This is a genomic window from Flavobacterium davisii, from assembly GCF_042182265.1.
GTDB classification, from domain to species: Bacteria; Bacteroidota; Bacteroidia; order Flavobacteriales; family Flavobacteriaceae; genus Flavobacterium; species Flavobacterium davisii.
Genome location: NZ_CP097869.1, coordinates 465,001 through 522,671 on the forward strand (window position 1 = coordinate 465,001; position 57,671 = coordinate 522,671).

The 57,671-nt window shown below is 33.2% G+C and carries 49 protein-coding genes, 3 tRNA genes and 2 rRNA genes (2 of these 54 only partly in view); 18 read left to right on the top strand and 36 right to left on the bottom strand.

Annotated features, from left to right (window positions below; genetic code table 11):
* The 4 genes from NAB20_RS01855 to NAB20_RS01870 form a co-directional block, all read right to left on the bottom strand.
* Positions 1 to 1,918 (bottom strand): 23S ribosomal RNA (locus NAB20_RS01855); it reaches 993 nt to the left of the window's first position.
* Positions 1,919 to 2,125: 207 nt separating this feature from the next.
* Positions 2,126 to 2,199, bottom strand: a tRNA-Ala gene (locus tag NAB20_RS01860).
* Between the two features lie 113 nt (positions 2,200 to 2,312).
* Positions 2,313 to 2,386: transfer RNA gene (locus tag NAB20_RS01865), tRNA-Ile, on the bottom strand.
* A 96-nt stretch (positions 2,387 to 2,482) separates the two neighbouring features.
* Positions 2,483 to 3,998: ribosomal RNA gene (locus NAB20_RS01870) — 16S ribosomal RNA — on the bottom strand.
* Together the 16S and 23S rRNA genes with 2 tRNA genes alongside form the textbook arrangement of a ribosomal RNA operon.
* 1,231 nt (positions 3,999 to 5,229) lie before the next feature.
* Here NAB20_RS01870 and NAB20_RS01875 point away from each other — a divergent pair.
* The gene (locus NAB20_RS01875) at positions 5,230 to 5,628 is read left to right on the top strand and encodes a hypothetical protein (RefSeq protein WP_123901257.1); all 399 of its coding nucleotides are present in this window, start codon (positions 5,230 to 5,232) and stop codon (positions 5,626 to 5,628) included.
* Positions 5,629 to 5,671: 43 nt separating this feature from the next.
* On the opposite strand, the gene NAB20_RS01880 is transcribed toward NAB20_RS01875, so the two are convergent.
* The 9 genes from NAB20_RS01880 to NAB20_RS01920 form a co-directional block, all read right to left on the bottom strand.
* Positions 5,672 to 6,352, bottom strand: a complete 681-nt coding sequence (locus NAB20_RS01880) for a porin family protein (RefSeq protein ID WP_105195310.1) — start codon at positions 6,350 to 6,352, stop codon at positions 5,672 to 5,674.
* A gap of 95 nt (positions 6,353 to 6,447) precedes the next feature.
* Positions 6,448 to 8,250 carry a cbb3-type cytochrome c oxidase subunit I gene (locus NAB20_RS01885; RefSeq protein ID WP_105195311.1) on the bottom strand — a complete coding sequence of 601 codons (1,803 nt, stop codon included), beginning with the start codon at positions 8,248 to 8,250 and terminating at the stop codon, positions 6,448 to 6,450.
* A gap of 32 nt (positions 8,251 to 8,282) precedes the next feature.
* Complete coding sequence (locus NAB20_RS01890; protein WP_105195312.1) at positions 8,283 to 9,461, bottom strand: cytochrome c oxidase subunit II; 1,179 nt, start codon at positions 9,459 to 9,461, stop codon at positions 8,283 to 8,285.
* A gap of 19 nt (positions 9,462 to 9,480) precedes the next feature.
* Positions 9,481 to 10,962, bottom strand: a complete 1,482-nt coding sequence (locus NAB20_RS01895) for a quinol:cytochrome C oxidoreductase (RefSeq protein ID WP_105195313.1) — start codon at positions 10,960 to 10,962, stop codon at positions 9,481 to 9,483.
* A 19-nt stretch (positions 10,963 to 10,981) separates the two neighbouring features.
* Complete coding sequence (locus tag NAB20_RS01900; RefSeq protein WP_088391662.1) at positions 10,982 to 11,530, bottom strand: cytochrome c; 549 nt, start codon at positions 11,528 to 11,530, stop codon at positions 10,982 to 10,984.
* 7 nt (positions 11,531 to 11,537) lie between these two features.
* On the bottom strand, positions 11,538 to 12,062 hold the full coding sequence (locus tag NAB20_RS01905) for a DUF3341 domain-containing protein (protein ID WP_060381573.1): 525 nt from the start codon (positions 12,060 to 12,062) through the stop codon (positions 11,538 to 11,540).
* A 6-nt stretch (positions 12,063 to 12,068) separates the two neighbouring features.
* On the bottom strand, positions 12,069 to 13,475 hold the full coding sequence (gene nrfD, locus NAB20_RS01910) for an NrfD/PsrC family molybdoenzyme membrane anchor subunit (protein WP_088391664.1): 1,407 nt from the start codon (positions 13,473 to 13,475) through the stop codon (positions 12,069 to 12,071).
* Positions 13,476 to 13,501: 26 nt separating this feature from the next.
* Positions 13,502 to 16,528, bottom strand: coding sequence for a TAT-variant-translocated molybdopterin oxidoreductase (locus NAB20_RS01915; RefSeq protein WP_375605419.1), 3,027 nt, complete (start codon positions 16,526 to 16,528; stop codon positions 13,502 to 13,504).
* A gap of 33 nt (positions 16,529 to 16,561) precedes the next feature.
* Positions 16,562 to 17,896, bottom strand: coding sequence for a c-type cytochrome (locus NAB20_RS01920; protein ID WP_105195315.1), 1,335 nt, complete (start codon positions 17,894 to 17,896; stop codon positions 16,562 to 16,564).
* A gap of 216 nt (positions 17,897 to 18,112) precedes the next feature.
* Between NAB20_RS01920 and NAB20_RS01925 the strand changes: the two genes are divergently transcribed.
* Positions 18,113 to 18,502, top strand: coding sequence for a sporulation protein (locus NAB20_RS01925; RefSeq protein ID WP_105195316.1), 390 nt, complete (start codon positions 18,113 to 18,115; stop codon positions 18,500 to 18,502).
* 72 nt (positions 18,503 to 18,574) lie between these two features.
* On the opposite strand, the gene NAB20_RS01930 is transcribed toward NAB20_RS01925, so the two are convergent.
* From NAB20_RS01930 to NAB20_RS02010, 17 genes are all read right to left on the bottom strand, one after another.
* Positions 18,575 to 19,948, bottom strand: a complete 1,374-nt coding sequence (locus tag NAB20_RS01930; protein WP_105195317.1) for an NADH-quinone oxidoreductase subunit N — start codon at positions 19,946 to 19,948, stop codon at positions 18,575 to 18,577.
* A 61-nt stretch (positions 19,949 to 20,009) separates the two neighbouring features.
* On the bottom strand, positions 20,010 to 21,452 hold the full coding sequence (locus NAB20_RS01935; protein WP_105195318.1) for a NuoM family protein: 1,443 nt from the start codon (positions 21,450 to 21,452) through the stop codon (positions 20,010 to 20,012).
* Positions 21,453 to 21,464: 12 nt separating this feature from the next.
* Positions 21,465 to 23,348, bottom strand: a complete 1,884-nt coding sequence (gene nuoL, locus NAB20_RS01940) for an NADH-quinone oxidoreductase subunit L (protein ID WP_375605420.1) — start codon at positions 23,346 to 23,348, stop codon at positions 21,465 to 21,467.
* Between the two features lie 6 nt (positions 23,349 to 23,354).
* Positions 23,355 to 23,675, bottom strand: a complete 321-nt coding sequence (gene nuoK / locus NAB20_RS01945) for an NADH-quinone oxidoreductase subunit NuoK (protein WP_041253135.1) — start codon at positions 23,673 to 23,675, stop codon at positions 23,355 to 23,357.
* Between the two features lies 1 nt (position 23,676).
* Positions 23,677 to 24,186, bottom strand: coding sequence for an NADH-quinone oxidoreductase subunit J (locus tag NAB20_RS01950; protein WP_088391680.1), 510 nt, complete (start codon positions 24,184 to 24,186; stop codon positions 23,677 to 23,679).
* Position 24,187: 1 nt separating this feature from the next.
* Complete coding sequence (gene nuoI / locus NAB20_RS01955) at positions 24,188 to 24,724, bottom strand: NADH-quinone oxidoreductase subunit NuoI (RefSeq protein ID WP_105195321.1); 537 nt, start codon at positions 24,722 to 24,724, stop codon at positions 24,188 to 24,190.
* A 4-nt stretch (positions 24,725 to 24,728) separates the two neighbouring features.
* Positions 24,729 to 25,253 (bottom strand): ORF6N domain-containing protein, encoded by a 525-nt coding sequence (locus tag NAB20_RS01960; protein ID WP_375605421.1) that lies wholly within the window; start codon positions 25,251 to 25,253, stop codon positions 24,729 to 24,731.
* Positions 25,254 to 25,322: 69 nt separating this feature from the next.
* Positions 25,323 to 26,360 (bottom strand): NADH-quinone oxidoreductase subunit NuoH, encoded by a 1,038-nt coding sequence (gene nuoH / locus NAB20_RS01965; protein WP_105195323.1) that lies wholly within the window; start codon positions 26,358 to 26,360, stop codon positions 25,323 to 25,325.
* 3 nt (positions 26,361 to 26,363) lie between these two features.
* Entirely contained in the window at positions 26,364 to 27,392 is a 1,029-nt protein-coding gene (locus NAB20_RS01970; RefSeq protein ID WP_375605422.1) for a 2Fe-2S iron-sulfur cluster-binding protein, read from the bottom strand.
* Positions 27,393 to 27,489: 97 nt separating this feature from the next.
* Positions 27,490 to 28,857 carry an NADH-quinone oxidoreductase subunit NuoF gene (nuoF, locus tag NAB20_RS01975; RefSeq protein ID WP_375605423.1) on the bottom strand — a complete coding sequence of 456 codons (1,368 nt, stop codon included), beginning with the start codon at positions 28,855 to 28,857 and terminating at the stop codon, positions 27,490 to 27,492.
* A 4-nt stretch (positions 28,858 to 28,861) separates the two neighbouring features.
* Positions 28,862 to 29,401 (bottom strand): NAD(P)H-dependent oxidoreductase subunit E, encoded by a 540-nt coding sequence (nuoE, locus tag NAB20_RS01980; RefSeq protein ID WP_105195326.1) that lies wholly within the window; start codon positions 29,399 to 29,401, stop codon positions 28,862 to 28,864.
* A gap of 4 nt (positions 29,402 to 29,405) precedes the next feature.
* Positions 29,406 to 30,641 carry an NADH-quinone oxidoreductase subunit D gene (locus NAB20_RS01985; protein WP_375605424.1) on the bottom strand — a complete coding sequence of 412 codons (1,236 nt, stop codon included), beginning with the start codon at positions 30,639 to 30,641 and terminating at the stop codon, positions 29,406 to 29,408.
* Between the two features lie 15 nt (positions 30,642 to 30,656).
* Positions 30,657 to 31,178 (bottom strand): NADH-quinone oxidoreductase subunit C, encoded by a 522-nt coding sequence (locus NAB20_RS01990; RefSeq protein ID WP_375605425.1) that lies wholly within the window; start codon positions 31,176 to 31,178, stop codon positions 30,657 to 30,659.
* A gap of 1 nt (position 31,179) precedes the next feature.
* The gene (locus NAB20_RS01995; protein WP_088393505.1) at positions 31,180 to 31,731 is read right to left on the bottom strand and encodes an NADH-quinone oxidoreductase subunit B; all 552 of its coding nucleotides are present in this window, start codon (positions 31,729 to 31,731) and stop codon (positions 31,180 to 31,182) included.
* Positions 31,732 to 31,811: 80 nt separating this feature from the next.
* The gene (locus NAB20_RS02000; RefSeq protein WP_088393503.1) at positions 31,812 to 32,177 is read right to left on the bottom strand and encodes an NADH-quinone oxidoreductase subunit A; all 366 of its coding nucleotides are present in this window, start codon (positions 32,175 to 32,177) and stop codon (positions 31,812 to 31,814) included.
* Positions 32,178 to 32,332: 155 nt separating this feature from the next.
* The gene (locus NAB20_RS02005) at positions 32,333 to 33,880 is read right to left on the bottom strand and encodes a ribonuclease E/G (protein WP_127823264.1); all 1,548 of its coding nucleotides are present in this window, start codon (positions 33,878 to 33,880) and stop codon (positions 32,333 to 32,335) included.
* A gap of 338 nt (positions 33,881 to 34,218) precedes the next feature.
* Positions 34,219 to 34,527: an HU family DNA-binding protein gene (locus NAB20_RS02010; RefSeq protein WP_014164151.1), complete on the bottom strand. Its 309-nt coding sequence runs from the start codon at positions 34,525 to 34,527 to the stop codon at positions 34,219 to 34,221.
* Between the two features lie 131 nt (positions 34,528 to 34,658).
* Here NAB20_RS02010 and mutY point away from each other — a divergent pair, with 131 nt between their 5' ends.
* The 7 genes from mutY (at position 34,659) to NAB20_RS02045 (ending at position 41,089) form a co-directional block, all read left to right on the top strand.
* Complete coding sequence (gene mutY, locus NAB20_RS02015) at positions 34,659 to 35,690, top strand: A/G-specific adenine glycosylase (protein WP_105195329.1); 1,032 nt, start codon at positions 34,659 to 34,661, stop codon at positions 35,688 to 35,690.
* Positions 35,691 to 35,732: 42 nt separating this feature from the next.
* Positions 35,733 to 36,155 (top strand): single-stranded DNA-binding protein, encoded by a 423-nt coding sequence (locus NAB20_RS02020; RefSeq protein WP_088393497.1) that lies wholly within the window; start codon positions 35,733 to 35,735, stop codon positions 36,153 to 36,155.
* A gap of 2 nt (positions 36,156 to 36,157) precedes the next feature.
* Positions 36,158 to 36,721, top strand: a complete 564-nt coding sequence (gene gldD, locus NAB20_RS02025) for a gliding motility lipoprotein GldD (RefSeq protein WP_105195330.1) — start codon at positions 36,158 to 36,160, stop codon at positions 36,719 to 36,721.
* 139 nt (positions 36,722 to 36,860) lie between these two features.
* Entirely contained in the window at positions 36,861 to 38,267 is a 1,407-nt protein-coding gene (locus tag NAB20_RS02030) for a TolC family protein (RefSeq protein WP_375605426.1), read from the top strand.
* 16 nt (positions 38,268 to 38,283) lie between these two features.
* The gene (locus NAB20_RS02035) at positions 38,284 to 39,243 is read left to right on the top strand and encodes an HlyD family secretion protein (protein ID WP_105195332.1); all 960 of its coding nucleotides are present in this window, start codon (positions 38,284 to 38,286) and stop codon (positions 39,241 to 39,243) included.
* A gap of 18 nt (positions 39,244 to 39,261) precedes the next feature.
* A complete protein-coding gene (locus NAB20_RS02040) occupies positions 39,262 to 40,431 on the top strand; it encodes an ABC transporter permease (protein ID WP_375605427.1) in 1,170 nt (389 codons plus the stop codon).
* Between the two features lie 97 nt (positions 40,432 to 40,528).
* Positions 40,529 to 41,089 (top strand): Crp/Fnr family transcriptional regulator, encoded by a 561-nt coding sequence (locus tag NAB20_RS02045; protein WP_105195334.1) that lies wholly within the window; start codon positions 40,529 to 40,531, stop codon positions 41,087 to 41,089.
* An 86-nt stretch (positions 41,090 to 41,175) separates the two neighbouring features.
* Here the strand turns inward: NAB20_RS02045 and NAB20_RS02050 are convergent, their stop codons facing one another.
* The 3 genes from NAB20_RS02050 to rplU all read right to left on the bottom strand — a co-directional run bounded on the left by NAB20_RS02050 (position 41,176) and on the right by rplU (position 42,420).
* The gene (locus NAB20_RS02050; RefSeq protein WP_105195335.1) at positions 41,176 to 41,628 is read right to left on the bottom strand and encodes a 6-carboxytetrahydropterin synthase; all 453 of its coding nucleotides are present in this window, start codon (positions 41,626 to 41,628) and stop codon (positions 41,176 to 41,178) included.
* Between the two features lie 77 nt (positions 41,629 to 41,705).
* The gene (gene rpmA, locus NAB20_RS02055) at positions 41,706 to 41,966 is read right to left on the bottom strand and encodes a 50S ribosomal protein L27 (RefSeq protein ID WP_088393666.1); all 261 of its coding nucleotides are present in this window, start codon (positions 41,964 to 41,966) and stop codon (positions 41,706 to 41,708) included.
* Between the two features lie 25 nt (positions 41,967 to 41,991).
* Positions 41,992 to 42,420, bottom strand: coding sequence for a 50S ribosomal protein L21 (gene rplU / locus NAB20_RS02060; RefSeq protein WP_088393664.1), 429 nt, complete (start codon positions 42,418 to 42,420; stop codon positions 41,992 to 41,994).
* Between the two features lie 191 nt (positions 42,421 to 42,611).
* Between rplU and NAB20_RS02065 the strand changes: the two genes are divergently transcribed.
* The 6 genes from NAB20_RS02065 (at position 42,612) to NAB20_RS02090 (ending at position 48,645) form a co-directional block, all read left to right on the top strand.
* Positions 42,612 to 43,913 carry a M16 family metallopeptidase gene (locus NAB20_RS02065; RefSeq protein WP_375605428.1) on the top strand — a complete coding sequence of 434 codons (1,302 nt, stop codon included), beginning with the start codon at positions 42,612 to 42,614 and terminating at the stop codon, positions 43,911 to 43,913.
* Positions 43,910 to 45,262 carry a M16 family metallopeptidase gene (locus NAB20_RS02070; RefSeq protein WP_375605429.1) on the top strand — a complete coding sequence of 451 codons (1,353 nt, stop codon included), beginning with the start codon at positions 43,910 to 43,912 and terminating at the stop codon, positions 45,260 to 45,262. The genes NAB20_RS02065 and NAB20_RS02070 overlap by 4 nt, the downstream gene beginning before the upstream one ends.
* 249 nt (positions 45,263 to 45,511) lie before the next feature.
* Entirely contained in the window at positions 45,512 to 46,282 is a 771-nt protein-coding gene (locus tag NAB20_RS02075) for a TatD family hydrolase (protein ID WP_105195337.1), read from the top strand.
* Between the two features lie 114 nt (positions 46,283 to 46,396).
* Positions 46,397 to 47,533 carry a 1-acyl-sn-glycerol-3-phosphate acyltransferase gene (locus NAB20_RS02080; protein WP_088393656.1) on the top strand — a complete coding sequence of 379 codons (1,137 nt, stop codon included), beginning with the start codon at positions 46,397 to 46,399 and terminating at the stop codon, positions 47,531 to 47,533.
* The gene (locus NAB20_RS02085; protein WP_088393654.1) at positions 47,517 to 48,551 is read left to right on the top strand and encodes an asparaginase; all 1,035 of its coding nucleotides are present in this window, start codon (positions 47,517 to 47,519) and stop codon (positions 48,549 to 48,551) included. Before NAB20_RS02080 ends, NAB20_RS02085 begins: the two co-directional genes overlap by 17 nt.
* A gap of 7 nt (positions 48,552 to 48,558) precedes the next feature.
* A tRNA-Ser gene (locus NAB20_RS02090) sits at positions 48,559 to 48,645 on the top strand.
* A 1,136-nt stretch (positions 48,646 to 49,781) separates the two neighbouring features.
* Here the strand turns inward: NAB20_RS02090 and NAB20_RS02095 are convergent.
* From NAB20_RS02095 to NAB20_RS02105, 3 genes are all read right to left on the bottom strand, one after another.
* The gene (locus NAB20_RS02095) at positions 49,782 to 51,458 is read right to left on the bottom strand and encodes a thiol-activated cytolysin family protein (protein ID WP_375605430.1); all 1,677 of its coding nucleotides are present in this window, start codon (positions 51,456 to 51,458) and stop codon (positions 49,782 to 49,784) included.
* A gap of 1,034 nt (positions 51,459 to 52,492) precedes the next feature.
* Positions 52,493 to 53,209: a geranylgeranylglyceryl/heptaprenylglyceryl phosphate synthase gene (locus tag NAB20_RS02100; RefSeq protein ID WP_088392562.1), complete on the bottom strand. Its 717-nt coding sequence runs from the start codon at positions 53,207 to 53,209 to the stop codon at positions 52,493 to 52,495.
* 113 nt (positions 53,210 to 53,322) lie between these two features.
* A complete protein-coding gene (locus NAB20_RS02105; RefSeq protein WP_088392558.1) occupies positions 53,323 to 53,967 on the bottom strand; it encodes a 4'-phosphopantetheinyl transferase superfamily protein in 645 nt (214 codons plus the stop codon).
* Between the two features lie 249 nt (positions 53,968 to 54,216).
* Between NAB20_RS02105 and ahcY the strand changes: the two genes are divergently transcribed.
* The 3 genes from ahcY to NAB20_RS02120 form a co-directional block, all read left to right on the top strand.
* Positions 54,217 to 55,533: an adenosylhomocysteinase gene (gene ahcY / locus NAB20_RS02110; protein ID WP_105195339.1), complete on the top strand. Its 1,317-nt coding sequence runs from the start codon at positions 54,217 to 54,219 to the stop codon at positions 55,531 to 55,533.
* 430 nt (positions 55,534 to 55,963) lie between these two features.
* Positions 55,964 to 56,596, top strand: coding sequence for a nicotinamide riboside transporter PnuC (gene pnuC, locus NAB20_RS02115; RefSeq protein ID WP_105195340.1), 633 nt, complete (start codon positions 55,964 to 55,966; stop codon positions 56,594 to 56,596).
* On the top strand, positions 56,551 to 57,671 hold the 5' portion of the coding sequence (locus NAB20_RS02120; RefSeq protein ID WP_375605431.1) for a DUF4301 family protein. 985 nt of this gene lie beyond the right edge of the window; only the first 1,121 of its 2,106 coding nucleotides appear in the window; its start codon is at positions 56,551 to 56,553; its stop codon lies off the right edge, out of view. Before pnuC ends, NAB20_RS02120 begins: the two co-directional genes overlap by 46 nt.

Here is a 57,671-nt window from a genome sequence, read left to right on the forward strand (position 1 = left end):
CAATGCTTCTCCGAAGATAACATCTCCTCTTAACCTTCCAGCACCGGGCAGGTGTCAGGCCCTATACGTCATCTTACGATTTTGCAGAGCCCTGTGTTTTTGATAAACAGTCGCCTGGACCTTTTCACTGCGGCCAGCTTGCGCTGGCGACCTTTCTCCCGAAGTTACAGGTCTATTTTGCCTAATTCCTTAGCCATGAATCTCTCGAGCGCCTTAGGATACTCTCCTCAACTACCTGTGTCGGTTTACGGTACGGGTACTTATAATCTATGTTTAGAAGGTTTTCTTGGCAGCCTTTAGGTACACTATCCCTTCATCCGAAGAATCCGAGTACTATCGCATTTCACCAGTCCCAGCGGATTTGCCTACCGGGCCTTTAGCTAAGTGCTTTAACGAACTATTCCGTCAGTTCGCGGTACTTTCACCACTGCGTCACTCCATCACAATTATAACTAGTACGGGAATATTAACCCGTTGGCCATCGACTACTCCTTTCGGATTTGCCTTAGGACCCGACTAACCCGCAGCTGATTAGCATAGCTGCGGAAACCTTAGTTTTTCGGCGGGGGTGTTTCTCGCACCCCTTATCGTTACTTATGCCTACATTTTCTTTTCTAACCTCTCCAGCACCTCTCACAAGATACCTTCGGCGATGTTAGAATGCTCCCCTACCACTTGTACTTAGTACAAATCCATAGCTTCGGTAGTATGCTTATGCCCGATTATTATCCATGCTCGATCGCTCGACTAGTGAGCTGTTACGCACTCTTTAAATGAATGGCTGCTTCCAAGCCAACATCCTAGCTGTCGATGCAATCAAACCGCGTTTGTTCAACTTAGCATACATTTGGGGACCTTAGCTGATGGTCTGGGTTCTTTCCCTCTCGGACTTGGACCTTAGCACCCAAGCCCTCACTGCTCAATATATTATATAGCATTCGGAGTTTGTCAGGAATTGGTAGGCGGTGAAGCCCCCGCATCCAATCAGTAGCTCTACCTCTATATAACTTAACTTGAGCGCTGCACCTAAATGCATTTCGGGGAGTACGAGCTATTTCCGAGTTTGATTGGCCTTTCACCCCTACCCACAGATCATCCCAAGACTTTTCAACGTCAACGGGTTCGGACCTCCACTTTGGGTTAACAAAGCTTCATCCTGTCCATGGGTAGATCACACGGTTTCGCGTCTACCACTACTGACTTAAGCGTATAAATACGCTTTCAATCCCTTGGATTGAATCGCGCCCTATTCAGACTCGCTTTCGCTACGGATCCGTGACTTAATCACTTAACCTTGCCAGCAACGGTAACTCGTAGGCTCATTATGCAAAAGGCACGCCGTCACAGCTTATGCTGCTCCGACCGCTTGTAGGCGTATGGTTTCAGGTTCTATTTCACTCCGTTATTCACGGTTCTTTTCACCTTTCCCTCACGGTACTGGTTCACTATCGGTCTCTCAGGAGTATTTAGCCTTAGCGGATGGTCCCGCCAGATTCAGACAGGGTTTCACGTGCCCCGCCCTACTCAGGATAACACTATTCTTTATATTCTTTACTTATACGGGACTATCACCCTCTTGGGTTAACCTTTCCAGGTTATTCTAATTCAGTTTACAAGAAATATTGTGGTCCTACAACCCCGTTATTGCCGTAACAACAACGGTTTGGGCTAATGCGCTTTCGCTCGCCACTACTTACGCAATCACTTTTGTTTTCTTCTCCTCCGCCTACTTAGATGTTTCAGTTCAGCGGGTTCGCCTCCTATCGGATACTATGTCTTCAACATAGTGGGTTGCCCCATTGGGATATCTGCGGATCAATTCGTATGTGCCGATCCCCGCAGCTTTTCGCAGCTTATCACGTCCTTCTTCGCCTCTGAGAGCCTAGGCATTCCCCATACGCCCTTATTTTGCTTATTGTTTTCTTTATTATTTTAGCCATTAGTCAATAGCCATAAGCCACTAGTGCCTATTGCTTTTTTACTAATCACTAAAGATGTTCTTTCTACTTGTTTGTATGTTTATCTCAATATGTCAATGAACTTTGAGCCCCCTCCAGCTCCCCCGAAGGGGGAGAGCCGATTGCTCTATGTTCCTCCCCTTTGGGGAGGTTAGGAGGGGCTGTTGTGGAGAATATCGGAGTCGAACCGATGACCTCCTGCGTGCAAGGCAGGCGCTCTAGCCAGCTGAGCTAATCCCCCATTGTCTATTTTGAATGTTGAATTATTTTTTTGAATTATTTTTCAAATTCATCATTTAAAATTTATAATTCAAAATTCGCTTCTAGAATTTCCTTTTTTATAACTTTAAATAGTAGTCCCGGGCAGACTCGAACTGCCGACCCCTACATTATCAGTGTAGTACTCTAACCAGCTGAGCTACGAGACTCTGTATTTTAAGCCTTTTCTTTTTTTTGAATTAACAGCGAGAGTAAGATTTTAATTTAATTTTAATTTTAAATCACATCCTTTTTTTTGTCTCTAGAAAGGAGGTGTTCCAGCCGCACCTTCCGGTACGGCTACCTTGTTACGACTTAGCCCTAGTTACCAGTTTTACCCTAGGCAGCTCCTTGCGGTCACCGACTTCAGGTACCCCCAGCTTCCATGGCTTGACGGGCGGTGTGTACAAGGCCCGGGAACGTATTCACCGCAGCATGGCTGATCTGCGATTACTAGCGAATCCAGCTTCACGGAGTCGAGTTGCAGACTCCGATCCGAACTGAGAACGGTTTTTTAGATTCGCGCCTACTTGCGTAGTGGCTGCTCTCTGTACCGTCCATTGTAGCACGTGTGTAGCCCAAGGCGTAAGGGCCGTGATGATTTGACGTCATCCCCACCTTCCTCACGGTTTGCACCGGCAGTCTTGTTAGAGTTCCCGACCTTACTCGATGGCAACTAACAACAGGGGTTGCGCTCGTTATAGGACTTAACCTGACACCTCACGGCACGAGCTGACGACAACCATGCAGCACCTTGAAAAACGTCCGAAGAAAGATCTGTTTCCAAATCTGTCGTTTCCCATTTAAGCCTTGGTAAGGTTCCTCGCGTATCATCGAATTAAACCACATGCTCCTCCGCTTGTGCGGGCCCCCGTCAATTCCTTTGAGTTTCACTCTTGCGAGCGTACTCCCCAGGTGGGATACTTATCACTTTCGCTTAGCCACTCAGGTTGCCCCAAACAGCTAGTATCCATCGTTTACGGCGTGGACTACCAGGGTATCTAATCCTGTTCGCTCCCCACGCTTTCGTCCATCAGCGTCAATATACTCGTAGTAACCTGCCTTCGCAATTGGTATTCCATGTAATCTCTAAGCATTTCACCGCTACACTACATATTCTAGTTACTTCCAAGTAATTCAAGTCTTACAGTATCAATGGCCGTTTGATCGTTGAGCGACCAGATTTCACCACTGACTTATAAAACCGCCTACGGACCCTTTAAACCCAATGATTCCGGATAACGCTTGGATCCTCCGTATTACCGCGGCTGCTGGCACGGAGTTAGCCGATCCTTATTCTTACAGTACCGTCAAGCTCCCTCGCAAGGGAGTGTTTCTTCCTGTACAAAAGCAGTTTACACACCATAGATGCGTCATCCTGCACGCGGCATGGCTGGGTCAGTCTTGCGACCATTGCCCAATATTCCTCACTGCTGCCTCCCGTAGGAGTCTGGTCCGTGTCTCAGTACCAGTGTGGGGGATCTCCCTCTCAGGACCCCTACCCATCGTGGCCATGGTAAGCCGTTACCTTACCATCTAGCTAATGGGACGCATGCTCATCTTGTACCGTTGGAACTTTAATCATAATGTGAGGCCACATCATAATACTATGGGGTATTAATCCAAATTTCTCTGGGCTATCCCCCTGTACAAGGTAGATTACATACGCGTTACGCACCCGTGCGCCGGTCTCAAAGGAGCAAGCTCCTTCTACCCCTCGACTTGCATGTGTTAAGCCTGCCGCTAGCGTTCATCCTGAGCCAGGATCAAACTCTTCATCGTATATCTTTTGTAACCCTAAGGTTAAATATTGTGGACAAAGAATGCTAGTTTTCTTACTCTCTTAAATTTTATTGTTTTAATATCTCTATTAAAACGTGCTGTCAATCCAATATGTCTATGAACTTTTTATTCTTATTTTTCGCTTTTGACTTTTCGTCTTAGCGGGTGCAAAGGTAAAAATTCTTTTTTAATTTGCAAGACTTTTTTGAAAACTTTTTTTGAAGTAAGCTTCGAAAAATATCTTAACAATAATCTAAAGAACTTCGCTGTTGCGGGTGCAAAGATACGCTCGTTTTTTTCTTTTTTCCTAGTGTTTTGTCTTATTTTTTTAGTTTTTTATTTTAATTGCTGTTTATCAAATAGTTAAAACCTTTTTTCAGCTTACGGAGGTAGATAGTTGAATGTAGATAATAAAAATACTTTTATATTGGGGCGATTCTAAAATTATATTTATTGTCTAAACTTGCATTCTTTTTAACAAAACAATACTATAATAAATGTTGTACTATTTAAGTTATTTTTTTAATTTAAAAAGAACTTTTCAAAATTGACAAAATTTCTAAATTGTTTCTAATATATCCGTATTGCCAACATTTATAAGTTAAATTAAAATCATGTCTTCGAATTTTATTAGATATTAGAATTGCTTATTATCTCTTTTTAGATTGGATCTAATAATGGAATTGTCTATCTTTAATTATGGAATTATATACGATTTTAATCTTTTATTAATTTTCTAACCGAATAAGTTTTCGATTTTATGATAATAAACTTTATTGTATAGTGACTAAAAGATTTTTTTAATAAAAAAGACTTCAATAAATGTGTTTGTTTTAAATTTTATATTAAGTTTATTTTGTATTGGGAATAATGCTTGTATAACGAGGGTAATTAATACAGAATTATCAAATCTGGTAGTTTATATTTTGAATCCGAATATTTAACCTATTATTTAACCTATTATTTAACCTATTATTTAACCTATTATTTAACCTATTATTTAACCTATTATTTAATAAATAAAATGAAACTATTCTTCTCTATTTTTTCTTATATCTTTCATCCTTTATTTATTTCTTTTTATACTATCGTATTTTATAAATTTTCTAATACTGAGTTTTTTCTTTGTCGGTATTGTATAGATTATATATATAAAGCTTTTATTATCACTATTCTTATTCCTATCGCTATTTTTTATTTTTTAATACGATTCAAAAAAATAGAGGATGCTATGATTGGTAATATAAATGAGCGAAAAATACCGTTAGTACTTCAATTAATATTATATGGTATTATAATGTATTTTTTAGTTAATACAGATGAAGCACCCGAATTATTGGATTATTTTTTAGCTAATAGTATGAGTACGTTTATTGCTTTTTGTTTTATTTTTTTAAATAAAAAAATAAGTTTACACATGCTTAGTATAGTAAGCACAAGTTTATGGATAAGTTTTTATTGTAGTAAATTAAATTTTATATCTTTTTTTATTTTGATTCATGTACTTTTTATTTTGACTGTTTCTGTTGGTATATCGAGGTTGATTATGAAAGCTCATACTCCAATAGAATTAATTCAAGGATCTATAATTGGTGCTATTCCACAATTATTTTTAATTTTATATAGATAGGATTTTCTTATACTTCTAGGGCATAATATCTTATAAAATAAAATTATAAGATGTAAAATATTAGACCTAAATTTAGGGAACGAATTTTTTCTGAACTTTCATTAAAAAATGCTTTTCTAAAAAAATCATTTAATCCATAGGAGAGGTAAATGTTTCCACTATTATATCCTGCTGTAAGATATACTGAATAGAGAAAACGATTAAAATCTGGATTATTTACCACTTTATATTCATATTTAGAACTAACAAATTGAGATTGGTTATACAATACATAACTTGCTTTTATTCCCCCATATACTCTCCAAAAGCGATGACTTTGAGGAGTAGAGTTTCGCCAACGAAATTCTAATGGAACGTCAATTGTGACAAATGAAAAACGATTTTTATCATATATTTCCCCTTTTGGAATAATTGAGTATTGAATAAGATCTTCATTTTTTTTTATGAGTAAATTTTGTTTAAAATTAGAATATGAAAAGCCTAAACCTGGTGCAACTGCAAAGGTTCTTAGTTTGTTAATGGGCATATCTCTTAAAAAACCTAAGAAGATACTTCCTGAAGTTGAATTTTGAGAGACACTCTGAGGTTTATTGTTAATTACGTTATAGGTAATTCCAAAATAAAATTGATCTTCTCTGTATAAAGAATCTAATACTTTTATTTCTGGTTGATTTTGCGTAAAACCAAAAAATGGGATAAAAATAAATAAATAAAAGGCTTTCATAAATATTAAAAAGAATCTTAAATCAGTAATAAAGAAAGTATAAAATTAAAAAAAATGCCTCTCAAAGGAGAGGCATTTGAAAAAAGTTTTTATAATTAAGCGTGATGTAATTCTTGTTCGCCTTCTTTCATTGGAACTGTTTGAGGAACAAAATCACCTTCATGTCCTGGCTTAGAATAATCGTAAGCCCAACGATGTACAGTAGGTAATTCTCCTGGCCAGTTACCATGAACATGCTCTACAGGAGCAGTCCATTCTAATGTATTAGATTTCCAAGGATTTTGTTCTGCTTTTTTTCCATAGAAAATACTATAGAAGAAATTCCACATAAATATTAATTGGAAAGCAGCACCTATTAATGCAAAAGCCGTAATTAAAACGTTAACATCTGCTAAGTCATCAAATAAAGGAAAATTAGAATTTGTGTAGTAACGACGTGGTAAACCAGCCATACCAATAAAGTGCATTGGATAGAACACTCCATAAGCACAAACTGCTGTAATCCAGAAATGGATATAACCTAAGGTTTTATTCATCATTCTTCCAAACATTCTAGGGAACCAATGATAAACGCCTGCAAAGAAACCATATAGAGCTGAAATACCCATTACTAAGTGGAAGTGAGCGATTACGAAATATGTATCGTGTACATTAATATCTAACGTAGAGTCACCTAATATAATACCTGTTAAACCTCCTGAGATAAAAGTAGAAACTAAACCTATAGAGAATAACATTGCTGGATTCATTTGTAAATTACCTTTCCATAAAGTTGTAATATAGTTAAAGGCTTTAACAGCAGAAGGGATTGCAATCAATAATGTTGTGAAGGTAAATACAGATCCTAAGAAAGGGTTCATACCTGACAAGAACATGTGATGTCCCCAAACGATTGTTGATAAAAATGCAATAGCTAACATTGAAGCGATCATTGCACGGTAACCAAAAATAGGTTTACGAGCATTTGTAGCAATAATTTCGGATGTGATTCCTAAAGCAGGTAATAATACGATATATACTTCTGGGTGACCTAGGAACCAAAATAAGTGTTCAAATAGTACTGGAGAACCTCCTTGATAATGTAATACTTCTCCTGAAATAAAAATATCAGATAAGAAGAATGATGTTCCTAAACTTCTGTCCATTATTAACATTAAAGCTGCTGATAATAATACAGGGAAAGAAACAATACCAATAATTGCTGTGATAAAGAAAGCCCAAACAGTTAATGGTAAACGTGTCATAGACATCCCTTTAGTTCTTAAATTAATAACTGTAACTACGTAATTTAAAGATCCCATTAAGGAAGAGGCAATAAAGATAGCCATAGAAACTAACCATAAAGTCATACCTGTACCAGAACCTGGAATTGCTTGTGGTAATGCAGATAATGGAGGATATATGGTCCATCCTGCTGATGCTGGTCCTGATTCAACAAATAAAGATGAAATCATAATTACTGCTGAGAGGAAAAACAACCAATAAGAAACCATATTCATAAATCCAGATGCCATATCTCTAGCACCAATTTGTAATGGAATAAGTAAGTTACTGAAAGTACCGCTTAAACCAGCAGTTAATACGAAGAATACCATGATAGTACCATGAATCGTTACTAACGCTAGGTAAATATCATTACGCATTACTCCTCCTGGAGCCATTTTTTCGCCTAAAAACATTTTGAAAACACCAAAAGATTCTTCAGGCCATGCAATTTGCATACGGAATAATAAAGACATTACTACCCCAATGATTCCCATAATAATACCCGTAATTAGGTATTGTTTAGCAATCATCTTATGGTCAATACTAAAAATATATTTAGTAATGAAAGTATCTTTATGGTGGTGTGCGTGATCGTGATCGTGTGCGTGATCGTGCTCATGTGCTGCTGCCATATTTTTCTATTTTAATTTCTTAATAAGTTATATTATTTTTTAACAGCTGTTGAGTCAGCTACTTCAGCTACCACTACAGTATCTGCTTTTTTAGGAGCTTCCATTTCTTTTTTTGCTCCTGCTGCTTCAGCTGCTTTTGCAGCTTGTTCTTCTTTTACTGCTTTAACAATAGTTCCTTTGTCTTTTAACCATGCTTGGAATTGATCTGGTGTATCTACAATAATTTTCATTTGCATATTGTAGTGAGATGCTCCACAAATTTTATTGCATAAAACTAAATAATCAAATGTATAAGGATCTAATGCTGTTTTACCTTCTGCTACTAACTCAGCACTTTTTTTAGCTCTTATTTTATTGATTGCAGCTACTTTTTCTACGATTGCAGGGTCTTGACGCATTTCATCTGTTGTCACAGTAGGAGTAAAAGCAAACTCCGTAACCATACCTGGCACACAGTTCATCTGCGCTCTAAAGTGAGGCATATAGGCTGAGTGAATAATGTCTTGTGAACGCAATTTAAATAACACTTTTTTCCCTTTAGGTATGTGTAATTCTTGAACTGCAATATCATCTTGCGCATTTGGATCATTTAGATCAACACCTAGCGTATTAACTCCTTCAATTAATCTTACATTAGCCTTACCTAATACGTTATCTTTACCTGCATAACGTGCCTCCCAACTAAATTGTTTTGCGTATAATTCAACAACTATTACATCTTCATCCTTATCAACAAACATAATATTTGTCCAAGTATAAAGTCCGTAAAGAATTAAACCCGCTAGAGTTATCACAGGTATAATAGTCCAAATAAATTCTAATTTGTCATTATCCGCATAATATAAAGCTTTTTTACCTTCTTCACCTCGATATTTGAACGCAAAGTAATGTAATAGCACTTGTGTAATTGCTTGTACTAAAAATATAATTCCTAATGAAATTCCCATTAAGCGATCATAATCAGGTCCATGTTCAGATGCTGGTGTACCTAAAGCTAAATGTCCCCATTTTAATAATCCATAGATCATAAAAATGTAAAGGAATCCAAGAAAACCAATCATTAAATATCCATGAACTTTATTATCATTATCGGTAGCAATTTGTGAATCATCACTGTTTCTACCTACTTGAGTCAAGTCGAAAATTTTAGTCATTTGCCATATAGCAACCGATAATAAGACTAAAACTGTTAGAACCAACAAAGTTGTCATCTGTTTTCTTGTTTAATTATTAATAATGAAAATGTTTACTTTCTTCGATATAAGGGTTTCCTTTTGCTAATAAAGGTGCTTTAGATAAAGTGCTAAATACAACGTAAATAAATAACCCTGCAAAGAAAATTACTGATCCAATTTCTGCTGCACCAATAAACCATTGATCTCCTACTGTGGCAGGAAAAATCATATTATGAAAATCTAAATAGTGACCACATAAGATAACCACACCAGCCATCGTAATAATCCAAGGCACTCGTTTGAAATCAGAATTGATTAAAATTAACAATGGGAAGATGAAATTCATTGCAACCATACCAAAAAATGGTAGATTATAATTTTCAATTCTAAATTTAAAATAAGTAACTTCTTCTGGAATATTTGAGTACCACATTAACATGAATTGGGAGAACCATAAATAAGTCCAAAATACAGAAACACCAAACATAAACTTAGCTAAATCATGGAAATGACTATTATTGATGAACTCTAAATATCCATTTGTCTTCAGGTATAAAGTAATTAAAGCAATTACTGTAATACCACTCACAAAGAAAGAAGCAAATACATACCATCCAAATAATGTAGAGAACCAGTGTGGATCTACTGACATGATCCAATCCCATGACATCATTGATTCTGATACTAGAAAGAATGCTAAAAATGCTGCAGATGCTTTAAAATTCTTTTTGTAATATAATAAATCTTTTGTTTCGTCTAAAGCTAATGAATTTTTACGAGTATAATAACGGTAAAAAATCCAACCTCCCAAGAAGATAGCAGCTCTAACTAGAAAGAAAGGTACGTTTAGGTAGCCTGATTTTCCTTTAATTAAATGATCATGGGCAACTACTTCAGGATCCATCCAAATAAACAAATGATTGATATGTATTCCTGCTAGTACTAAAATTACAAATACTACTATACCACCAGGTACTATATAGGATGTGATTGCTTCCATTACTCTAAATAATACTGGAGACCAACCTACTTGAGCAGCCCATTGAATGGCATAAAATGCTAATACTCCTAATGAAATTAGGAATACAAATAATGCTCCTACATATAATGCGGCCCATGGCTTATTTTGCAATTGATGAAAAACATGCTCAATATGTTCTTTATGATCATCATGTGAAGCTATTTCATGTTTTCCTTCAATAGGTTCAGCTACTTTTTCTTCATGAGAAGCTATTTCTGTGTGTACAGCCTCTACTTTTTCAGATAAGGTATCTTGTTTGTTTGTAGAAGTTGCGTCAGAATCATTTGTTGTCATTTTATCAGCATGAGTTTCTTCTTTATGCTCGGAAGTCATTTCATGCTTAATTTCAGCGTTAGCTGGTGCAGCATGGTGTTCTCCATGTGCATCAGCTGCTAATATTTTTTCTACGTCCTCAGTAGTCTTAGGTGCATTGAAAAAACCATACCCTATTCCTAAAAGACCAAGTGCCATTAGGACAAATGATAAGGTTCTTAATTTGCTTGAAAATGTATACATAACTCAATCGCGTATTTTATTATTTTAATTCAGACTTAAGTTTCATTACGTACTCAGCCACTTGCCATCTTTCTTTTTTATTCAATTGATTAGCATGTGAACCCATTGCATTTAAACCATAGGTTTCTACGTGAAAAACGCTACCTACTGTAATAGCACGGTCTTTATAACTAGGTACCCCTAAGAACTTTTCTCTTTGAACTAATTTACCTTTACCATCTCCTTTTTCACCATGACAGGAGATACAGTAAATATCAAATAATTCTTTACCTTTTTCGATATTGACAGCAGAAGAATCCAAAGGTGACTTCATTGCTTTAGATGCTTCATACCCAGCTGGAGTATTTGGCAACTCATAAGGAACAAAGCCTCTCTTGATTGTACCTTGAGCTGGCAACTGTCCTTCTTTACCATTTTTAAAAGCATTTGATTCTGAATAAGTCTCGTAAGCTACAGACTCATACATGTTTGGAAAAAACTGATAGTTTGGCTTATCATCACTTTTACATGAAAACAGTAATGAAGATAACCCCATTATTGCTGTTAAGGAATATACTACTCTTCTCATAATTTTATTAATGCTTTTCTACCACTTTTACTTCCACAGCACCTGTGCTTTGTAAGAAAGAAGTTAATTCGTCTTCATTATTATTAACAGCAACCTCCATTAGAAAGTGGTCATCTGTTGTACGTACATCTGGATTTTCAGCTTCTTTAAATGGCCATAATTTACTTCTCATATAAAAAGTAATTACCATTAAATGGGCTGCAAAAAATACAGTTTCTTCAAACATTACCGGCACAAAAGCTGGCATATTTTGATAAAATGCAAAACTTGGTTTACCTCCAATATCTTGAGGCCAATCATTAATCATAATATTATTTAATAACCAAGTGGCAAATGATAAACCAGTACATCCATATAAGAATGCTGCAATAGCAATTCTTGTAGGTGCTAACCCCATTGCTTTATCTAAACCGTGAACCGGGAATGGAGTATAGACTTCTTCGATATGGTGGTGTGCTTTACGGGTAGCTTTTACAGCATCCATTAAGACATCATCATCATTATATAGTGCATGTATAACTTTATGACTCATGACTTATTAGTGATTATCGTGATTATGACCCTTTTTTTCTCTATCAGCTTTGTAGTTATCACCTGAAGTTTTCAAGATAGTTTTAACCTCTGCTTGAGCTACTACAGGGAATGTTCTTGAATACAATAAGAACAATACAAAGAAGAAACCAATTGTACCTACGAAGATACCTATATCTACAAATGTTGGTGAGAACATTGTCCATGAAGATGGTAAATAATCACGGTGTAATGATGTTACGATGATTACGAAACGTTCAAACCACATACCTATGTTTACAACTATAGAGATGATGAATGAGAACATGATACTCGTTCTTAATTTCTTGAACCACATGAACTGTGGAGAAAACACGTTACAAGTCATCATCGCCCAATATGACCACCAGTAAGGACCTGTAGCACGGTTTAAGAATGCGTATTGTTCGTATTCAACTCCTGAATACCAAGCAACGAATAACTCCGTGATATAGGCACAACCTACGATTGAACCTGTAATCATGATAACGATATTCATTAACTCGATGTGTTGGATAGTAATATAATCTTCTAAGTTCGATACTTTTCTCATGATGATAAGTAACGTATTTACCATGGCGAATCCAGAGAAAATCGCACCCGCAACGAAGTACGGAGGTAAGATAGTTGTATGCCATCCTGGAATAACCGAAGTAGCGAAGTCGAATGATACGATAGTGTGTACCGAAAGTACTAATGGAGTAGCTAAACCAGCTAATACAAGAGAAACCTCTTCAAAACGTTGCCAGTCTTTTGCTCTACCCGACCATCCGAAAGATAATATAGAGTAAATGTGTTTTGTAAATGGCGTTACTGCACGGTCACGTAACATAGCAAAGTCAGGTAATAAACCAGTCCACCAGAAAACTAATGACACTGATAAATACGTTGAAATTGCGAATACGTCCCATAATAAAGGCGAGTTGAAATTAACCCACAACGAACCAAATTGGTTCGGAATAGGCAACACCCAATAACCTAACCATGGACGTCCCATGTGAATAATAGGAAATAGACCTGCTTGAACTACTGAGAAAATAGTCATTGCTTCAGCAGAACGGTTAATAGCCATTCTCCATTTTTGACGGAATAATAACAATACAGCTGAAATTAGTGTACCTGCGTGACCGATACCTACCCACCATACAAAGTTGGTAATATCCCATGCCCAACCTACTGTTTTATTTAAACCCCAGGTACCAATACCTTCGGTTATAGTGTATAGCATACAGCTAGCTCCCCAAAGGAACATAGCTAATGCGATATAAAATACTGTCCACCATTGTTTATTCGCTTTTCCTTCTACAGGACGAGCTACGTCTACCGTTACATCATGGTAGCTTTTGCTACCAAGTACTAAAGGCTTTCTGATAGGTGCTTCGTAATGAGACGACATAATCCTTTATCTTATTTCAATTAATATTAATTTCTAACTTTAACTTGGTAAACCACATTTGGCTGTGTTCCAATATGTTCTAATAAATGGTAAGAACGTTCTCCTGCTGCTAATTTAGCAACTTGAGAATTTTTATCATTTACATCACCAAATACCATAGCACCAGATGTACATGCATTTGAGCATGCTACTTGGAATTCACCATCTTGAATTACACGTCCTTCATTTTTGGCTTTTAAGATAGTAGCTTGAGTCATTTGGATACACATTGAACATTTTTCCATAACTCCACGAGAACGTAGGTTTACATCTGGATTTAATGCCATACGACCTAAATCATCATTCATGTGGTAGTTAAACTCTTCATTTTTATTGTATAAGAACCAGTTGAAACGACGCACTTTATAAGGGCAGTTGTTTGCACAGTAACGAGTACCCACACAACGGTTATATGCCATGTGATTTTGACCTTGACGACCATGAGAAGTAGCCGCAACTGGACATACAGTTTCACATGGAGCGTGGTTACAGTGCTGACACATTACTGGTTGGAACACTACTTGAGGATTTTCTGAAGCAGATTCTAACTCGATGTATTTGTTTCTTGAATCTAATAATCCAGAAGCTGAGTGTTTTTTCTCATTATCGCCTTCAAAAGTAGTTTCAGAAGAATAGTATCTGTCGATACGTAACCAGTGCATATCACGGCTTCTTCTTACTTCTGATTTACCTACTACTGGAACGTTGTTTTCTGCATGACATGCAATAACACATGCTCCACAACCTGTACAAGAACTTAAATCAATAGATAAATTAAAATGATGGCCAATTGTTCTATCAAAAGACTCCCATAAATCTACCGAAGTAGAAGGAACTTCTTTATGATCTAAAGATACTACAGGCATTACATTCCATTCAGCAGCATCTTTTGTATTAAAAATTTCTAAAGTAGTTTCTTTAATAATGTCATTACGACCCATTAAAGTTTTTTGTAACTGTACGCAAGCAAATTCATGTTCATCATTTCCTTTTTCAACAGAAACATTTTGTACTGTATTAAAATTCATGTAAGTAGGATAAGCATTAACTCCTACTTGCATTTCTTCTTTTAAAGAAGCTTTTCGTCCATAACCTAAAGCTAAACCGATAGTTCCTTTAGCTTGGCCTGGCTGGATCATTACTGGCACATTTTCTAACTTCACACCTCCTACAGTAAGAGTAGCTGTATGTCCATTTAGACCTCCGTTTGCAACATTCCAGTTTTCAATACCTAATTTTTCAGCATCAGCCTTAGACATAGTTACATAGTTATCCCAAGAAGCACGTGTAATTGGATCTGGAAACTCTTGTAACCAAGGGTTGTTAGCTTGTTGTCCATCACCCATACCCGTTTTAGTGTATAAAACTAATTCCATACCAGCTGATTTAGCATTAGCTAAAACTACTGCAGCTGCATTGAAATCAGCACTTGTACCTGAAGCAGATGGCAGAGCTGTAAATTCAACTCCATCATGAACTAATTGGTTCCAAGTTTTAGCACCAGCATAAGCGCCACGGATATAATCGTAGTATGATTGACCATTTCCTATCCAAGATAATAAAGCATCTTGAAATTGAACTGTATCAAACAATGGACGGATAGTAGGCTGTGTGATAGCGTAGCTCCCTTTCACAATGCTTACATCACCCCAAGATTCTAAATAATGAGGTATAGCTACAGCAATAGTAGAAGCTAAAGCTGTTTCATCTTCTTTCATTGTGAAACTAACAGCTAACTTTACTTTTTTTAATGCTTCTGTAAATTCTTTAGTATTTGGTAAAGTATAAACAGGATTAACGTTATTCATGATTAAAGTATGAATAACTCCTGCATTCATATCAGCAATTAATTGCTTAACATCGGCATTATTTCCTTTACGGATCTGACGTGTATTTCCTGTAATGAAAGCTTCACTTGATAGAGCACGGTTAATCGCTAATACTAATAATTGGGCATTTTTATCATCAATTCCACAAACTAAAACACCTTTAGTACCAGCCGCTTTTAATTGTTGCGCTGCTTTTGCTACTTCAGGATTACTTGCAACACTTACGGTAGCACCAGTAACGATGTTATAAACTTGTACTAAAGCTTGCTTTTGTTGCGCCACAGTCATAGGAACACGCTTATCAGCAGCAGCACCAGACAGTGTCATATTAGCTTCAAACTGGTAATGTTTCGACATTTTACCATTTTGAGGGATACGACCTTGAGCATAACCAGCATCAAAACCACCACCTTGCCAATCACCTAAGAAATCAGCACCTACGGAAACAATTACATTAGCTTTTGAAAAATCATAATCTGCTAAAGCTCTTTCGCCGTAAATCATCTGAAAGGCATCTAAGGCTTCTGATGAAGAGACTGCATCATATACTACGTGCTTCGCATTTGTATTAGCTGCTAAGAATTGACTAATTAAATGATCTGTAGATGAAGAAGCAGAAGTATTCGTTAATAAAACAACTTTACCTCCTTTCGTTTTTGCTTCAGCAATACTCGCTTTAATCATAGCATTTGCTTCAGCCCAAGAAGAGTCTTTCCCTGCTATTTTCGAATTTTTGAGACGTAGGCTATCGTACAAAGATAACACAGACGCATGAACACGAGCATTAGCATGGAAGTTTGCTCCTTCCATTTTGTTATTTTCAATCTTAATAGGACGACCTTCACGAGTCTTAACTAAGATATTAGCGAAATCAAAACCATCCGAGAATGAAGTTGCATAATAATCTGCAATTCCAGGAATGATTTCCTCAGGTTGAACTACATAAGGAATTGACTTATGTACCGGACCTTCACAAGCAGCTAGTGTTGCAGCAGCTGTACTGAATCCCACATACTTAAGAAAATCACGACGTGTTGTATTAGAAGATGCTAACGAAGCAGCATCACCTAAAAACTCATCTGTTGGAATCTCTTCAACAAACTCGTTATTTCTAAGCGTCTCAACAATAGAGCTATTTTCGTTTAGCTCCTCAACACTTTTCCAGTATTTTTTGTTTGATGACATATTATATATAAAAATTAGCTTCTTAATAAATTATTAGTAGTGACATTTACCACATTCTAAACCTCCCATTTGTGCAGCTGTTAATTTGTCTACACCATATTTTTTAGAAAGTTCTGCATGGATTTTCTCATAGTAGGCATTTCCTTCTACTTTAACAGCTGTTTCACGGTGACAATTTACACACCATCCCATAGTTAATGGAGAATATTGCTTCATTATTTCGAAAGTCTCAACAGGACCATGACATTTTTGACACTCGATACCAGCAACAGAAACGTGTTGAGAGTGATTAAAGTATACGAAATCTTGTAAGTTATGAATTCTAACCCATTTAACAGGTTTTTGTTTACCTGTATATTTTTGAGCCGTTTTATCCCATCCTACTGCATCGTATAATTTCTGAATTTCTGCAGTATAGAACTCCTTAGTATATTCTACATAGGTAGAATCTTTATCCCCTTGGAATTCAGAGATGTTTTTATGACAATTCATACAAACGTTTAATGATGGAATACCAGCATTTTTACTCGTACGAGCCGCAGAGTGACAGTACTTACAGTCGATACCATTATCACCTGCGTGAATTTTGTGTGAGTAATGAATAGGTTGAATTGGAGCATAATCCTGATCTACACCTACTTGCATTAAATAACCATAAGCAAAATAAGCACTTACCAAAATCAATAAGATAGTAGACACCAACACTAAGAATTGATTTCTAGCAAACGATTTCCATAAAGGCAACAAACTTAACTTACGATCTTTAACTTCTACTCCATTAGCAGCAGAAATTTTACGTAAAGTATTGTAAACCATGTACAACATACCTACTAAAACCGCTAACACAACAGCTAACAACCCTAACACAACATTGTTAGAAACACCGGAAGAATCAGCACTTTGACCATTAGCAACTGAACCAGCTACTGATGCTTTCACTTCTTCTTTAGGCTCTGAAGTATAGGCTATAATGTTATCGATATCAGCATCTGATAACTGAGGAAAGGCTGTCATAGGAACCTTATTAAACTCCTCAAAAACTTTCACAGCATCAGCATCTCCTGATGCAATTAAACCTTTTGAATTTCTAATCCACTGTCCTAACCAAGCTCTATCACGACGTTCCGCAACACCACGAAGCGCCGGACCTGTCATTTTAGCATCTAACTTGTGACAAGCTGCACAATTTGCGTTAAACAAAGCCTTCCCCGCAGCAGCATCTCCGGCAGCAGCTGGAGCCGCAGCAGCATCAGCTGGAGCTGAAGCAGCAGGTTCTTGAGCAAAAGAACTTAAAGAAACAGATAATAGAAACGCTAGATTTAACGCTACTACTCTTAAAAACGATTTATGGTTTCCCACCTTTTTCATAAATTAAATGGTTATCATCTAAATTTGGTATATTCTCTACAGTACAAATTGCACTGAATACAATACACCATTTAAAAAACTCCGACAAAAATACGACTTATGAAGTATTCTCAAAACCTTAAATATATCTTAAATATTAATTTATAATTGTTCTAAATAATTTAAAAGGCTTTATTTTTGAATTATACCTTACATTTGCTTAAAAAATCATTTATTATGAATATTTTAACATTTTGTAAATCTGCGTTTTACATTTACATTTCTTCTTTTTTCAGCATCAATATAAGCGCGCAAAATGCGCAAAAAAACATTCAGCAAGATCCCAGATTTGAACAACTTTTAAATGAAAAAAGAAAAATAAACAACAATATTCCTCTTTATGATTATTTCAAAATTCAAATTTTCACAGGAGAAAATGAAGAGGCTAAAAAAACATTGATTGAATTTCGTAAAAACAATAGAAATTTAGACGGAACTATTGTATTTCATACTCCTATTTATAAAGTTTGGATTGGTAATTTTAGAACACGAATAGAAGCTGAAAAAAAACTATTAGAGTTAAAGAAAAAATACCCTAATGCGTTTCTAATCAAACCGAACAAGTAATAATTCAGTTATAAATAAAAAAGGGAGATATTTAAAAATTTAAACATCTCCCTTTTTAAAAATATTATTTTTTTATCTTATTACATATAACAAGGCATTTGGAAAGAAACCAATCATCAAATTAGCTATTAAACCTATGATGCCTAACACTAAATAAACGACAGGCATTTTAGCTTTTTCTTCATTATATGGCATTTTTGTGTACATAACTAAAATTAATCTAAAATAGTACCCTACACTTATTATAGACGCTATAATAGCCGCTATAACTAACACTATCCAACCAGAGTTCATAATTTGATTAAACAAGAAAAACTTAGCAAAAAAACCAGAAAAAATAGGAATTCCTGCCATGGAAAGTAATGATGTAGTTACAACTAATGCCGCAATAGGATGTGTTTTTGCTAAACCATTAAAAAGATCAATAGTTTCATTTTCTTTATCTTTTGTAACATATAAAACCACAGTAAAAATAGCTAATCCTGAAATGGCATAAGCAGCTGCATAATAAAACAACATATTGGCTGCTAAATTGGTAATGAGTAAAGTCATTAACATAAAACCTGCATGTGATATTCCTGAAAAGGCTAACATGCGTTTAACATTATTTTGACGTAATGCCATTAAATTTCCTACTATCATAGACAATATAGAAATTACTACAATTAATAATTGAAATTGATAGGTTTGAAAGGGAACTAATATCGTAGTTAATTTTAATAGAGTTGCCAAAGAAATCACTTTTGCTAAAGTTGCCATAGTTGCTGTTGTAAGTGTAGGTGAACCTTCATAAACATCAGGTGACCAAAGATGGAAAGGCACAGCTGCCACTTTAAACAGCATTCCTATTAACAAAAATAGCAAACCTATATTGTACCATTGAGGATAAGTTGTAGTATGCACTATTTGATAAATTGTTTGTAAATCAAAACTTCCTGTAGCGCCATAAATTAAAGTAATACCAAACAATATAACACCTGAAGCAAATGCGCCCATCAAAAAATACTTCATTCCTGCTTCATTGCTACGTAAATTTAAACGATTACTTGCAGCTAAAACATATAATGAAATAGAAAGTACTTCTATTCCTAAAAAAAACATCGCTAAATTTCCAAAAGATACCATGGCTACCCCTCCTGCCAAGAGAAAAACTTTTATAGAAACAAAGTCCGAAATTCTAGACATTTTTTCTTTATAAAATTCACCTCCCATTGCAATAAGAAAAATGGCAATAACAATAAACAAGCTAGAAAAAGCGACAGAAAAACGGTCAACAAACATCATGTTGTTTAAGTAAGTTCCCAAAAGATTATACTCAGAAATATTATAACCTAAAATGGCTAATAACCCAACGATGGTTATAGGTACAATAGCTTTCCTTGCATTTAGCATTTCAGCTAACATGACAATTACTCCTAATCCTGATATAGCAACTAATGTATTCATCTATAATAATGATTTAAGATTTTTGAAACTAGATTTTAAAATATAATCTCAAAATCTCAATTTAATTTATAATATTAATTTTTAAAACGATTTCTTTTAATGCTGGCGTGATTAAATCACTGATTGGCTTTGGATATAATCCAAAAAATAATAAAAAAGCAATCAAGATTATAAAAACAGTAATCTCTTTTGAGTCTATAGTTTCAAAAGTTTTAACATTTGTTTCACCTAACATCACATTTTGAAACATTTTTAACATATAAAAAGCTCCTAAAATGATCGTTGTTCCCGCAATTACGGCAAACCAAATATTTATATTATACAAGCTATACAAAGCTGTAAACTCACCAATGAAATTAAAAGTTGAAGGTAATGCCACTGATGCTAACATTATAATCATAAACACAGAAGCAAATTTTGAGTCTTGAATACGAATACCTCCCATATCAGCAATTTCTTGGGTTTTAAAACGTCTTTCTATAACTTCAGCAGCAAAGAATAAACCTACTACTACAAAACCATGTGCAATCATTTGTAAAACGGCTCCTCTTAATCCATCTAAAGAAAGTGTATAGATTGAAGCAGCTATTAATCCAACGTGTGCTAATGAAGAATATGCTAATAACTTTTTTAAGTTACGTTGTTTTAAAGCAATTACAGAACCATAAACTATCCCGATTATACTCAATACTAAAAATACATTCATATAGTTTTTAGCTGCTAATGGCGCTAACGGTAATTGCCAACGTATAATACTATATAATCCCATTTTTAGCATGATTCCTGATAATAGCATTGTGCCAACAGCTGGTGCTTTTTGATATGTATTGGCTTGCCATGTGTGAAATGGAAAAATAGGAATTTTAATAGCGTACGCTAAAAAGAAACCTGAAAATATCCATAATTGCTCTGTTTCTGTTAACTGAATAGCATATAAATCTACTAATAATAGAGAGCCTGCCTTTTGAAATAAATACACAAAAGCGGCTAACATAAATAGCGAACCTGCTAGTGTAAATACAAAAAACTTCATAATAGCACGTTTACGCTCCTCTAAATCTCCATTTCCCCATAATAAGGCAATAAAATAGATAGGCAATAAGGCTAACTCCCAAAAAATATAATACACTAATCCGTCTACACTTAAAAAAGTTCCGACCATCGCAAAATTCATAAAAACTATTAGGGAATAGAATACTTTACTATTTCCAAATGAATTTCCAAAAGATGTGTAAATTATTATTGTGGTAAGTATCGTTGACAACAAGATCATAGCCAGAGATAAACCATCTACTTTTAACGCTACATATATATTAGGATATTCAATCCATTGATGAATAAAACTAGGATTACTAGCACTTTGAAAAACATTCAAGGTATAAAAAGAGAATACGGTGGCAGCTAAACTAACGATAAGGGCTACACTCTTTGCGAACTTATTTCCTGATAAATAAGTGGCAACTGATCCGAATAATAATAAAACAAGTAAAAATGATACGTTCATTGTACTATTGTATTAAACTAAAAATATATAAACCAAAATGGAAGATAGACCTATTACAAAGGCTAATAAATACACTCCTATATTTCCATTTTGAATTAATTTTCCTTGGTTGGCTAATAGTTGAGCTGTTTTGGCAAAACCTAATACTGTTTCTGAAATAATAACTTCAGTATATTTTCTAAAGAAATGAGACAATTGGTAAATAGGTTTTACAATAACCGCTTCATAGATTTCATCTACGTAAAATTTGTCATACGCTACTTTAGCAAAACCTTCCATTTGTTCATCTTGAACTGGAACTTGTTTTTTCGCAATATATTTTGAATAAGCTAAATAAATACCAATTAATGCTCCAACTGTTGCAATAGTCATTAAAACATAAGCTGTTCCATCTAAATGATGCGCTTCGTGTGCTTTATGGAATAAAGGAGCTAAATAATGCGATAACCACGTACTACCTGGTAAATTGATTGCCCCACCTACTACAGCTAAAGCCGCCAAAATCATTAAGGGAGTAGTGATTAACAATGGACTTTCGTGCAAATGTTTCTTTTGTTCTTCTGTACCTCTGAATTCACCAAAGAAAGTCAAATACATTAATCGGAACATATAGAAAGCTGTCATAATGGATGCAACAGAACCTACAACCCATAATGCTTTACTACCATGGAAAGCTGTCATCAAGATTTCATCTTTTGACCAGAAACCTGCAAAAGGGAAAATACCTGAAATAGCTAAAGTAGAAATCAACATGGTCATATACGTGATAGGCATTACTTTTTTCAAACCTCCCATATTACGCATATCTTGTTCTCCGTGTAAAGCGTGAATTACTGAACCCGAACCTAAGAATAAACAAGCTTTAAAGAAAGCATGCGTGATTACGTGGAAAACAGCTACTTCATAAGCACCTAAACCTAAAGCTAAGAACATTAAACCTAACTGAGATACTGTTGAATAAGCTAATACTTTTTTGATGTCGTTTTGAACCAAACCGATAGCAGCTGCAAGCACTGCCGTAGCAGCACCAATTATAGCAATGATTTGTTGTACTGCTGGCGCTAAATCAAACACAAAGTTTAAACGTGTTACCATAAAGATACCCGCGGTAACCATCGTAGCGGCGTGTATTAATGCCGATACTGGAGTGGGTCCTGCCATCGCATCAGGTAACCAAGTGTATAAGGGTACTTGGGCTGATTTACCTGTAGCGCCAATGAATAAACATAAAGCAGCCACTGATAATAATCCTGCATTTTTAGTTGCTAAACCTTTATCAAAAATACCGTGAGCAATTTCTGAATATTCTAAACTTCCAAAAACATACGCTAAAATAAAGATTCCGATTAACAATCCTAAATCCCCAACACGATTCATGATAAAAGCTTTCTTTGCTGCATCGTTATAGTCTTGGTTTTTATACCAAAATCCAATTAACAAGTACGAACATAATCCTACTCCTTCCCATCCGATGAATAAAATTAATAAGTTACTTCCCATAACTAACGTAATCATAAAGAATACGAATAGGTTTAAGTAAGCAAAAAACTTATGTATGTTTTCATCGTCGTGCATATAGCTAGCCGAATACATGTGAATAAGTGTACCAATACCTGTTACGAATAATAACCATAAAACCGATAATTGGTCTAATAGGAATGAAAAGTTAATATTGAATTTTTCCAAAGAAATCCATTGGAATAAATCAATTTGAACACCTTTTCCAGTCGATTGGATTAAAGTGAAAAAATAAGTTGTTGCAAAGAAAGATATTAAAATAGATAACGTTCCTAACAATCCTACAAAGCCTTTTCCTGCTTTTTTACCCCAAAATATATTGGCTAAAAAACCAAATAAAGGCGCTAACAATAATACTAAAGCTAAATTCTTTTCCATTAGTATTTATCCTTTTAAATTCTTTAAATTATCAATATCAATCGAACCTGTATTTCTAAAGATAGAAACCAAGATTGCAAGTCCAACAGCAACTTCTGCCGCCGCTACTGCCATAGAGAAAAATACGAATACTTGTCCTTGTGCATCTTGATGATAGGTTGAAAAAGCAACAAGTAATAAATTTACTGCATTCAACATAATTTCAACCGACATAAACATAATAATTGCATTACGACGGTATAACACACCAAAAGCTCCAATACTAAACAGTAAAACTGCTAAGTATATATAGTTTTCAATTCCTATTTGTGATAAAATATTCTCCATCTTATTGAATTGATTTTTCTTTTTTAGACAATAATACTGCACCTATCATTGCTACTAATAATAATACAGAAGCAAATTCAAATGGTACCATGTATTCATTTAATAACACTTTACCCAACACTTTAATCGATTGGAAATCGGCACCTGCGTTTTTATACTCTTGAATTGTAGGCATTGCTTTAACAAATGTTGCCAATAACACAAAAGCTAATAATCCAAAGGCGAGTGTAGCAGATATTTTGGATAGCATATCTTTATTGGGTTCGTTTTCTTTGTTCAAGTTCATCAACATGATGGTGAATAGAATCAAAACCATAATAGCTCCAGCATATACTATAATGTGTACTAAGGCTAAGAATTGCGCATTGAATAACAAATAATGTCCTCCAATACTAAAGAAACATAACACCAAATAAATGGCACTATGGATAGGATTTTTACTTACCACAGTCATAAAACCTGTAGCAAGAGTAATCGCAGCTAAAATATAGAAAAGCGTAATTATCGACATTTTAGTTTGTTTTTGAGTTCTTAATAGCCATATCTAATGGCATTACTAATTTATCTTTACCGTAAATAAAATCTTCACGATTAGATGCTGATTTTACAATCACTTTTGATTCTGTCAAATAAATCGCATCTTTAGGACAAGCTTCTTCGCATAAACCACAGAAAATACAACGTAACATATTGATTTCATAGGTTGAAGCATATTTTTCTTCTCTGTACAAATGCTCTTCTCCTTTTTGACGTTCAGCAGCTGTCATGGTAATTGCCTCTGCAGGACAAGCTACCGCACACATACCACATGCCGTACAATTTTCACGACCTTGCTCATCACGTTTCAACATATGTTGCCCACGATAAACAGGACTGAACGGACGTACTTGCTCAGGATACTTGATAGTTACCTTTCTTTTGAACAAGTGACGAATCGTGGTAAACAATCCTTTAACAATCGCAACCAGATACAAGCTTTCCCAGAAAGTCATCTTCTTATTAGAGACCTCCTTTTTTCTTCCTGATAATGAAATGGTTTCTATTGACATTTTATCACTTTTTATAACCTATTTGGTTTCTTTCTTTTGTATTACCTTTCTTTTCAATGAGTTCATCTAGATAGTTAAATACTAGTTCGATGTTTTTACTGTGATTAGAAAGTTTCTTTTTAATTTCTTCGATTTCTAATTTAATGTTCAAATTATCTGATAAAGCTTCACGAATTTTAGTAAAAACTCTTATAATTTGAATATTCATCTTAATAGCTGTTGGACTGTTTAGTACGCTAGATAACATAGCAACACCATTTTCAGTAAAAGCTATTGGTCTATATCTTGTCCCTCCCCAACTTGAGGTGCCAATTTGGCACCTCAAGATTTCAAATTCTTCCTCGTTTAGTTCGAACATGAAATCTTCAGGAAATCTTTCAATATTTCTTCTAACCTGACGTTTTAAATTTTTAGTCTCGACTTGGTAAAGTTCTGCTAAATCTTTATCCAACATCACCTTTTGACCTCTTATGAAATAAATCTTATTAGAAATAATTTCATCAGGGATTGAAATTTCTTTTTGGCTCATACTAATAAATTAGGCGTTAATAAATTAATTTAAATTTTAATTTAAGAAGCCAAATATAAGCCTCAAAAATTACATTTTATCAGCAATCACAATCACAATTCCTGTAATCGCTACATTGGCAATAGCTAGTGGAATTAACATTTTCCAACCTAAATTCATCAACTGATCATAACGGAAACGTGGAATAGTCCAACGCACCCAAATATAGAAGAAGATGAAAAACAATATTTTTGAAAATAAAGCTAAAATTCCAATGATGTTAGCAGCATTTTGACCTAAGCTTTCAGCAACCATATCCATAAAAGGATAGTTGTAACCTCCAAAATATAAAAGTGAAATGATAGCTGACGAAACAAACATTGCCGCATACTCACCAAATAAATAGAATCCCATTTTCATCGATGAATATTCTGTATGGTGACCACCAATTAACTCCGCCTCACATTCAGCTAAATCGAAAGGTGTTCTGTTAGTTTCCGCAAAAGAACAAACTAAGAAGATGATGAAACCTAAAGGTTGGTAAAAGATATTCCAGTTCATTCCGTGTTGTTGCGAAACAATCTCTCTTAAACTTAAATTACCATTCATCATAATCACAGCAATGATAGCTAATCCCATAGCTACTTCGTAAGAAATCATCTGTGAAGAAGCACGCAAAGCAGACATTAAGGAATATTTATTGTTTGATGCCCATCCACCTATCATAATACCATAAACACTGATAGATAAAACTGCAAAAACATATAAAATAGATACATCTAACTCTGCTGCTTGTAGAATAACTGTTCTCCCGAAAATTTCAAGTGAATTACCCCAAGGCAATACCGCACTGGTAATTAATGCCATACTCATGGAAATAGCTGGACCTAATATGAATAAGAATTTATTAGGTGTATCAGGCATAAACTCTTCTTTAGCAAATAATTTCAAACCATCTGCTAAAGGTTGTAAAATACCTCCTTTACCTGCACGGTTAGGACCAATACGGTCCTGTAACCAAGCTGCAATTTTACGTTCTGCTAAGGTAGTATACATAGCCGCTAACATCGTAATAGCAAAAACGGCTACGATAAGAATTCCTTTTTCTATAATAATCGCACTGTCCATTTCTTATTTTTTTGAATTTTCAGTGTTCTCTAAAGGAACATTGGTCATACTAATTTTCTTACGGTCTTGCTCACGTCCTAATAAGATTTGGTCTTCTGTTTGGATTTCCACTTTTGGAGCGTTAAGCGCATATTTGTTTCGGTTGATTACCGAGAATTTTTCGAATTTACGAGGTCCTTCGATAGTCCAATCTTTAATATCTTTCTTATCAAAACGACATGTATTACAGATAAACTCTTCGACTTCATGGAACTCATCTTTACGACCGGTCACACGTTGAATTTCGTTACCAAACATCCAAACCGTAGTTTTACCACAACATTTGTCACAATCTCTGTGTGCATCATACGGTTTACTAAACCATACACGTGATTTGAAACGGAAAGTTTTATCAGTTAAAGCACCTACTGGACAAACATCGATCATATTTCCTGACATTTCGTTGTCGATAGCTTTAGAAATACAAGTTGAAATATTGGCATGGTCACCTCTATCCATCACACCATGAACACGGTGGTCTGTTAATTGGTCAGCAACCGCCACACAACGTTGACATAAGATACAACGATTCATGTGTAACTGAATATTTGGACCGATATCTTCTGGTTCAAACGTACGTTTTTCTTCAATAAAACGAGTTTCTGACTTACCATGTTGGAAACTCAAATTCTGTAAATCGCATTCCCCTGCTTGATCACATATAGGGCAGTCTAAAGGGTGGTTGATTAATAAAAACTCTGTTACCGATTTACGTGCTTCTTCCACACGGGTAGAATTTTTACTATTTACTTCCATACCGTCCATTACACCTGTTACACAAGAGGCAACAAGCTTAGGCATAGGAGTTGGGTTTGCATCGCTTCCTTTGGTTACTTCAACCAAACAACAACGGCATTTACCTCCGGTTTTTTCTAACTTCGAATAATAGCACATGGCAGGTGGCACGCTTTCGCCTCCTATCATACGAGCCGCTTGCAGGATGGTTGTTCCTGGTTCGACTTCTATCGATTGTCCGTCTATGGTTACTTTCATATTATCAGCCCCCTAACCCCCAAAGGGGGAATCGGGAAATTTAAGTTAATATTATTTAGTCTCCTGCTCCTCCCCTTTGGGGAGGTTGGGAGGGGCTTTATATTGTTTGCTTCGCTACTAAATGTCTTACTTTTTCGAAAGGTTCATTTACGTAGTGGTCTCTATTTTTAATTTTTTCAGGGAAACGAACGTGGTATTCAAATTCTTCTCTGAAGTGACGAATAGCTGCTGCTACTGGCCACGAAGCTGCATCTCCTAATGGACAGATGGTGTTTCCTTCAATTTTTGATTGAATGCTCCATAACAGTTCGATATCTTCTTCACGTCCTTGTCCGTTTTCAATTCTCCAAAGGATTTTTTCTAACCAACCTGTACCTTCACGACATGGGGTACATTGACCACAAGATTCATGATGATAGAAACGTGAGAAATTCCAAGTGTTACGAACGATACAAGTAGTGTCATTATAAACAATGAATCCACCTGAACCTAACATGGAACCTGTTGCAAAACCGCCATCAGATAATGATTCGTAAGTCATTAAACGATCATCACCATTGGCTGTTTTATAAATTAAATGCTGTGGCAAAATAGGCACAGAAGAACCACCAGGCACTAACGCTTTCAAAGGACGGTCATCAATCATACCGCCTAAGTATTCATCAGAATTCATAAATTCTTCAACTGTAAGACCTAATTCAATTTCATAAACACCAGGATTTTTAATATGTCCAGAAGCTGATATTAATTTAGTCCCAGTAGAACGACCCACACCAATTTTAGCATATTCTTCCCCTTTGTTCATTACAATCCAAGGCACTGCTGCAATAGATTCTACATTGTTTACTACAGTTGGATTAGCCCATAATCCAGAAATTGCTGGGAATGGAGGTTTAATACGTGGATTTCCTCTTTTACCTTCTAACGATTCGATTAATGCTGTTTCTTCTCCACAAATGTAAGCACCAGCACCACAATGCACGTGTAAATCTAAATCGTATCCAGTTCCTAAAATGTTTTTTCCTAACCAACCCGCAGCGTAAGCTTCTTTAATGGCTCTTTCCAAAATTTTGAAAACCCACATATACTCACCACGGATGTAGATATACGATAAATTAGCACCTAATGCGTAAGAAGAAGTAATCATACCCTCAATTAATAAGTGAGGAATATACTCCATTAAGAAACGGTCTTTAAAAGTACCTGGCTCCGATTCGTCAGCATTACAAACTAAGTGACGAGGACGACCTGATTTTTTATCGATAAAGCTCCATTTCATTCCCACAGGGAAACCAGCACCACCACGACCACGAATACCTGAAGTCTTTACTTCTTCAGTTACTTCATCCGGAGTCATTTGCTTTAATGCTTTTTCAACCGAAGCATAACCTCCATTTTGACGGTATACTTCATAGGTTTTGATTCCCGGGATATTTATTTTTTCTAATAATATTTTTCTTCCCATAGCACTATTTATCCAATAATGTTACTTTACCAGCTTTACAGTCCTCTATAAGTTGGTCTATTTTTTCTTTTGTTAAATGTTCGTGGTAAAAATCTCCTAATTGTAACATAGGCGCATAACCACAAGCACCTAAACACTCTACGCCACGCACTTCAAATAATCCGTCGGGGGTAGTTTCGCCTAATTTTACACCTAACTTATCGCAAGTATAATCCATTAGGTTTTCTACGCCACGTGTAGCACAACAAGAGGTTTGACAAAACTCAAACATATATTTACCAATAGGTCTTCTATTGAACATGGTATAGAAAGAAACTACTTCGTAAACCTCTACTGGTTTTATTCCAAGAATTTCGGCTACTTTGTCTTGCAACGCATAGCTTAACCAGTGATCATGTGCATCTTGTACCTCGTGTAATACCGGGATTAAAGCCGATTTACGTTTATCATCAGGATAATGACTGATTAATTCATTAATACGCGTCATTAACTCTGGTGTGATATTTATTTCTTGTTTATAATGGGTATAATCGTGTTTTTCCATAGCATTAAGCGTCTAATTCTCCCGCAATAACATTTAAACTTGATAAAGTAGCAATAGCATCTGATAAGTTTTGCCCTTTAACCATATCGATATAAGCTTGGTAATAAATAAAACAAGGTCTGCGGAAATGTAAACGATACGGTGTACGGCTTCCGTCAGTTACCAAGTAAAAACCTAATTCACCATTTCCTCCTTCAACTGCTTGGTACACCTCAGTTAATGGCACTGGAACTTCACCCATGACAATTTTAAAATGCCAAATTAGTGATTCCATAGTGGTATATACATCCTCTTTTGGAGGTAAATAATATTCTGGAACATCCGCATGGAAAGGACCTTCAGGCATTTTAGCTAAAGCTTGCTTGATAATGCTGATACTTTCCCAAACTTCTGCATTACGCACACAGAAACGGTCATACGTATCGCCTGATTTTCCAACTGGAATATTGAATTCAAAATCTTCGTAAGACGAGTACGGTTGTGCTACACGCACATCATAATCAATACCCGCTGCACGTAAATTAGGACCTGTAAAACCATAACTCATGGCTTTTTCAGCAGCGATAGGACCCACGTTAATAGTTCTATCCATGAAGATACGGTTACGATTTAGTAAGCTTTCAAATTCAGCCCAAACCGCAGGGAAATCCGCTAAGAAAGAGTCGATTTTTCTCCAAACTTCTGGTGACCAATCTCTTTCAAAACCACCCATACGTCCCATATTAGTAGTCAAACGTGCACCACAAATTTCTTCGTAGATTTCATAAATTCTTTCACGATATTCAAATACATAAAAGAATCCCGTCATAGCACCTGTATCTACTCCTAAAATAGAGTTACAAATAATATGGTCAGCAATACGCGCTAATTCCATTACAATGACACGCATGTACTGTACCCGTTTAGGAACATCAATTCCTAATGCTTTTTCTACAGTCATCCACCAACCCATATTATTGATAGGCGATGAACAATAGTTCATTCGGTCTGTCAAGACATTGATTTGGTAAAAAGGACGGTTTTCTGCAATTTTTTCAAAAGCACGGTGAATATAACCTACTGTTCCTTCTCCATCAATAATTCTTTCTCCATCCATTAAAAGGATGTTTTGGAAAATACCGTGAGTAGCAGGGTGAGTAGGTCCTAAATTCAATATAGCAAGTTCGCTACCATCCTCGTTTCTTCTTTTTTCGATGATGCTAGCATAACGCTCTTCTGGTTTTAATAATAACTCTGACATTGATTTTCAGTTTTATTAACAATTATGAGTAGTTCTTCCAAAGAAACGATCGTCTTTATCTGTACGCCCACCATCTTCTAATGGAAATTCCTTACGCATTGGAAATACTGTCATTTCATCCATATTCAAAATACGTTTTAATTGCGGATGTCCTTTAAACTTGATTCCGTAGAAATCATAGGTTTCGCGTTCTTGCCAGTTAGCACTTAAAAAGAGAGCTGTAACAGAGTCAATTTCAGGGTTATCTATCGGTAGAAAGCATTTGATGCGGATACGAACACCATCAATCCAATTGTGCATGTGATATACTGTACCTAATTGACGACTGGCTTCATATTCAGGATAATGTACACCACAAACATCGGTTAAAAAGTTGAAACGTAAGGTAGTATCTTCTTTTAAGAATTTCATAACTTCTACAATAGCATCTGAAACTACTTCGAAAGTTAAAATATCATGTATTAGAACGAAATCAGATACTTTTAATCCGAATTGTTCCATTAATTTTTGTTGAATAAGAGCGTTCTCTAATGCCATATTATTTGATGTTATAAGAACCTAATAATTCTTTATATTCGTCTGAACTACGACGGCGAACCGACTCATTTTTCACAATTTCTTGTAGTCGCATAATGCCGTCTAAAATTTGTTCGGGTCTTGGTGGACAACCAGGTACATAAACATCTACAGGAATTACTTTATCTATACCTTGTAAAACTGAATAGGTATCAAATACCCCACCTGATGAAGCACAAGCACCTACGGCAATAACCCATTTTGGTTCTGACATCTGCTCATATACTTGACGTAAAATAGGTGCCATTTTTTTAGAAATAGTCCCCATAACTAAAAGCATATCGGCTTGACGAGGCGAGAAACTCATCCGTTCCATACCAAAACGTGCCACGTCATAATGTGCACCTGCTGTTGCCATAAACTCAATACCACAACAAGAAGTAGCAAACGGCAAAGGCCATAACGAGTTAGCACGTGCTAATCCCACTACATCACTTAGTTTAGTAGCAAAAAAACCCTCTCCAGCATATCCGTCTGGTGCAGCTACCGTTTTATATTTTGAAGAATCACTCATTTTAGATTATTTTGAATTTTGAATTTTGAATTTTGAATTAGTTGTTTTTAATCCATTATTCATCATTTAAAATAAATTCATTATTCCCACTCCAATCCTTTTTTCTTAATTACATAGTAAAAACCTACTACTAACAAAAACATAAAAATTCCCATTTTTAGTAGTCCATCCATTCCCATTTCACGAAAATTTACTGCCCAAGGATACATAAATATAACCTCGACATCAAATAAAACAAAAAGAATAGCTACTAGGAAATATTTTACAGAAAAAGGAATTCGCGCATTACCTATTGACTCAATACCGCATTCAAAGTTTTTATCTTTATTGGCAGAATGGCGCTTAGGACCTAATAAACTAGAGATAAAGATTGTAGCTCCTACAAACCCAACAGCCAGTCCTACTTGCATTAGAATAGGTATAAAATCCAGTTGATTTGATTGCATAATTATGATAATTAATCCAAGCTACAAAGATAAGGGCGTAGGGCGAAATATCAATTTTTGTAGAAGAAAATCGAGTAAATAATTGTTATTTTTATTCATTCTAAACAATAATTAAAGATATAAAAAAACCGCTTAGGATGCTAAGCGGTTTTTTATTAATCTTCTACAGGATTTCCAGTTTCATCTAAAAACCTATATTCTAAATACGTGTATGCGTCACGTGGTATTATTTTAATCCATCTTTTATGCTCAAAAAACCATTTTGAACGTATTGATGGAAAACCTTTTGTAAGGTAAGCAGCAATAAACGGATGCACGTGCAAACGCACCTTTTTATACTTCTTGATAATTCTTTCCAACTCAGAAGCTATTTTATCAACTATGGCAATAGGAGCTTCAATTTCTCCCTTTTCATTATTTGGATCTTCTTCTCGAGTTTTTATACTTACCTCAGGTCGAACACGCTGACGCGTTATCTGCACAAGACCAAATTTACTTGGAGGTAAGATTTTGTGTTTTGCCTTATCATCACTCATTTCTTCTTTTAAGAAATCAAATAAAACTTTTCGATTATCTGGATTTTGCATATCAATAAAATCGACCACAATAATCCCTCCCATATCACGAAGCCTTAACTGACGCGCTACTTCTGCTGCTGCAATTAAATTAACTTCAAGGGCTGTATCTTCTTGCGATGTTGCTTTATTTGATCTATTACCGCTGTTAACATCAATAACATGCATAGCCTCGGTATGTTCAATAATCAAATAAGCTCCTTTGCTCATGGAAACAGTTTTACCAAAAGAGGTTTTAATTTGACGCTCTATTCCGTATTTTTCAAAGAGCGGAATTTCTTTCGAATTATAGAGTTTAACGATTGATTCTTTTCCAGGAGCTATTTCTTGCAAATACTCCTTAGTTTCCTGTAACAACTGTTCATCATCTGTTAATACTGAGGTAAAAGTATCATTAAAAACGTCTCTTAAAATGGAAGAGGCTCTATTTAATTCACCTAATACTCTAGAAGGATGCTGAGCCGTTGGAATTCGCTTACACATTGCAGACCATTTGTCTAACAAATTATGCAAATCTTTGTCAATTTCAGCTACTTTTTTGCCCTCGGCTACTGTACGTACAATAACCCCAAAACCTTTTGGCTTGATGGATAATACCAAACGTTTTAAGCGTTCTTTTTCTTCTTTTGAGTGTATTTTTTGAGAAACGGATACTCTCTCTGAAAAAGGAACTAAAACGATATACCTACCAGCTAAGGACAGTTCCGAACTAATTCGAGGTCCTTTGGTTGATATTGGCTCTTTTACAACTTGAACTAAAATTGATTGGTTAGCATTTAAAACATCTGTTATTATACCATTCTTATCAATTTCAGGCTCAAACTGAAATGTTTTTAGGAAAAAATCGTTGAATTTACCTGTGCATACTTGTTTAATAAATTTCAATTGAGAAGATAAATTGGGTCCCAAATCATGATAATGCAGGAAAGCATCTTTATCAAAACCTAGATTAACAAAGGCAGCGTTTAACCCTGCTACTGGTTTTCTAATTTTTGCAATATAGATATCCCCTACTTGAAATGCACCTGAACTATCTTCGTCTTTATGTAATTCTATTAGTTTTCCATCTTTTAATAAGGCAAAATCTACAGCACTTTCACTTGATCTAATAATTAGTTCTTTATTCACGGCGTAAATTTTTATCCCGACTTTTTGGCAACAGGCAATAAGCAAAAAACTTATTCCTTATAGCTAATTGTAAGGATGGATTAAACATTTCTTTTACAGGTAATAAACCCGTAGGATTTAAATAATACAGATTAGAAAATATTTAAAGAAACAATCCTTAATCTATAATCTTAAATCTCATTTTCAATGAACGTTTAAAAAGAAAAAAGTAGTTTAAGAACTACTTTTTCTTTTTATGACGATTAGCTCTCGCTCTTTTTTTACGTTTGTGAGTCGCTACCTTATGTCTTTTTCTTTTCTTACCACTTGGCATAACTTTGTTGGTTTTATGTTAATAATTATTTCGATTCTTCTAATACTTCTACGTTAACTTTTTCTTTCACCCCTTCTACAAATACTTTTGCAGGTTTGAAAGCTGGGATATTGTGAGCTGGAATTTTGATAGTTGTATTTTTTGAAATATTTCTACCTGTTTTTTCCGCTCTTGTTTTAATAATAAAACTTCCAAACCCTCTCAAATAAACATTATCACCTGTTTCTAACGAATTTTTAACTTCGTCCATAAAAGACTCTACTGTAGCCTGAACATCTCCTTTTTCTAAGCCTAGTTTATCAGCAATTTTAGCTACGATATCTGCTTTTGTCATTTTATATAATAATTAAGTTTATTGCATTTTTTTGAGTTTGCAAATATAGAAATAAAAAAAAGAATAATTCAAGTATAATTGATTAAAATTTAATCACATAAACATTTATTTTTGTAAACCAATTTAAGAACATGAATTTTAGCGATACAATTATAGCTTGGTATCAACTTCACAAAAGAGATCTTCCTTGGCGTAAAACAACAGAGCCTTACTTGATTTGGCTGTCTGAAATAATCCTACAGCAAACCCGTGTAAACCAAGGACTTCCCTACTATCAGGCCTTTACAAAAGAGTACCCAAAAATACAAGATTTAGCAAGAGCTGAAGAGCAAGAAGTTCTTAAATTATGGCAAGGTTTAGGCTATTATTCTAGGGCTCGAAATCTTCATGCTACGGCTAAATACTTAACAGAATATAACGATGGAATATTCCCTAACAACTATCAAGATCTTCAAAAATTAAAAGGAATTGGTGAATATACGGCTGCTGCTATTGCTTCTTTTTCTTATAATGAGTGCGTTCCTGTTATAGATGGCAACGTATATCGTGTTATTGCTCGTTATTTTGGCTTAGACCTGGATATTAGCTTACCTAAGACTAAAAAGTCTTTTTTTCAACTAGCTTCGGAGATTATTAATCCAAATGAACCTGCTCAATTTAACCAAGCTATCATGGAGTTTGGGGCATTACAATGCACTCCTCAAAATCCGAATTGCACTATTTGTCCGATACAAAATAGCTGCTACGCACTAAGCACAAACAATATCACTAACTTACCTTTCAAAACAAAGAAAACAAAAATAACAAATCGGTATTTTCATTATCTATTAATTATTGATCAAAAGCAAAAGGCTTTATACCAACAAAGAACTCAAAAAGATATTTGGCAAAATTTATATGAACTTCCTTTATTTGAAACATTAAAAAAAGAAAAAATAAGTGAAATAAAAAATCGTATTTCTGAACAATATTCAAATAGTAAGTCCATTACTCTTTTAGAGCATGAACAAATAATTCATAAATTATCTCATCAAAATTTAGATATTAATTTTTGGAAAATAGAACTTTGCACAGATCATGAAGTTGGATTATCATATAATGAGTTAAAAAAATTACCTACTCCCATTATTATTCATAATTTTTTAGAAAGAACTCCATATTAAAATTTTGATTATATTTGATACTATTATAAAATACATGCCATTATGAACGGAACGTTAAACAAAGTAATGCTAATTGGGCATTTAGGAGATGAAATAAAAATGCACTATTTTGACGGTGGTAACTGCATTGGTAGATTTCCATTGGCAACAAATGATATATATATCAATAAAACAACTGGAGAAAAAATAACTTCAACGGAATGGCATAATGTTGTAGTCCGAAATAAAGCTGCCGAAATTTGCGAAAAGTATCTGACAAAAGGAGATAAAATATACATTGAAGGTCGTATCAAATCAAGACAATGGCAAGCCGAAGATGGCTCAACTAAGTACACTACTGAAATACAAGTAACTGAATTTACCTTTCTAAACACAAAAAAAGATTCAGAATCGTTTAAAAATTCGTCAGAAACGCCCAAAAGTGCTAATTTTGACAATCCAATAGAAAACGATTTACCCTTTTAAACATGAATAAAAACATAAAAAGGCTTTTATTAGCACTAACTACTTGCTTCATTACAATTAGCTGCAAAAATGATGTGATGCCTAAACCAAAAGCCTATTTAAATCTAGAATACCCTAATGCTCACTATATTAACTTCAAAAAAGCCTGTCAATATGAGTTTAAATACAACTCATTAAGCAATATCAAAGATCAAGGCGAATGTAATTTTCATATTGATTATCCTAAACTAAAGGCAACTGTTTATCTAAATTATCGTCCCGTACAAAACAACATAGAAACACTTTTACGTGATGCTCAAAAACTAACTTATGAACATGTTGTAAAGGCGGACAACATTACGGAACAGCCTTATATTAACTCTGAGCATAAAAAATTTGGCATGTTTTATGAAGTTGGAGGCAATGCTGCTTCTCAATCGCAATTTTATGTAACAGATAGTACTAAACATTTTTTAATGGGATCTATCTATTTTTACGCAAAACCTAATTTTGACTCTGTTTTACCTGCAGCTCATTATATCAAAAATGATCTTAAAGTACTGATGGAGAGTTTAAAATGGAAGTAATTTTTTAAAATCAAGCAGATACTAGAATACTATTTTTGTAAAAATCTATTTTTAAACGTTTGAGTTTTTCTTTTTGATATATATCAAAAGATTTCATTTTTTTTAGTTAAAACTTTGCAATGTAAATCAAATGAAAAAAATGGAACATTACAAGAAAATCATTTCTGCATTGCTTTTATTAATACCTCTCATGCTTAATGCTCAAACAGCACCAAGTCTTGAGACATTAATTAGTGAAGCTTTAAAAAGAGACGCTTCTATAAAAAATCAAGTTTTAGAATCTCAAACAATTACTTTAAACAAAAGAAAACTTAAGGATGTATTTTTACCTAAGGTAGATATATCAGGAAAAGCAGGCTATCTTGATATAACAAACATATCGCATTCTAAAGCAATAGACATTGCTCCTATAAATCCTCTTTTCCCTGGAATAGCAATTCCTGAGGGAGCCTTAGATAATAACTTTAATTTATCTGGATTTGAGGGAGCTGCAAAAATCGACGCAACTATTCTTCTTTATTCGGGTGGAAAAATAAAACACTTAAAACAAGCACTTGAAGAAAAAAACAAGGCCGTAATGGCACTTAAATTAAAAAATGAAGATGATGTAACCACTCAAATCATACAATCTTATGATCAGTTTGCATTACTAATTCAATCAAAAAAAGTTCTAAATGAGGGCTTGAAAAGATTAGAAGCTAATAAAAAATTAGCAGAAAAAGCACTAGGTTACGGCCTTATAACAAAGTATGACTATCAAAAAATAGATCTAGCGGAGGCTACTCTTAACTCCAAATTGGTCGAGTACGAAGGTAAAAAAGAATTACTGATCATTCAATTACATATTTTAACAGGTATAGAGACTGAAAAAATAGCATTAATAGAACCTACACTACAAAAAATAAATTACACAGTTTCTGACAGTAGTATAGAAAATCGAGCTGAAATAAAGGCGTTAGATCACGGAATGAAAGCCATAGACGCTAAAATAAAAGCGGATAAAACATGGTGGATTCCCAAGGTTCAAGCTGGCACTTCCTTATCTTATCTAGGTTTTTATAATGGTCATTTATCTTCATCCAAAAATTTGACTCCAAATATTAACAAAAAGCTAAACATGGATCTAACGAATAAAAATCTTTTCCCTATTTTTCGAATTGGATTAGGTTTTAAGTGGGAGATTTTTGACGGAAATGAAAGCGATCACGAAATCGAGAAATCTAAAATTGAAAAGGATATTTTAGAAAATAAAAAATCGGATGCGGAAAGAAAACTAACGTTAAACCTAGCTAACAACCAAACAAATTACAAGATAGCTGATGCGCAAATAAATCTAAAGGCAAAAGCAAAAGAAATTGCTCAAAATGCTTTAGATCAAGCTGAAAAGGAGTTCAAATATGGCTTAATAAAATCAAATCAATTAATTGAGGCTGAAAATGATTTACAAATGGCTGAATTAGAATATCAAACATCTATTTTTAATCAGAGAAGAGCTGCAATAGAGCTCATGAAATCAACCCAGAGCTTAGATATTCAGAAACTTTAAAATCAAACTTATTACAATGAAAAACAATACCATAAAAACATTCGCTATAATTAACTTATTTACATTAGTAGCTTGCAACAACCAAGTAAAAGAGAGAGAGATAGAAGGAAAAACTAAAAAAGAAACTGTTTCTTTTGCTCCAAAAGTTACAGGTAGAATTTTAAAAATATATGCTGAAGAAGGACAAATAATACATACGGGAGATACTTTAGCTCTTTTAGATGTACCTGAAGTTTCTGCAAAGATTGCACAAGCAAAAGGAGCTACTACAGCAGCAGTTGCACAAGCACAAATGGCTAAAAATGGAGCTACTTCCGATCAACTTATTCAACTAAGAGCTAAACAGAAGGGACTTTCAGAACAGTTTGAATACGCTAAAAAATCATTCAATAGAGCACGAAACATGTATAACGATAGTTTGATGGCTCAACAACAGTACGATGAAGTATTGGCAAAATACCAAGGAGCTAAAGCACAATTAGATGCTGTTAATGCGGAATTACATGATGTAGAAATCGGAACAAGAATTGAAAAAATAAATATGGCAGAAGGACAAGCGTCTCAAGCAAAAGGTGCCTTACAAGAAGCTAATGTAGTCTATTCTGAACGCTATATTATAGCCACTAATGATATGGAAATTGAAACCATTTCCTTAAATGTGGGGGAATTAGCTACTGCTGGATACCCTTTATTTAATGGTTATATTCCTAATTCTACATTCTTTCGTTTTACTATACCAGAAAGTAAAATTTCTAAATATCAAAAAGGAATGAAAATAAACATAATATCTAAGTATAGTAATCAAGAATTTACAGGTAATATAGTAGCCCTAAAACAACTAGCTAAATATGCTGATATTACGACAGCGTATCCTGATTATGAACCAGGAGAGGCCGTTTATGAAATAAAGGTTATACCAACAGACAGAGTCAAACTAAATAATTTATTAGTCAACTCAAGAGTTACTTTGAAATAATCTTAACACTTAAAAAACATGACACAGTTAAGATATTTATTAAAAAGAGAGTTTAAATTATTTTTAACAAACAGAACCATTTTTTCTGTATTTTTTATAGGCCCTATCATATATGCACTATTATTAGGTTTTACTTATCAGAAAGGCAAAATAACAGATATCCCTGTCATTATAATTAATCAGGATCAATCGCCTATGTCTAATCAAGTAATTGAAATGCTTGAAGACAACAAGACTATTAAAGTTTTAAATTATCTAAATGAACCTTCTAATTTAAAAGAAGAAATAATAAAAACGCAAGCAAGCGCCGCTATAGTTATACCCAAACGGTTTGAAGCTAATATTCTTCAAAAAAAATACCCTGAAATAAATGTGTATTTTAATAATTCGAATGTTTTAACAGCTAATTTTGCTTCAAAAGCCATTCAGTTAACGTTAGGTACATTTTCTGCTGGTGCAGAAATAAAATCCTTTCAAAGAAAGGGGATGAATTTTAATCAAGCTAAGGAAAACATTGAATCTTTTAAAGCTAATTATATTTCATTATTTAACACTACGGGAAACTATCTACTTTTTATGTGGCCTGCTATAATGGCTGTTGTGCTACAACAAGTAATTCTTTTAGCTATGGCTGTTACGTTTTCAGAAGAATTCAAAAGAGATTCATTTATAAGAGATTTTACAGGAAAACATCAATATCCTATTTTAATAATGTTCATTAAATGTTTACCTGTTTGGTTATTTTCGTATCTAAACATTTTGGTTTTTTATATATGTGCTTTGTATTTTAGAATCCCTATTCCAGATAACATTCTAAATTTCTTTTTACTAACAAGTGCATTTATAATAGCAACGACTAATTTAGGTGTCTTTTTTAGCATTCTAATACCCGATGCTCTTAAAGCAACGCAAGTTTTAATGGTAATTGCATCTCCAGCATTCATTATTAGTGGCTTTACTTGGCCTAGTAATGCTATGCCTTCATTTATAGAAAATTTCAGCAAAATAATCCCTTTAACACCTTATTTGGAAGCTATGAAAATCATGGTAATAGAAAAAGGCCCAAGTTATTTGACTTCAAAGTTTTTCTGGCATTTATTTATTCTAGGTTTGGTGTTCTTTTTCCTAGGGTGGGGCGTTTTAAAAATAAAAATCAAACAAATTTTTAAAGATCTCCATATTTCCTGAGATCTATTTTTCTTAGGCGTTTAAAAAAACAAAACAGTAAAGGCGTTTCAATGTATTGGAACGTCTTTTTTTATATTTTTGCAAAAACGTTGTAAGAATGAATTTAATTGAAGAGCTAAAAAAACATATAAAAGTTGATAATGAAATTGAGCGTTTTTTAAGAGATGAATGCAAGACTAAGACCTTTAAAAAAGGGGAAATACTAAGCCAACAAAATCATTTTAACCATACTGTTTTTTTTGTTAACGAAGGCTTAATAAGGATGTTTTATTTTGAAAATGGAAAAGATATTACTGCTGATTTTTATGATGAAGGAAGAACAACTGCCAATATTGACACTCTTTTTGAAAACAAACCTACTCGCTATAACATCGAAGCCTTAGAAAACTCCGTTATTACCACTTATAATTATGAGAAACTACAAGAACTTTGTATGAACTCTATAGCGGCAGCTAATTTTAGTCGATATCTTTTAAGTAAATTAACGCTTCAAATGTCTAAAAGAATCTCTTCACTACAATACATGACAGCCAAAGAGAAGTACATCCAACTTTTAGAAGAAAACAGAAATATCATTCAAAGGGTTCCTCTAGGTATGATTGCTTCTTTTTTAGGAATATCACAAGAAACTTTAAGTCGTATAAGAAGTAATATTTAAATTATATGCCTTTTTTGAATAATATTTTCCGAGTTTACTGTCCTTTCTCTTATTAAAAAACGAAATTCTTTTCTAAAGTTTATTTTTTATATATTATCACTTGCATACCATTCTGCAAAAGAGCTTTCTGTTTCTTGTAATCGCAATGAGTGTAACTGAATTTGAGCAGGCAAACGTTTCTTAATTTTAGCAGCAAAATCAACTACCATATTCTCACTGGTAGGCTGGTAATCAACCAATATAACATGATGCCCTCTTTGTTTTAATTCATTTGCTAATTCTATGTGTGGTGTAGTTTCGTTAAAAACTGTGGCATGATCAAAAATATCTACTATTTCTTCTTTCACAATTTTTTTTAAATCTGAAAAATCAATAACCATTCCGTATTTTACATTTTCTTTATCTGTTATTGGACTTCCGATAACGGTTACAGAAAGTTTATAACTATGTCCGTGAACATTTTTACACTTCCCGTCATACCCATAAAGGGCATGCCCTGTTTCAAAATTAAACTGTTTGGTAATTCTAATTTTACTCATAATAAAAATAAAAAAGCAAAGGTATAAAAAAAGCGCTCACATAGCGAGCGCTTTAAGTTTTTATTGTTCTATTAAGACTATGCTTCAAAAGGAACCACAGAAACATAAGACTTATTGTCTTTCTTTTTCTGAAATGCTACAACACCGTCAACTTTAGCGTGTAAAGTATGATCTTTACCCATATAAACGTTTTCACCAGCATTATGTTTTGAACCTCTTTGTCTTACAATGATGTTACCTGCAATAGCAGATTGACCACCAAAAATCTTAACACCTAAGCGTTTCGATTCTGATTCTCTACCATTCTTAGAACTACCGACACCTTTCTTGTGAGCCATGATGTAATGGTTTTAAAAGTTAATATTATTCGTTAGTATCTTCTTTTTTAGCTTTAGTAGCTCTTTTTTTAGGAGCTGCTTCTTCAGTAGCTACTTCTGCTTTAGGAGCTGCTTCTTTTTTAGGAGCTGCTTTTTTTGAACCACTAGCGGATATTCCTTCTACTAAAATTTGAGTAAGATACTGTCTGTGACCGTTTCTTTTTTTGTAACCTTTTCTTCTTTTCTTTTTGAAAACGATTACTTTGTCACCTTTTAAGTGTTGTAATACTTTTGCTTCTACTGAAGCACCTTCTATAGCTGGGGCGCCTAAAGTTACGTTTCCGTTATCATCCAATAAAAGAACTTTGTCAAAAGTAACTTTTGAACCTTCTTCATTAGCTAGACGGTGTACGAATACTTTTTGGTCTTTGCTTACTTTAAATTGTTGCCCTGCTATCTCTACGATTGCGTACATAACAATAATGGTTTATTAATTTTTAAGTTTGCAAATATACAATTTCTTTCGAAATCAACAACTTATCATTTAAAAAATTCTTACTATCTGTAAAAAAAACTAATTACTTTTATTACAATGATTTAAAATGTATTTTTGACATTTATCATAATCTTTCTATAATCGTATCTACACAATTATTTTAATTACTTATGCACATACCCAATATATCTCCTCTAGGTGGAACTCTTCAAAATACGCCGCTAGATTTTACGCTTTATAATTTAGAAAACGGATTAGAAGTCATTTTATATTCTGATTGCACTATTCCTGTAGTCGTTACATCTATCATGTATCATGTAGGATCTAAAGATGATCCAGAAGACAGAAGAGGATTTGCTCATTTTTTTGAACACCTTCTTTTTGAAGGTACTCAAAATATAGCACGAGGAGAATGGTTTAAGCTGGTTTCTGCTAATGGAGGTACTAATAATGCCAACACTAGTGAAGACCGAACGTATTACTACGAAGTATTTCCTTCACATCAATTAGAACTTGGTTTATGGATGGAAGCAGAACGTTTGCGCCATGCCGTTATCAACACCATAGGGGTTGACACACAAAAAGAGGTTGTGAAAGAAGAAAAAAAAATGCGTTATGACAATCGTCCTTATGGTCAATTATTAGCACAAGTAAAAAAACATCTTTTTCTAGTCCATCCTTATAAAAACACTACCATTGGCGAGATAGAAGATATTAACGCTTCAACCTTGACAGAGTTTCAAGATTTTTATAAAAAATATTACACTCCAAATAACGCTGTTTTAGTAGTAGCTGGCAATATTGAAATAGAACAAACACAAAATTGGATTCAAAAATATTTTAGTTCTATTCCTTCTAGCTCTAGTATTGAACGAAAAAAAATACTTGAAGAACCTATTAAGAAAACTATTTTTGCTGAATATGAGGATCCTAATATACAAATTCCAATGTTGGTTCTTGCTTACCGAACACCTTCTATGAAAGAAAAAGAATCGAGAGTATTGGACTTTGTGTCTAGTTATTTTAGCGATGGACAAAGCTCTAAACTCTATAAAAAATTGGTAGATGAAAAAAAGATGGCACTTCAAGTTGGTGCTCTCAACATTTCCTTAGAAGACTATGGATTGTACATTATTTATGCACTTCCTATGAATGGCATTGATTTAAAAGATCTAAAACAAGAAATTGATAAGGAAATAAAACAATTACAAGAGAATCTTATCTCAAATCATGATTTTCTAAAATTAAAAAACAAATATCAAAATCATTTAATTGATGGTAAAACAAATTTAGAAACTATTGCACACGATTTAGCTTCTTTTCATCTCTTGTACAAAAACATTCATTTAATCAATACTGAATCAGACTTACTAAACAGTATTAATCCAAATGAGATACAATTAGTTACCCAAAAACACTTAAACACTAATCAACGTTTAGAATTAATCTATAAGCCTAAAAAAACAGTATGAATTTAGCTATACAACCCTTGGCAGGTGCACTTCCCCAATTACAATTTCAAGAACCTAATTGTTTTGATCTACCTAATGGTCTAAAAGTATTGGTCGTTGAAAATCATACGCTTCCTCGTGTTTCCTTACATTTACAAATTGACAATCCTCTTTTTAATGAAGGTAACAAAAAAGGAGTCAGCACCCTTACTTCTTCTTTATTAGGTAAAGGTTCGAAAAAAACACTTAAAGAAGATTTTTACGAAGAAATTGACTTGTTAGGTTTTGAATTTTATTTACATGCTTCTGGTGGAAAAGCCATTGGTCTATCAAAATATGCAGGTCGAATGATAGAACTTTTTTCAGAAGCTCTTTTATCCCCTCATTTTACAGAAGAAGAATTAGAAAAGGAACGTTTAAAAATAATAGAAGCATTACGTTCAAACGAAAAAAACATTCAAAACATACTCAATAAGGTAGAAAACACCTTGGTATTTGGTTCATCTCACCCAAAAGGTGAATATGTTACAGAAGAAACATTAAATAATGTTAAGCTTATTGATATACAGAATTATTACAACACTCATTTTACGCCTCAAAATGCCTATTTAATCATTATAGGCGACGTACAATTTGACATTGTAAAAGAAAAAGTTATTTTCGAATTCTCTAAATGGATCAAAAATAGTAGCCAAACATTTATCATTCCAGATCCTCCCGTAATTGATGAAACCGAAATAAACTGGGTCGATCTCCCCAATGCTGTTCAAACCGAAATTAGTATTGTAAATACAATATGCTTGCCCATGAATAGTCCTGATTATTTTTCAGTTCTTATGGCTAATCAAATTTTAGGAGGAGGTGCTGATGGTCGCTTATTTCTAAATTTAAGAGAAGACAAAGGTTGGACCTATGGTGCTTACTCTTCTGCATCAGCCAATAAGACGATAACAAAATTTAAAATTTCAACACAAGTTCGCAATGAAGTAGTGGCTGATGCTGTTAATGAAATATTAAAAGAAATTCATAAATTACATAATGAATTAGTTCATACTAACGAATTAGCATTAGCCAAATCTAAATATATTGGTCATTTCATCATGCAGTGTCAAAAACCAGAATCAATAGCTCGCTATGCTCTTAATCGCAAAATACAAGAGCTTCCTATTGATTTTTATTCCAATTACATTCAAAAAATAAACACTGTACAACCAGAAGATATTTTGCGCGTAGCTCAAAAATATTTTTTAGCCAATAACTGTCTGATTATCATTATAGGAAATGGAACTGAAATCAAATCACAACTCATTAAAACCAAATACAAAATAAAAGAGTTTGATAATAATTGTAATTTATTAAGCTCTGATTAATCATACTAAACCAATTATTTAATTTTAACCCAAATTACGTAACAGAAACGCACTACAGATAAAAATATCTTTGGATCTAAATTTTTTTGTACTTTTTTATTTCCTTTACCTTTCCATCTTCACCATAGAGTCTAATGCGTAATCTGGGTTAATGCTTAGATATACTATTAATATCCATTTCTTTCTTAAAACGATCCTTTTCAATCTGCCTTAGAAAAAGTAACTTTGCCTAATAGAAAAGTTAAAATTATGATTCTTACGGACACTCATACGCATTTATATTCATCTCAATTTACTGAAGATCGTTCTGAAAGTATAAAAAGAGCAATAGATCTTGGCATAAATCGTTTTTTTATCCCAGCAATTGACTCTAGCTATTTAGAAAGAATGTATAAATTAGAAAAAGAGTATCCTGAAAACATTTTCCTAATGATCGGATTACATCCATGTTATGTAAAACCCGAAAGCTATAAACAAGAATTAGCCTTAATAGAAGAAGAATTGACCAAAAGAAATTTTTATGCTATTGGAGAAATTGGAATTGATTTATACTGGGATAAATCAACTTTAGAAATTCAAAAAAAAGCCTTTAGACATCAAATACAATTAGCAAAAAAATACAAACTTCCTATTAATATTCATTGTCGTGATGCATTTGATGAAGTATTTGAAATATTAGAATTAGAAAAAGGAGAGGGTCTTTCAGGAATTTTTCATTGTTTTACAGGAACTTACGAACAAGCATTAAAAACGATTGGCTATGGTTTAAAATTAGGCATTGGAGGAGTTGCTACCTTTAAAAATGGACAAATAGATCAATTTTTAAATCAGATTAATCTTAATCATATAGTATTAGAAACAGATGCTCCTTATCTGGCCCCTACTCCTTATAGAGGGAAAAGAAATGAGAGCGCATATATCATGCTCATTGCTCAAAAATTAGCTACGCTTTACAACTGTAGTGTTGAAGAAATAGCATCTATAACAACTCTTAACTCCAAAGAAATATTTGGTATTTAATATTTTAACAAAATAAGGAAAAGCTAAATCTGATGCACTATTTAGGTTTTTAAAATTTCTTTATTCAAAATTGTTTATTTTTTTGTTCATTTGTATTAGAAATTTGAATTTGCGATGCCAAAATTTGATGCTATAAGACCGTATTATGATGCCGAAGTAAATCAAGCATTACAAAATGCTGCAAATCATCCCATTATCAAAGAAATAATGAATTTTGCTTTTCCAAACGTAGAAGATAGCGTTTGGAAAGAGCAGTTGTTGCGTACGCACTCTATTCGTGATTTTCAATGTAACTTTTTATATCAAGCTATTCAAAAGATAGTAAAAAAGAGCTCAGATGGATTGAGTACTTCTGGATTTGAAAAATTAGAGCCTAACACCTCTTATCTTTTTATATCCAATCATCGTGATATTATACTTGACACCTCTCTACTCAATATTTCATTATTTGACCATGGATTGGTAATGACAGCATCAGCAATAGGAGATAATTTGGTTAAAAAAGACTTTTTACGTTCATTATCTCGATTAAATCGTAATTTTATTGTTCAGAGGGGACTTCCTCCTAGAGAACTTTTACAAAGTTCGCAATTAATGTCTGAATACATAGAACAACTATTATTACGTGAAAACCGATCTGTCTGGATTGCTCAACGAGAAGGAAGAACTAAAGACGGACATGATGCCACCCATACAGGCGTTTTAAAAATGCTCGCAATGGCTGCTAATGAACGAAATGTTTTAGATTATTTCAAACAAATTAAAATCGTTCCTGTTTCTATTTCTTACGAATACGACCCAACTGATGCTTTAAAAATGCCACAACTAATGGCAGAAGCTAACAATGAAACGTATCAAAAAAGTTCCAATGAAGATTTTGATAATATATTAAGAGGTATTATAGGTCAAAAAAAACATATTCATATTCATATAGGGAATATACTAGATACTGAATTGGATCATATTAAATTGGAAACATCAAACAGCAACAAACAAATTCAAGAAGTTGTCAAAATCATAGATGATTCTATTCTTCAATCTTACCATCTATGGCCAACAAATTATATTGCTTATGATTTACTTTTCAAATCCAATCGTTTTGAATTAAAATACAGTCTACAAGAAAAATTACTTTTTGAAAGACGTTTAGAAATGCGAATAGATAGTAAAAATCAAAAAATAATGGAAAGCTTCTTAGCAATGTATGCCAATCCTGTTGTTAATAAATTAAAGTATGAGCCTAATCTCTAAATCCAATATATTACTAATTTATACTGGAGGCACTATCGGGATGGTAAAAGATACCGAAACAGGTGCTCTAAAAGCTTTTAACTTTAATAAATTATTAAAGAATATCCCTGAGTTAAAGCTATTAGATTGTAATATAGCAACTATTTCTTTTGAAAAACCAATAGATTCTTCCAACATGAATGTGGAAGGATGGGTAAAAATAGCTCAAATTATAGAAACTCATTATGATCAATATGATGGTTTTGTAGTTCTACATGGCTCGGACACCATGTCTTATTCTGCTTCTGCTTTGAGCTTCATCTTAGAAAATTTAGAAAAACCCGTCATATTTACCGGATCTCAATTACCTATAGGTGATTTACGAACCGATGCCAAAGAAAATTTAATAACAGCTATTCAAATTGCGTCTTTACAAGAAAGAGGAAAACCCGTTATTTCAGAAGTTTGTTTATATTTTGAGTATAAACTTTATAGAGGCAATCGTACAACTAAAATAAGTGCTGAACACTTTAATGCCTTTATTTCGCCCAACTTTCCTTTTTTAGCGGAGTCTGGTGTTCATTTAAAAGTAAATGAAGAATATCTCCTTAAAAAAAGCATAGACAAAAAATTACACGTTAACCTTCAATTTGATACACATGTTGCAATTCTAAAGATGTTTCCTGGCATATCAGAATCTGTTATTAATGCTATTCTATCAATACCTCATCTAAAAGGCATTGTATTAGAAACATACGGATCAGGCAATGCCCCCACTCTTGATTGGTTTATTAATCTATTAGATCAAGCTATACAAAAAGGGATTCACATTGTAAATGTAACACAATGCTCTGGCGGGAGTGTCAGTATGGGACATTACGAGGTAAGCTCACAATTGAAACAAATAGGGGTAATTTCTGGAAAAGATATAACTACTGAGGCAGCCATAACAAAATTAATGTTTTTATTAGGCCAAAATATTGGATTTTCAATTTTTAAAACTATCTTTGAAACCTCTATTCGAGGTGAAATGGAATAGCAAAACTAGAGAGGTGTCCGAGTGGTTGAAGGAGCAAGCCTGGAAAGTTTGTATGTGGGTAACTGCATCGAGGGTTCGAATCCCTTCCTCTCTGCTAGAATATTAATAAACAATTGCAAAACCCTTTAAATACTATATTTAAAGGGTTTTTTAGCATTATCAAATAATCATTTAAATAAAATTTACAGCGCACTTCTTGGGGCTCTTTATGAAGACACAACAAATGACTAAAAAACGAGGCGATCCTTTTCGGATCGCCTCATTATATTATTCTAAATTTACATTTAGAATAAGAAAAAAAAACAATTAACTATAATCTAAATAAACTAATTATTAACTAAAAAATTGATATAAAAAGCATCTCTTAATTCCTTTAACAACTAACATCATTTTATATCTTTTCACATTTAGATTTAATATTTTAACTTTATAAATCTACTCCTGCTACTTTCATCTTTATCAACTAAAACAATATTTTTTAAGTAATTACTTCCCTTATTATATTGATCCATATAATCGGCAGTTATCAAACAAAATGTATTCGATTATAATTTATAAAATTAAAAAGTTGATCCCATTAAAAAAGTATACTATCAAAAAGTCTTTCTCTTTTTATCTAAAAAGCGAATAAACAGCCGCATTCTATTAATCATAATTCATTTTCCTTTCATCACTAACACCTTACAAATATAACATTTTGAATTGAAAAATAAAAATTATATAACAAATTATATTTTATTTAACAAATATTTAAAATAAAAGCCAAATACTAGTCTTTGTCATGAAGATAAAAAGACAGAGAGAATAAAAATGTATACAAATTTTTATCGCAGACCTATTTTACTACATTGGGGCAAAAAATAGGCGTTTATTTTACGTTTAAGGTCATTTATAACTTGTATTAAATTTCGAAAATGTAACTTATTAAAATTTTAAATCATACAGCAGGTAATTATTAGCAAGCATCAGAAAAATACCTTTTGAAATCATATAATAAAAATTCATGATAAGAAAAGCATCATTATTTTAATTATTTATTCATCTTATATCATTAAGTTCATAGCATAAATATCTAATTTTAACCAAACAATCAGTCGGATCTATTTTTTTGAAAATAGCTTACACAAAATATTTCCAAGATTATCGGAATGTTTTAGTAAAAAAGAGGTTGTCCAAAGTTTAGGACAACCTCTTTATAGTATTTTTAAATTGTTACTTTGAATAGGAATATTAGTTTATACGGCTATTTCCTTTACCTATAATCGTAAAATTCACATACGGCGCGGCTTTTCCTCCAATACTTCCTCTAATTCTAATATTATTTTCTAGTTTTTCCATAGAAGGTCTTACACTATTATTGTATAACTCGTTTTCTGTTATTTCTTTAAAACCAACTAAAACATTATTGGTTCTAGCTGCTTCTACAGGCGCATAGGAGCCAAAACTTATCGTTTTATCATCGAATGAATATGAAATTTGGTTATATGTCCCTTTTGAAGTACCATATTGATTAACTGCTAAAGCATATCCATATTTTCCAGCTGGAATAGAGCTTGGTGGTAAGTTTAAGAAACCACTACCAGACCAAGGAGTATAATTTTTTAATATAATTTCTCTATCTGTATTATTAAATATAATAATTTTAGCACAACTATTATAACCATACTCCTCGTGTAATTTATCTACTCCTTTTTTAGCATCTTCAAGAGTTTTGGTTGTGTATAAAGATTCTTCACATTCTGAATATGTAGATACTCCATTAACATTATGAGTAGCATCAAGGTTAGATTCTATATTTACAGCTGTATACTCTATTGGATACCCTGGATTATCTTTAGAAACCTCTGCTCCATTCACAACGAAATCTCTTACTTTTTCAAAATTTCCTGCAAAAGCTCCAAATGCTGCATCTAATCCACCAGCTGCATTACCTCCTAATTGTTTTGCATATACTTTTGTATTTTGTAATGTAGTAGAATATTTTGATTTTTGATCTACCGATATTGTTGCGGCTGGATTCTTATATGCAAAATTTAAAGCTTGTTCCATTTCGAAAGAACTTTCATCTGATTCATAAACTAAAGTATATAATCTACCATATGTTACAGATGATATATAAACAGCTGGGTTATTTGGCCCAATATATTTATCAAATTCAGCTCTCGGATAACCCTTTTTTATCCAACCAAAATCTCCCTGAAGACCTGGTTTTGCAGATACTGACACGTTAAAGAATTTTTGCTTAAGTGTTACAGCATAATATGTCTTATTCTTTTTAAAGTTTATACCTAAACTAGCTGATAAACCTACAGAAGGTCCTGTATAACCTACTCCTAATGCTACTTGTAATTGTTTACTGTCATACGTTCTCTGAATTTCAACTGCATAATTAGCTGGAAACTTAGTTCCTGATGTATAATATGAATTTAATATCTTTTCTAAAGCACCTTGTACTTTACCAGCTGTTGGATCTTCTACTTCCAAACTTGATGGTTTTGATTCATTGGATGAAAAAGCATCTACTTTTACCTCAATAACATTTCTTCCTTTTGGATCGATAGGAATAGACGCTAAGTTTCCTGAAATAATAGTTGATCCTTGAACAATGTTTCCTGGCCACAATAAATGAGTCCCTCCTCCTAATTTTGAAAAGTTATCAAATGTCTTGTTATAACTTTCCTCAATTGTCTTACAACTAGAAGATCCTGCTTGATCTTGTGGTGACGAAACGATTCTTCTACTAATTTGTAATTCCGATTTAGGACCATCGTGAATACTCCCTTGCTTAAGTTCTTTTCCTTCGTTATCTGATCCCTTAGTTGCAACATCTTCTTTATTACAACTCAAAACAGACAATTGCATTACCGCTAGTAATGCCCATTTGGCGTTTAATTTTAAAAAATTCATATATTTATTTATTTGTAATTATTTCTCCTATATATTCTTTATATTTTTATTGGTTATAAAAAATACTACATAAACCTCATTCCTATTTCCTTATAAAGAATCCAAATAAATGGACTATCATCTTTACCAATCTTTCTGTTTATTTAATATTTTTTTTCATTAATAAGGCTATTCTTGTATTTATTAGGTCTAATTTAGATTACTTACTTTTCAAACGACTTAGAATATGATGCTATAAAAAATAAGTAACAAAAATTAAAAACATTACACTTTCTTCTCTCCCATTTGGTTGATAACCATTACATCAAATAGCGATAATTCAATTTCTTTTTAAATATTATTCTCTTGCACAAAGATAACATTTTTTATTCAAAACATGTTTTTTATAACAATTTTATGTTTTATTTAACTTCGTATAATTTATTTAAGCTGAAAAAAACACATTTAAGAATAAAATATATTTTTAAATAATAAAACAACTAAAAAATCACAAAGTATTATAAAGCAAAGTAAAGAATAACAAAAAAAACAATTGTGCTTTTTCAATAATTAATCATGATAGTGTTAGTGTTTTAATTTATAGTTATTGTTTTTAAATGTTTACAAAACAATTATTCTTATCTTAATCAGAAATCAACCAACGGAAAACCTGAAATAAATACTTACGAAGCCATTGTATTTAATTTAATTTTATTATATCATCTTATCTTTAATTAACAAATACTGCTAAATAAAATGAAACACAATAAAGGTTTTCTGAGAAACTTATATCTGTTGATATAAATTTTACTAGGATCATAATTTATAAAATGATTTTTATTGAGAGCAATGATAAAAACTGGCCTGACTAACTGAAGAGGGAATTTGAGTTATTAAAAAGACAAGGACATAAGTAAATTCCTTATATGACTCCAACGAATTGACACGATAAAATTATTAGTATGAATTTAAAATCATTTAAGCTTTTCATTATAGTAAATATTTTACTATGAATAGTTATAATAATGTTTAAATAGCTTTTTAAACAACTTGAATTAGTCAAAAAAATTAGCATCTTGTTCAAATGCTGTACCTATTACAACCATATCGGCACCAGCTCTGTAAGTTTCTTCTATAGATTCTATTGATCGTATTCCTCCTCCAACAATAATGGGAATTGTAAGATTTTGAGAAACTTCACGAATCATTTCTAGTGGAACTTTTTCTAAAGCCCCACTTCCTGCTTCTAAATAAATAAGTTTACTACCTAAATACTCTCCTGCTTTAGCTGTTTTGTACACTAAACTAACATTTTCTCGTTCTATGGGTTTCGTTTTGCTAACACGCTCAACCGCAGTTTCTATTCCTCCATTTATTAGAATATAAGCGGTAGAAATAATCTCCAAATTCATTTTTTCCAACAAATCTATTGAATTGATATGGTGCTCAATTAAATATTCTGGGTTACGACCAGAAAGTAAAGTTAAAAACAATAAACCGTCTGCTTGATGTGAAATTTGTGAAGGATGCCCTGGAAAAATTAATATAGGTAATTTACATTCTTTTTTTAACTCTACAATTAATTCGTCTATAATCAAATTTTGAACAATACTTCCGCCTATAAAAACATGAGTAGCAGAGGATTGATTAATTTTTTTAGCTAACAAATTAGCATCCGAAATCTTAATTTTGTCTGGATCAATTAAAATAGCTAATAATTTTTTGTTTACTTTCTTTGCTTTAAGGATGGACTCATAAATCGTAATTGGCATCATCAAATTAATTTAACGATTCAAATTTAATCTTTTTATCAAAACAAATATTTTATTCTTATAAGCTGTATTTTATGATAATTATTTCATTTAATATGATATTCTATAAAGTTTTAATAAGATCTAAAGGCACAAACCAAGATATAATCTTCTATCATACAAAAATTTATATTAAAATCTTCGACTTGATTATTAAAACGTAATTGTGCTTTGCAGTGATTATCTTGTAAATCAAATGTTTCTTCAAAAATATGATCCGGAAAACTAATCCCTGTTTCATTTTTTATTTTAAATATAGATTCTTTTATCCCCCAAATAGTAACAGCTTTTTGTATTTGTTCTTTTTTTGAAAGGTTTTCTATATGTGCCATATTCATATAACGTGGTGCTATACGAAGGACTTTTTCTTTTATTTTCTCTATATCTAACCCTATAGCTTCTTTACTTAATGCAATTGCTGAAAATTCATAAGAATGTGAAATACTTATTACTAATGGTATTTCATTGTTTTTAGAGTTTAGAAAAGGTTTACCACTAATATCATAACTCAAGTCATAATCTGTATAACCGCAATATTCTAATAACATTCGAACTCCTAAAAAGCTTTTTCGATGACTTTCAGAACGCATACTTTTCAATCTATCTAACGATTGATCCTTTAAATATACCTTTCTTAATAACTCCTCATAAGTTTCTGAATTTTTCCACAGGTATACGATAATTTTGTCTGAAAAATGTATTTTTTTATAAAAAGGCATCTTACATTTAATTAATTCCAAAAGTCCACAACGATTATTTTAAAACAAGTTAGACGACTTGCTTTTTTATTTTGAAATAATTACAAACCACAGAAAACGCCCAAAAAGACAAACGCACTGATAATTAAATAGTTATAACAAAAAAACAATTATTAATTTATCTAAATCTGTTGGCAAATCAAAAACTAATCCGTAGTTTTGTACCCGATTTATTTAATTTAATATTAAAAAACAAATATACTAATATAGATGAGTACTACAACAATTCCGTATGTACCTTATAAGGTTAAAGATATTTCTTTAGCAGAATGGGGAAGAAAAGAAATTCAATTAGCAGAAGCTGAAATGCCTGGTTTAATGGCTATTCGTGCTGAGTATGGGCCAAGTCAACCATTAAAAGGTGCTCGTATAGCAGGTTGTTTACACATGACTATTCAAACAGCTGTATTAATTGAAACTTTAGTTGCCTTAGGAGCTGAAGTAACTTGGTCTTCTTGTAATATATTCTCAACACAAGATCATGCTGCTGCTGCTATTGCTGCTGCTGGTGTTCCAGTATATGCTTGGAAAGGCATGAATGCCGAAGAGTTTGACTGGTGTATTGAACAAACGTTATTTTTTGGAGAAGACAGAAAACCTCTAAATATGATTCTTGATGACGGTGGTGATTTAACTAATATGGTATTTGACAAATACACCGAATTGGTTGAAGGGATCAAAGGTTTATCTGAAGAAACAACAACAGGAGTTCACCGTTTATACGAAAGAATGAAAAACGGTACGTTATACATGCCAGCTATCAATGTAAACGATTCCGTTACCAAGTCAAAATTTGACAACAAATATGGTTGTAAAGAATCAGCAGTTGATGCTGTTCGTCGTGCAACTGACGTAATGTTAGCAGGTAAGAGAGTAATAGTTTGTGGTTACGGTGACGTAGGTAAAGGTACTGCTGCTTCTTTCCGCGGAGCAGGTTCTATTGTTACCGTTACAGAAATCGACCCAATTTGTGCTTTACAAGCAGCTATGGACGGTTATGAAGTAAAACGTTTAGATACTGTTATAGGAAATGCTGATATTGTAATTACTACAACAGGAAACAAAGACATTGTTGTAAGTCGCCATTTTGAAGCAATGAAAGACAAAACGATTGTTTGTAACATAGGTCATTTTGACAATGAAATTGATATGGCATGGTTAAATGCTAATCATGGTTCTACTAAAAAAGAAGTAAAACCACAGGTAGATATCTACAATGTAAATGGTAAAGAAATCATTATTCTTGCAGAAGGGCGATTAGTAAACTTAGGCTGTGCTACAGGTCACCCATCATTCGTAATGAGTAACTCTTTTTCTAACCAAACATTAGCACAAATCGAATTATGGACTAACAGTACAGCTTACAAAAACGAGGTGTATATGTTACCTAAACATTTAGATGAAAAAGTAGCAGCTTTACACTTAACTAAATTAGGTGTTGAGTTAGAAACCCTATCAAATGACCAAGCGGCTTATATTGGTGTAGAAGTTAAAGGACCTTTTAAACCTGAATATTACCGCTATTAATATTGCTTTCTTATAAAAATAAGGCTGTTCAAAATCAACATTCTCTTACTTTTACTCTAGCTAATCAACAAAAAAACTAAGCAAATTAAGAAAAAAGACAATAGAACAGCCTTGTTTTATTTTGTTTGAATTTATTTAAACAAACATGCTAAACTACTGTACTCTATCAAAAAAGATAGAAATACACAGAATTTATTCTACCTCAAATGTAATTTCACTACGTTGAAAGCAGAAATAATATACTTTTTTCTAAAACTCAACATCTTTTTTATCTGTAAAAAATCACTTCATTCAGGACTAAAGTATAATCTAGAAAAATATAACATATTATTACTCCTATTTTTAACTCACTTTTTACTAGTTTTGTTCATAAACATTTTACATTCTATTAATTAAGGCTAATTTACATTTTTCAAATTATTTAAAGATCATGCTTAATCAGATACTAATACAATACCAAAATGTTCCCTATTGGCAAATTGGACTAGAAACTATTGCTTTTATTTTTGGGATTTTGAGTGTATGGTTTGCAAAAAAAGAAAATTACTTAGTTTTTCCTACTGGAATTATTGCCACAAGCATAACCGTTTACATTATGTATAAAGCTCAATATATGGCTGATATGAGCATTAATATATACTATACTTTAATGAGTATCTATGGCTGGCATAAATGGGGGCAATTTAAGTTGAACAAAAAAAACATTGTACAAATTACCCAAACCAATAAAAAAGAAAAAATAATGGGATTTATTATGTTCTTACTAACAGCCATTGTTTGTATTGGTATTTATACTATTTTCAAAATCAAAATACAACAAAATAATTGGATTGATATTTTTACTACTTGTATATTTTTCACAGCCATGTGGTTTATGGCCTTAAAAAAAATAGAAAGTTGGAGTTTATGGATTATTGGAGATTTTCTTATTATTCCTATACTTTGGTCAAGAGAACTTTATATATTTGCCCTCCAATATATTATTTTCACAATTTTAGCCATATTGGCCTATTTAGAATGGAAGAAAATCTTAAGCAAAGAAAAACAAATACTCTCAGAATAACCACTTACGGACCAGAAAGTACTGGAAAAACAACGCTCGCACGCGATCTAGCAAATCATTTTAATACCGCTTGGATAGTAGAATATGCTAGAGATTTTTTAACAGAAATTCTTGATAAAGAAGGGCGTATTTGTGAAGAAAAAGATTTACTACCCATTGCTATTGGACAAATTACTATTGAAAATGAAGCGCTAAAAAAAGCCCAAAGATTTTTATTTTGTGATACAAATGCCCTTGTTACTAAAGTATACTCTGATATTTATTATAATCAGTGTTCTCCTCAATTAGAAGAAGCCGCTAATTTACATCACTATGATCTTTATTTTCTAACAGATAAAGATATTCCTTGGGAAGCAGACGGTTTAAGAGACAGTGCTGAATACCGCAATTTATCATTTGAAGTATTTAAAAAAAATTTAATACAATACAACAAACCCTTTATTCAAATAAGTGGTAATAGAGAGGAACGTTTAAAAAAAGCAATCAAAATTGTAGAAGATCTAGAAAAAGCACTAAATGCAGGCTTTACAAGCCATGAATTTGTAGAACTCTACAACCAAAACAAAAATATTGATTTAATCATTAAACAAATTCATTACTTACGAAAAGGAATTACTAAAACCGAATTAATAGCTCCTGCTACAATTGGAAAAGGAATAATAAAATTAAGCCCTGAAGAACAAATTTATTACATTAACTATTTCAACTCAAACAAGATAGATAAAACATTAGAAAAATTTATTCCTGCTTCAGGTGCTGCCACTAGAATGTTTAAATTTTTACATGATTTTATACTCGATTTTAATCCCGAGGAGGAAACTATCAATGGTTACATCAACCGAACCAATAATACTGCTTTAGAAACTTTTATCGCAGGAATTGAAAAGTTTCCATTTTATCAAGAAGTCATTACAAAGTTAACCATTCAAAACAATCATTACAAAAAATTATCTGCTGCTATAAAAAAATATCTTTTCATTAAAACAATATTAGAAGACCCTGATTTTAATTTTCTTAACAAACCAAAAGCTGTACTTCCTTTTCACAAAAACGAAGAGAGAATTAATACTCCTAT

Bases quoted from the DNA above. Each gene is read 5' to 3' on its own strand.
- NAB20_RS01875 (WP_123901257.1), top strand. From the start codon at position 5,230: ATGATTGGTAATATAAATGAGCGAAAAATACCGTTAGTACTTCAATTA.
- NAB20_RS01880 (WP_105195310.1), bottom strand. From the start codon at position 6,352: ATGAAAGCCTTTTATTTATTTATTTTTATCCCATTTTTTGGTTTTACG.
- NAB20_RS01885 (WP_105195311.1), bottom strand. From the start codon at position 8,250: ATGGCAGCAGCACATGAGCACGATCACGCACACGATCACGATCACGCA.
- NAB20_RS01890 (WP_105195312.1), bottom strand. From the start codon at position 9,461: ATGACAACTTTGTTGGTTCTAACAGTTTTAGTCTTATTATCGGTTGCT.
- NAB20_RS01895 (WP_105195313.1), bottom strand. From the start codon at position 10,962: ATGTATACATTTTCAAGCAAATTAAGAACCTTATCATTTGTCCTAATG.
- NAB20_RS01900 (WP_088391662.1), bottom strand. From the start codon at position 11,530: ATGAGAAGAGTAGTATATTCCTTAACAGCAATAATGGGGTTATCTTCA.
- NAB20_RS01905 (WP_060381573.1), bottom strand. From the start codon at position 12,062: ATGAGTCATAAAGTTATACATGCACTATATAATGATGATGATGTCTTA.
- nrfD (WP_088391664.1), bottom strand. From the start codon at position 13,475: ATGTCGTCTCATTACGAAGCACCTATCAGAAAGCCTTTAGTACTTGGT.
- NAB20_RS01915 (WP_375605419.1), bottom strand. From the start codon at position 16,528: ATGTCATCAAACAAAAAATACTGGAAAAGTGTTGAGGAGCTAAACGAA.
- NAB20_RS01920 (WP_105195315.1), bottom strand. From the start codon at position 17,896: ATGAAAAAGGTGGGAAACCATAAATCGTTTTTAAGAGTAGTAGCGTTA.
- NAB20_RS01925 (WP_105195316.1), top strand. From the start codon at position 18,113: ATGAATATTTTAACATTTTGTAAATCTGCGTTTTACATTTACATTTCT.
- NAB20_RS01930 (WP_105195317.1), bottom strand. From the start codon at position 19,948: ATGAATACATTAGTTGCTATATCAGGATTAGGAGTAATTGTCATGTTA.
- NAB20_RS01935 (WP_105195318.1), bottom strand. From the start codon at position 21,452: ATGAACGTATCATTTTTACTTGTTTTATTATTATTCGGATCAGTTGCC.
- nuoL (WP_375605420.1), bottom strand. From the start codon at position 23,348: ATGGAAAAGAATTTAGCTTTAGTATTATTGTTAGCGCCTTTATTTGGT.
- nuoK (WP_041253135.1), bottom strand. From the start codon at position 23,675: ATGGAGAATATTTTATCACAAATAGGAATTGAAAACTATATATACTTA.
- NAB20_RS01950 (WP_088391680.1), bottom strand. From the start codon at position 24,186: ATGTCGATAATTACGCTTTTCTATATTTTAGCTGCGATTACTCTTGCT.
- nuoI (WP_105195321.1), bottom strand. From the start codon at position 24,724: ATGTCAATAGAAACCATTTCATTATCAGGAAGAAAAAAGGAGGTCTCT.
- NAB20_RS01960 (WP_375605421.1), bottom strand. From the start codon at position 25,253: ATGAGCCAAAAAGAAATTTCAATCCCTGATGAAATTATTTCTAATAAG.
- nuoH (WP_105195323.1), bottom strand. From the start codon at position 26,360: ATGGACAGTGCGATTATTATAGAAAAAGGAATTCTTATCGTAGCCGTT.
- NAB20_RS01970 (WP_375605422.1), bottom strand. From the start codon at position 27,392: ATGAAAGTAACCATAGACGGACAATCGATAGAAGTCGAACCAGGAACA.
- nuoF (WP_375605423.1), bottom strand. From the start codon at position 28,857: ATGGGAAGAAAAATATTATTAGAAAAAATAAATATCCCGGGAATCAAA.
- nuoE (WP_105195326.1), bottom strand. From the start codon at position 29,401: ATGGAAAAACACGATTATACCCATTATAAACAAGAAATAAATATCACA.
- NAB20_RS01985 (WP_375605424.1), bottom strand. From the start codon at position 30,641: ATGTCAGAGTTATTATTAAAACCAGAAGAGCGTTATGCTAGCATCATC.
- NAB20_RS01990 (WP_375605425.1), bottom strand. From the start codon at position 31,178: ATGGCATTAGAGAACGCTCTTATTCAACAAAAATTAATGGAACAATTC.
- NAB20_RS01995 (WP_088393505.1), bottom strand. From the start codon at position 31,731: ATGAGTGATTCTTCAAAATATAAAACGGTAGCTGCACCAGACGGATAT.
- NAB20_RS02000 (WP_088393503.1), bottom strand. From the start codon at position 32,177: ATGCAATCAAATCAACTGGATTTTATACCTATTCTAATGCAAGTAGGA.
- NAB20_RS02010 (WP_014164151.1), bottom strand. From the start codon at position 34,527: ATGACAAAAGCAGATATCGTAGCTAAAATTGCTGATAAACTAGGCTTA.
- mutY (WP_105195329.1), top strand. From the start codon at position 34,659: ATGAATTTTAGCGATACAATTATAGCTTGGTATCAACTTCACAAAAGA.
- NAB20_RS02020 (WP_088393497.1), top strand. From the start codon at position 35,733: ATGAACGGAACGTTAAACAAAGTAATGCTAATTGGGCATTTAGGAGAT.
- gldD (WP_105195330.1), top strand. From the start codon at position 36,158: ATGAATAAAAACATAAAAAGGCTTTTATTAGCACTAACTACTTGCTTC.
- NAB20_RS02030 (WP_375605426.1), top strand. From the start codon at position 36,861: ATGGAACATTACAAGAAAATCATTTCTGCATTGCTTTTATTAATACCT.
- NAB20_RS02035 (WP_105195332.1), top strand. From the start codon at position 38,284: ATGAAAAACAATACCATAAAAACATTCGCTATAATTAACTTATTTACA.
- NAB20_RS02040 (WP_375605427.1), top strand. From the start codon at position 39,262: ATGACACAGTTAAGATATTTATTAAAAAGAGAGTTTAAATTATTTTTA.
- NAB20_RS02045 (WP_105195334.1), top strand. From the start codon at position 40,529: ATGAATTTAATTGAAGAGCTAAAAAAACATATAAAAGTTGATAATGAA.
- NAB20_RS02050 (WP_105195335.1), bottom strand. From the start codon at position 41,628: ATGAGTAAAATTAGAATTACCAAACAGTTTAATTTTGAAACAGGGCAT.
- rpmA (WP_088393666.1), bottom strand. From the start codon at position 41,966: ATGGCTCACAAGAAAGGTGTCGGTAGTTCTAAGAATGGTAGAGAATCA.
- rplU (WP_088393664.1), bottom strand. From the start codon at position 42,420: ATGTACGCAATCGTAGAGATAGCAGGGCAACAATTTAAAGTAAGCAAA.
- NAB20_RS02065 (WP_375605428.1), top strand. From the start codon at position 42,612: ATGCACATACCCAATATATCTCCTCTAGGTGGAACTCTTCAAAATACG.
- NAB20_RS02070 (WP_375605429.1), top strand. From the start codon at position 43,910: ATGAATTTAGCTATACAACCCTTGGCAGGTGCACTTCCCCAATTACAA.
- NAB20_RS02075 (WP_105195337.1), top strand. From the start codon at position 45,512: ATGATTCTTACGGACACTCATACGCATTTATATTCATCTCAATTTACT.
- NAB20_RS02080 (WP_088393656.1), top strand. From the start codon at position 46,397: ATGCCAAAATTTGATGCTATAAGACCGTATTATGATGCCGAAGTAAAT.
- NAB20_RS02085 (WP_088393654.1), top strand. From the start codon at position 47,517: ATGAGCCTAATCTCTAAATCCAATATATTACTAATTTATACTGGAGGC.
- NAB20_RS02095 (WP_375605430.1), bottom strand. From the start codon at position 51,458: ATGAATTTTTTAAAATTAAACGCCAAATGGGCATTACTAGCGGTAATG.
- NAB20_RS02100 (WP_088392562.1), bottom strand. From the start codon at position 53,209: ATGCCAATTACGATTTATGAGTCCATCCTTAAAGCAAAGAAAGTAAAC.
- NAB20_RS02105 (WP_088392558.1), bottom strand. From the start codon at position 53,967: ATGCCTTTTTATAAAAAAATACATTTTTCAGACAAAATTATCGTATAC.
- ahcY (WP_105195339.1), top strand. From the start codon at position 54,217: ATGAGTACTACAACAATTCCGTATGTACCTTATAAGGTTAAAGATATT.
- pnuC (WP_105195340.1), top strand. From the start codon at position 55,964: ATGCTTAATCAGATACTAATACAATACCAAAATGTTCCCTATTGGCAA.